Consider the following 57,671-nt stretch of genomic DNA (forward strand, 5'->3'; position numbering starts at 1 on the left):
GATCTTGACCTTGCCGGCGGTGGCCGCGTCCACGTCCTTGGCGAACTGCGTGATGTTTTCGGTGTGGTAGTTGGTCGCGGGGTACGCGGTGGGCAGGTCCCACTTGGTCTGCGCGAAAGCCGCGGCCCCAAGGGTGAGGCCCGCGAGGGCAATGCCGAACTTGTGATTCATGAACGCGCTCCGGAATGTAGTGAAAGCAAAACGAAAGGAAGCATACGTGCAAATTTCGGGCCACTTCCTGAGGCATTTCCCTGCCATGTTGCGTGCGTGCGGCAGACCGAGCGCGCATGAAAAAGCCGCCTCGGAGGCGGCTTTTGCTGTGGCTGTATGTGCGCGGTCAGGGCTTGGGAGCCTTGGGGGCCTTTGCTTCCTTCGGTGCTGCGGCGGCCGCACCGCCGAAGGCCTGGCCGTTCACCGTGAGACCTTCGGCCGAGAGCTTCTCCGCCTTCTTTTCCTTCACGCCCTTGACGCGCTGCATGAGGTCGGGCCAATCCTTGAATTCGCCTTGCTTGCGCGCCTCGATGATGCGCTTGGACATGGCGGGTCCGACGCCATTGAGGCCGTCGAGCTCGGCTTCGGTGCCCTTGTTGACGTCGACGGCAGCGAACGAAGCGACCGCGAACAGCATGGCCGAGACGGCCAGGATCTTCTTGAACATGATTGAAAAACTCCCTGATTTGTAGGTATGACTGACAGCCGACAAATGCGTCGGCTGGCGTTCAACGAGACCAGGGAAAGGGGCGTTGACGACCTCGTCGCCCCGGTGACCATTGTTCCGAAACGTGGTCGGAACCTTGCTCAGAGTTCTTCGACGCGGCGCGGCGGATAGCTGTCCCAGGCCTGGCAGCCGGGGCAGTGCCAGAAGTACTGGTGCGCCTCGAAGCCGCAGGCGGCGCAGCGGTAGCGCATCAGCGGGCGGGTGGCCTGGTCGAGCGCGCGTTGCACCTGTGGGTGGAACTGCTCGTGCTCGAACTTTTCGCCTGCCAGCCAGCGCGACGCCGCGACCAGCGAGGGTTGGTGCGCGAGGTGGGCGATGTAGCCGTCGCGCGGGGTGGGGGGCTGTTGCTCGTCGGTGGCGGTCGTCGTCGATGGGGTGCCGCCCAGGGCGATCAGCGCCTCGAGCACGTCGATCGATGGCGACTCGGCATAGCGCCGCTGCAGCAGCGCGAGCGCCTCTGCTTCGCGGTGCGCTGCCACTGCGGCCTGCTGCAATGCGGCGGCGTACAGGGGCAGTGCGAGGGGCGCGGTGTCGCTCAGTGCAACGAGCGTGTCGAAGGCTGCGGCCGCATCGCCGTTGCGCAGTTGCAGGTTGGCGGTGTCGATGGCTGGGCGCGGCGCCTGTGGGGCCAGTTCGACGGCTTGCGCGAGCAGCTTTGCCGCAGCGGGCAGTTCGCCGGCCGCCACGCGTTCGGTCGCCTGCTCGCAGAGGTGGTGCGCGCGGCGCGTGGCGTAGCTGGCCTGGTCGGACTCGTCCAGCTTCTGCGCCACGTCGGCGGCCTGGGCCCATTCGCGCGAACGCTCGTAGATGGCGAGCAGCGAGAGGCGCGCCTCGTTCTCGTAGCGCGTGCCTTCGAGCTTCTGCAGTGCGGCTTCGGCGCGGTCGAGCAGGCCGGCGCGCAGGAAGTCCTGCGCCAGGGCGTGTTGTGCGCGCTCGCGGTCGGCGCGGCTCAGGTCGCCACGGCCGAGCAGGTGCTCGTGCACGCGCACGGCGCGCTGGTACTCGCCGCGGCGGCGGAACAGGTTGCCGAGCGCGAAGTGCAGCTCCTGCGTGTCGGGGTCGTTCTGCACGGCCTCGATGAAGGCGTCGATGGCTTGGTCCTGCTGCTCGTTGAGCAGGAAGTTCAGGCCGCGGAAGTAGGCCTTGGGCGCCTGCCGGTTCTCGAGCTTGAGCTGGCGGATGTCGAAGCGCGATGCGAGCCACCCGAGCACGAAGGCGACGGGCAGGCTGATCAGCAGCCAGCTGGGATCAAAGTCCATGTTGACGTACGGCGGGGAGGTCGGTGGCGGAGATGGACGGTGCCGCTGCTTGGGCGGTCACGGCCGTCGGTGCCGTTGTTGTGGAGATGGCTTCGGTCGCCGAGGGGCCCTGGGCCGCCGCGGCGGCGCGGTGTTTCCACCAGCCCGGCAGCATGCCGAGCGCGCCCACCACGAGCCCGCCCGCGAAGGCCGCGAGCACGACGAGCACCAGCGGTGCGCGCCAGTGGGTGCCGAAGAAGAAGTAGACGGTCGCGTCGTGCTGGTTGTTCAGCGCGAAGGCGAAGAGCGTAAAAAAAATGGCTGCCTTGAGCAGCCACAGGAGGTATTTCATAGCCATTCCCGTTGCCGGAGGCATTCTACGTTTGCATCCACGCGGATCAGGCCTTGCGGCCCTTGGCTTCCTTGGCGTCGAGCTCGGCCGTCTTCGCGTCGACCGCTTCGCGCAAGGCCTTGCCCGGCTTGAAGTGCGGCACCCGCTTTTCCGGGATCTGCACGCTCTCGCCCGAACGCGGATTGCGCCCGATGCGCGGCGGACGCCGGTTGACCGAGAAGCTGCCGAACCCGCGAATCTCGATGCGGTGCCCGCGCACCAGCGCGTCGCTCATCGCGTCCAGGATGGTCTTGACGGCGTATTCGGCATCGCGGTGCGTGAGTTGCGCAAAGCGCGCTGCGAGTTCTTCGACGAGGTCAGAGCGGGTCATAGAGGCCAGTGCAGAGAAAACGTGGACGAAAAAAAAGACAGAGCGGCCCCAGGGCCTGCTCTGTCTTCGGACTCAGCTTACTTGCTGTCGTTGTTGTCGAGCTTGGCGCGCAGCAGGGCGCCCAGGCTCGTCGTGCCCGCGTTTTCGCGTGCCGACTGCTGGCTCAGGTTGGCCATGGCGCCTTGTTCGTCGACCATGTCCTTCTGCTTGATGGACAGCTGGATGTTGCGGGTCTTGCGATCCACGTTCACGACGATGGCGGTGACTTCGTCGCCTTCCTTGAGCACGTTGCGGGCATCTTCGACGCGGTCGCGCGAGATTTCCGAAGCACGCAGGTAGCCGATGATGTCTTCGCCGAGGTCGATTTCAGCGCCGCGGGCATCCACGGTCTTGACCTTGCCGGTCACGATCTGGCCCTTGTCGTTCACGGTGGTGAACGTGGTGAACGGGTCGCTGTCGAGTTGCTTGATGCCCAGCGAGATGCGCTCGCGGTCGACATCCACAGCCAGCACGATCGCTTCGACTTCCTGGCCCTTCTTGTAGTTGCGAACGGCGGTTTCGCCGGCTTCGTTCCACGAGAGGTCCGAGAGGTGAACCAGGCCGTCGATGCCGGCAGCCAGACCCACGAACACGCCGAAGTCGGTGATCGACTTGATCGGGCCCTTGACGCGGTCGCCGCGCTTGGTGTTCTGCGCGAACTCTTGCCACGGGTTGGCCTTGCACTGCTTCATGCCCAGGCTGATGCGGCGCTTGTCTTCGTCGATTTCCAGGACCATGACTTCGACTTCGTCGCCCAGCGAGACGATCTTGTTCGGAGCGATGTTCTTGTTGGTCCAGTCCATTTCGGAGACGTGCACCAGGCCTTCGATGCCGGGTTCGAGTTCGACGAACGCGCCGTAGTCGGCAATGTTCGTGACCTTGCCGAACAGGCGGGTCGATTGCGGGTAGCGGCGCGAAACGCCCATCCAAGGGTCGTCACCCATCTGCTTCAGACCCAGCGAGACACGGTTCTTTTCGGTGTCGAACTTGAGGATCTTGGCGGTGATTTCCTGGCCGGCCTGAACGACTTCGCTCGGGTGGCGAACACGGCGCCATGCCATGTCGGTGATGTGCAGCAGGCCGTCGATGCCGCCGAGGTCCACGAACGCACCGTATTCGGTGATGTTCTTGACCACGCCGCGGACAACAGCGCCTTCCTTCAGGGTTTCCATCAGCTTGGCGCGTTCTTCGCCCATGCTGGCTTCGACCACGGCACGGCGCGACAGCACGACGTTGTTGCGCTTGCGGTCGAGCTTGATGACCTTGAATTCGAGGGTCTTGTTCTCGTACGGGGTCAAGTCCTTGATCGGACGCGTGTCGATCAGCGAGCCCGGCAGGAATGCGCGGATGCCGTTGACCAGGACGGTCAGGCCGCCCTTGACCTTGCCGCTGGTGGTGCCGGTGACGAAGTCGCCCGATTCCAGGGCCTTCTCGAGGGCGAGCCACGAAGCGAGGCGCTTGGCGGTGTCGCGCGAGAGGATGGTGTCGCCGTAGCCGTTTTCAACGCTGCCGATGGCAACGGAAACGAAATCGCCGGCCTGGACTTCGAGTTCGCCCTTGTCGTTCTTGAACTCCTCGATCGGCACATACGCTTCGGACTTCAGACCGGCGTTGACGACGACGTGGTTGTGTTCGACGCGCACGACTTCGGCCGTGATGACCTCGCCGGTGCGCATTTCGGAACGCTTCAGGGACTCTTCGAATAGGTCGGCAAAAGATTCAGACATTTATGGTTCCTTCCGTCAGGCAGGGTTGGCAGGCGCTCTTGCGAAATTGCGTGCGGCTGCTGTGGATCTGGAGACGGCGGTTTTGTGGGCTGGTGCCCGGGTTGGTTGAACAACCAGAAGGCCGGTGCGCTGTCGCGCGAAAAGAGCCTGCTGGAGCGGTAGGCGCCATCCGGACAACCCGGTTGGCGCGAGCCTTTCAAGCGGACTTAAAAGGCTGCACTTGCTGCCACCAGTTCAACACCGTGTCGATCGATTTTTCGATGGACAGCTGGGAGTTGTCGAGGTGGCGGGCATCTTGCGCCGGCTTCAGAGGAGCGACGCTGCGAGAGGAGTCCCGGGCGTCACGTGCTTCCAAGTCGGAGCGAAGACTGTCGAGTGTAGTCGAAATACCCTTTGAAATCAACTGCTTATGACGCCGTTCTGCCCTTTGAGCGGCGCTCGCCGTGAGGAAGACCTTGAGCGTGGCGTCCGGGAAGATCACGGTGCCCATGTCGCGGCCGTCGGCGACCAGGCCAGGGAGCTGGCGAAAGCGCTGTTGCAGCGCGAGAAGGGCTTCGCGCACGGCAGGCAGCGTCGAGACGCGGGAGGCGTCCATGCCGGCCGCCTCCGTGCGGATCTCGTCGCTTACATCCTCCCCGTCCAGCACCACCTTGCCCTCGGTGAACTGCAGGGGCAGGGCGGTTGCCAGCGCGGCGATCTGCGCCTCGTGCTGTGCATCGGCGCTGAGGCCGGCGCGACGCATGGCCAGGCCCGTCACACGATAGAGCGAGCCCGAGTCCAGGTAGTGGTAACCCAGGAGGCGCGCCACTTCGGCGGCCAGCGTGCCCTTGCCCGAGGCGGTCGGGCCGTCGATGCAGATCACCGGCACCTCGGCAGCCTCCGCGACCGAGAACAGGGTTTCGAAGTAATCGGGGAAGGTCTTGGCGACGCAGTGCGGATCGAGGATGCGCACCGGCACGCCTGCCGGGTTGAACGCCGCGAGCGAAAAACACATCGCCACGCGATGGTCGTCGTACGTGCGGATGCTCGCCGCCTGCCAGTCGGCCTGCGCGAGCGGGTGCACGCGGATGAAATCGGGGCCGGCCTCGACCGTGGCGCCGAGCTTCTTGAGCTCGTTGGCCATGGCGTCGATGCGGTCGGTTTCCTTGACGCGCCAACTGGCGATATTGCGCAGCGTGCTTGGTCCGTCGGCATAAAGCGCCATGACGGCGAGCGTCATCGCCGCGTCGGGGATGTGGTTCGCGTCGAGGTCGATGGCCTTGAGCGGCCAGGCGCCGCGCCGCACTTCGAGCCAGTTCGGTCCGCTGTCGACCTCGGCGCCCATCTGCCGGGCCGCGTCGATGAAGCGGATGTCGCCCTGGATCGAATCGGCGCCCACGCCTTCGATCCGGATGCCAGTCTTGCCAGAAACGCCCGTGGCGATGGCACCTAGTGCTATGAAATAGCTAGCAGAGGAGGCATCGGCCTCGACATGGATGTCGCCCGGCGAGCTGTAGCTGCTGCCGGCGGGAATGGTGAATCGCTCCCAGCCGTCGCGCCGCACCGTGATGCCGAAGCGCGCCAGCAGGTTCAGCGTGATCTCGATGTAGGGCTTGGAGATCAGTTCGCCGACCACCTCGATCACGATGTCGTTGCGCGCTGCGAGCGGCAGCGCCAACAGCAGGGCTGTGAGGAACTGGCTGGAGACATCGCCGCGAACGCGGATCGGCGCGTCGAGCACGAGGTCGTTGTGATCGACCGGATGGATGCGCAGCGGCGGATAGCCGGGGTTGCCGAGGTAGTCGATCTGGCAGCCGAGCTGGGTGAGCGCATCGACCAGGTCGCCAATGGGCCGCTCGTGCATGCGCGGCACGCCGCTCAATTCAAAGTCACCGCCGAGCAGCGACAGCGCGGCCGTCAGCGGGCGCATGGCGGTGCCGGCGTTGCCGAGGAAGAGAGGCAGCAGCTCTCCACCGGACTTCAGCTGGCCGCCGAGGCCGGTGATCTGCAGCGTGCTCCCCACGGGCTGGACGCCGCAGCCGAGCGCGCGCAGGGCGTCGAGCATCACGCGCGTGTCGTCGGAATCGAGCAGGTCGTGGATCATGGTGGTGCCGCTCGCGAGCGAGGCCAGAAGCAACACACGGTTCGAGATGCTCTTGGAGCCCGGCAGCCGGACCGTGCCGGCGGCGCCCACGAGGGGCGGGAGGTCGAGGAATGCGGTCGAGAACATGTCAGCTGTCCTGCTGGGCCGAAGCGTCGGAACTCGCGTTCGGTTTCCAGGCGGCGCGCGCCTTGCTGGCAGCGGCAATGGATTGCTCCAGCCCCTGCAGGTCGCCCGCGGTCATCAGCGCCTCGAGGTCTTCCAGTGCCTTGCGGAAGGCCTGGGACTGCAGCAACACCTGCTCGCGGTTGGCGAGCAGCACATCGCGCCACATGACCGGATCACTGGCGGCGATGCGCGAGAAGTCGCGAAAGCCCGGTCCCGCAAGGCTCAGGAAGCGGTCGCCCTGCGGCTGCGCGGTGAGGGCGTTGGTGTACGCGAACGCCAGCAGGTGGGGCAGGTGGCTCACGGCGGCGAACGAGGCGTCGTGCTCTTCGTGCGTCATGGTGACCACGTTGGCGCCGATGCCGCTCCACACCTGCGAGGCGCGCTGCACGTTCGAGCGCAGCGTGGTCTTGACCGGCGTCAGCACGACCTGGCGGCCGGTGAAGAGCGACGCTTCGGCGTGCTCGATGCCCGAGACTTCCTTGCCGGCGATCGGATGGGCCGGGACGAAGTTCGCGAACTGCTTTTGCAGGCCGTTGCGTGCGGCTTCGATCACGTCGCCCTTGGTCGAGCCGACGTCCATCACCAGCGTCTCGTTCGAGATGCCGTGGCGGATCGCCTTGAACATGGCTTCCGAGGCTGCCACCGGCACAGCCAGCAGCACGAGGTCGGCGCCCGACACCGCCAGCAGCGCAGAGGGCGCCGCCACGTCGATCACGCCGAGCTGGCGCGCCCGTTCGGTGGTGGACGGCGACTTGCTGTAGCCGACCACGCGTTTCACCAGCTTCGCGCGCTTGAGCGCGAGCGCAAAGGAGCCGCCCATGAGGCCGCAGCCGATCAATCCCAGTTGCTCGAACATCGTGTCTGTCCGGCTCAGGCTTTGACGGGGTAGGCGCCAAGCACCTTGTAGAACGCGCAGAGGCCGCGCAGTTCGGCCAGCGCCGCAGCCACGTTGGGCTGCGAAGGATGACCGTCCAGGTCGATGTAGAAGTAGTACTCCCACTGGCCGGTGCGCGCGGGGCGCGACTCGAAACGCGTCATCGACACGTTGTTGGTCTTGAGGGGCACCAGCAGGTCATGCACTGCGCCGGGCTGGTTCGGCACCGAGACGATCAGGCTCGTGCAGTCCTTGCCCGATGCCGGCGGCATGGCCAGCGTCTGCGGCAGGCAGATCACGGAGAAGCGGGTGCGGTTGTACGAGTCGTCCTGGATGGCGTGCGCCACGATGTGCAGGCCGAAACGGGTGGCGGCGCGTTCGCCGGCGAGCCCGGCCCAGGCCGGGTTGGTGGCCGCGAGACGGGCGCCTTCGGCGTTGCTCGAGACGGCGCGGCGCTCGGCATTGGGCAGGTGCTTGGAGAGCCAGGTCTGGCATTGCGCGAGTGCCTGGGGATGGGCCAGCACGGCCTCGATGCCTTCGAGCGAGTTCTCGCTGCGCAGCAGGTGGTGGCGCACCAGCAGGCTGACTTCGCCGACCACATGGGTGGGCGAATGCAGGAACAGGTCGAGCGAGCGGGTGACCACGCCTTCGGTCGAGTTCTCGACGCCGACCACGCCGTACTGGGCGCTGCCCGCGGCGGTGGCGTGGAACACTTCGTCGAAGCTCGCGCAGTAGATCAGGTCGGCAGCGCCGCCGAAGTATTCGATGGCGGCCTGTTCGCAGAAGGTGCCTTCGGGTCCCAGCACGGCCACGCGCTGCGGCGATTCGAGGGCGAGGCACGCCGACATGATTTCGCGCCAGATGGCGGCCACATGCAGGTCCTTGAGCGGGCCGCCATTGCTTTTCTGCATCTTGTCGATGACGGCGGCAACGCGGTCAGGACGAAAGAACGGCGTGCCTTCGCGCTTCTTGACCTCGCCGACGAGTTCGGCCACGTGGGCCCGCTCGTTGAGCAGGCTCAGCAGGCGCTGGTCGAGCGAGTCGATCTGCACGCGCAGATCGGCAAGGCTTTCGGAGTTGTAGTTGGAGGAGGGCGGTGTGGGTGCGGAGGCGGTCATCGGTGCGAGCAGCTAGGGCATGCGCCTAGGCATGCGATCGCTCGAATTCTCGCATGTAGGCCACAAGTGCCTGCACCCCTTCCAGCGGCATGGCGTTGTAGATGCTCGCGCGCATGCCGCCGACCGATTTGTGGCCCTTGAGCTGCAGCAGCCCGGCTTCGCGTGCGCCGGCCAGGAAGGCCTCGTTCCGGCTTTCGTCGGCCAGGAAGAACGGCACGTTCATGCGCGAGCGGCAGCTCGCATCGATGCGGTTGGCGTAGAAGTCCGAGCCGTCGATGAAGCCGTACAGCAAGTTGGCCTTCTCGATGTTGCGCTGCTCCATCGCGGCCACGCCGGTGAGCGAGCCTTCGGTCTGCTGCAGCAGCCACTGGAACGTCAGCCCCGCCATGTAGATGCCCCAGGTCGGCGGGGTGTTGTACATGGAGCTGTTGTCGGCCACGGTCTTGTAGTTGAAGGCGCTCGGGCAGATCTCGAGCGCATGGCCCAGCAGGTCGTCGCGCACGACGACTATCGTGAGGCCGGCCGGGCCCAGGTTCTTCTGCGCGCCGCCGAAGGCAAGGCCCACGCGGCGCCAGTCGACGCTGCGCGAAGCCACGTGCGACGAGAAATCGATGACGAGCGGTGCATCGCTGCCGAGCGCGGCGAGGTCGGGCAACTGCTGGAACTCGATGCCGTTGATCGTCTCGTTGGTGCACAGATGCACGTACGAGGCATCCTTGGTGAGTTGCCAGGTCGAGGGATCGGGCAGCTTCGTGTGCTGGTCGTCGGCGTTGCTTGCAGCCACGCGCGCAGTGCAATAGCGCTGCGCTTCCTTGTGCGACTTGATGCTCCAGCTGCCGGTGATGACGAAGTCGGCGGTTTTGCCGCGCGACAGGTTCATCGGGACGATGGCGTTTTCGCCGAGGCCGCCACCCTGCATGAACAGGATTTGGAAATTGGAAGGCACGGCCAGCAGCGTGCGGATGTCGGCTTCTGCTTGCGTGCAGATGGCGCCGAATTCCTTGCCGCGATGGCTCATCTCCATCACGCTCATGCCGCTGCCCTGCCAGTCGAGCATTTCGGCGGCGGCGCGTTGCAGCACCGCTTCCGGCATGGCAGCCGGACCGGCCGAGAAGTTGTAGGGTCGCTTGCCGGCCGGCGTCTGCTGCTGGGTCACGTTGCTTTACTTCTTGGCGGGTGCCTTGGCTGGCGCCTTGGCGGGTGCGGAACCTTGGGCCGGAGCGTCGGTCGGGGCGCCGAGGGCCTTCGCCACGTTGGTGTCGAGCGCGCGCATCTTGGGCTCGATGGAAGCGCGGGTTTCGGCCACCAGCTTTTCCGTCAATGCGGTCTGCATCTTCGGATTCAGCTCCTGGTACTTCTTGCTGAGCGGCGAGTTGATCCAGGCCAGCAGCTGCTTGAGCTCGTCTTCGCTGAAGTTCTGCTCGAGCAGCGGGGTCAGGGCGCCGGGTGCCAGTTGCACGGCCTTGTCGCGCACGATGGGGTAGGCGTCGTCGAAGTATTTCTTCAGCTCGGCATCGGCAGCCTTGGCGGCCGATTCGCGCTTGGCTTCGGGCACTTGCGTCTGCAGGTACTGCGAGCCGGCCTGCGCGATCGGGGCGCTCGACTGCTCGACCAGGCCGCGCGCCAGCGATTCGATGCCGGGGCGCTGGATGTCGATGAACTGCTTGATCAGCGTGGCCTTGTCCTGGGCCATGGCGGCCATCGAGCTGCTGGCCAAAGCTACCGTCAGAAGTGCGAGTTTGATTTTTTTCACTGAGGATTCTCCGTTGAAGATGTGGAAGTATCGTCTGCGTCCGGCTCGGTCTCGCCGTTCGCGTCGTTCTCGACGATACGTTGTAGCCCGCTGAGTTTGGCGCCTTCGTCAAGCCCGATCAGCGTGACGCCTTGCGTCGCGCGACCCAGTTCACGAATTTCGGCAACCCGGGTGCGCACAAGCACGCCCTTGTCGGTGATGAGCATGATCTCATCGTCCGCATGCACGAGGGTGGCGGCAACGACCTTGCCGTTGCGCTCACTCTGTTGAATCGCGATCATGCCTTTGGTTCCGCGACCGTGGCGCGTGTATTCCGTAATGCTTGTTCGCTTTCCGTAACCATTTTCCGTGGCGGTGAGCACGCTCTGCTGCTCGTCCTCGGCCACCAGCATGGCGATCACGCCCTGGCCCGGGTCGAGCGACATGCCGCGCACGCCGCGCGCATTGCGGCCCAGCGGTCGGACGTCGTCTTCAGCGAAGCGCACGGCCTTGCCGCCGTCGCTGAAGAGCATCACGTCGTGCTTGCCGTCGGTGAGCGCGGCGCCGATCAGGTAGTCGCCCTCGTCGAGGTTCACGGCAATGATGCCGCCCTTGCGCGGGTTGTTGAATTCGTCGAGCGCGGTCTTCTTGACGGTGCCCATCGAGGTCGCCATGAACACGTACTGGTCGGCCGGGAAGTTGCGCTTCTCGCCCGTCAGCGCGAGCGCGACGTTGATCTTCTCGCCCTCTTGCAGCGGGAACATGTTGACGATCGGCCGGCCGCGCGAGCCGCGCGAACCCGCCGGCACTTCCCACACCTTGAGCCAATAGAGGCGGCCACGGTTGGAGAAGCACAGGATGTAGTCGTGCGTGTTGGCGATGAAGAGCTGGTCGATCCAGTCGTCTTCCTTCGTGGCGGTGGCCTGCTTGCCGCGGCCGCCACGCTTCTGCGCACGGTATTCGCCCAGCGGCTGGCTCTTGATGTAGCCGCTGTGCGAGAGCGTGACCACCATGTCGGTCGGGGTGATCAGGTCTTCGGTCGAGAGGTCGAACGCGCTGTGCTCGACCAGGCTGCGGCGTGCGCCGAGCTTGCTCTGGCCGAACTCCTGCTTGATGGTGCCCAGCTCGTCGCCGATGATGACCGACACGCGCTCGGGCTTGGCCAGGATGTCGAGCAGGTCGTCGATCTCGGCCATGACGTCCTTGTACTCGGCAACGATCTTGTCCTGCTCGAGGCCAGTCAGGCGTTGCAGGCGCATCTGCAGAATTTCTTGCGCCTGCGTGTCCGAGAGGCGATAGAGGCCGTCAGAACCCATGCCGAATTCGCGCTCGAGGCCTTCGGGGCGGTAGTCGTCGGCGTTGATCACGCCGCCGTCGGCGCGCGACCGCGTGAGCATCTCGCGCACCAGCTTGCTGTCCCAACTGCGAGTCATCAGCTCGGCCTTGGCGACCGGCGGCGTCGGCGATTCGCGAATGATCCGGATGAACTCGTCGATGTTGGCCAGCGCCACCGCCAGGCCCTCGAGCACGTGGCCGCGCTCGCGGGCCTTGCGCAGCGTGAAGACGGTGCGGCGCGTGACCACTTCGCGGCGGTGCTGAAGGAAAACCTGGATCAGGTCCTTCAGGTTGCACAGCTTGGGCTGGCCGTCGACCAGCGCCACCATGTTGATGCCGAAGGTGTCCTGCAGCTGCGTCTGCTTGTAGAGGTTGTTCAGCACGACCTCGGGCACTTCGCCGCGCTTGAGCTCGATCACCAGGCGCATGCCCGACTTGTCGGACTCGTCCTGGATGTGGCTGATGCCTTCGATTTTCTTCTCGTGCACCAGCTCGGCCATGCGCTCCTGCAGCGTCTTCTTGTTGACCTGGTAGGGGAGCTCGTCGACGATGATCGCCTGGCGCTGGCCACGATCAATGTCCTCGAAGTGGCACTTGGCGCGCATCACGACCTTGCCGCGACCGGTGCGGTAGCCGTCCTTCACGCCGTTGATGCCGTAGATGATGCCGGCGGTGGGGAAGTCGGGCGCCGGCACGATCTCCATCAGCTCGTCGATGCTGGCCTCGGGGTTGCGCAGCAGGTGCAGGCAGGCGTCGACGACCTCATTCAAGTTGTGCGGCGGGATATTGGTGGCCATGCCGACCGCAATACCGCCAGAGCCATTGACCAGCAAATTCGGCAGCTGGCTTGGCAAAACTTTCGGTTCTTTTTCGGAGCCGTCGTAATTGTCCTGAAAGTCGACAGTTTCCTTGTCGATATCGGCCAGCATTTCATGCGCAATTTTGGCCAGCCGGATTTCCGTATAACGCATTGCGGCTGCGTTGTCTCCATCCACGGAACCGAAGTTGCCCTGGCCGTCGACCAGCATGTGGCGCATCGAGAAGTCCTGCGCCAATCGCACGATGGTGTCGTAGACCGATTGATCGCCGTGCGGGTGGTATTTACCGATCACGTCGCCGACGATACGGGCCGACTTCTTGTACGGCCGGTTCCAGTCGTTGTTGAGTTCGTGCATGGCGAAGAGCACGCGCCGATGCACCGGCTTGAGGCCGTCGCGTGCATCGGGGAGCGCCCGGCCCACGATCACGCTCATGGCGTAATCGAGATAGCTGCTGCGCATTTCCTCTTCGAGACTGATGGGCAGGGTTTCTTTGGCGAAGGATGTCATTGAGCGAGAGGCTGGCGGCAGGAAGGCGAAATTTTACGCTGTGAGGGGTGTCGCTCCGCCGCAACACAAGCCGGCTATTCCGCCTCCGTCCTACGCTTCAGGGGCGTCCGGCGGCCTGTTTGCCAAAGACCCTATGGCACAATCGTCTCAACGTTTTGGGTGGTGGTCACTTAAAGCGTCCTTGATTCGCAGCGCGGCTGCGGCTTTTTCCCCAAGAGGAGAACCATGAAGAAACTGAATAAAGTGGCGATGATGTTTGCAGTCGCTGCGCTCGCCACTGCCGCCGGCGCGCAGACCCGTGTCACCGCTGCGGACGGCGGTCCTACGATCGACAACTGGCAAAACGGCACCGGCGAACTGGTCTGGAAAAACGGCACGAACGAACTGTGCTGGCGCGATGCCAACTGGACGCCGGCTACCGCCGCCGCTGGTTGCGACGGCGCTCTGGTTCGCCCCGCTGCTGTCGCTCCCACTCCTCCTGGCGTGACGCCTCCTGCTGCTACGCCGCCGGCCGTCGCTGCCTCGAAGGTGACCTTCGCTGCCGACGCATTCTTCGACTTCGACAAGTCGGTTCTGAAGCCTGAAGGTCGCGCCAAGCTGACCGATCTGGTGGAGAAGATCCGTGGCGTCAACCTCGAAGTGATTATCGCTGTGGGCCACACCGACTCGATCGGTACGGACGCCTACAACCAGCGTCTGTCGGTGCGTCGCGCCGAAGCCGTCAAGGCCTTCCTGGTCTCGAAGGGCATCGAACGCAACCGCGTCTACACCGAAGGCAAGGGCGAGAAGCAGCCAGTGGCTGATAACCGCACCAAGGAAGGCCGCGCCAAGAACCGTCGCGTGGAAATCGAAGTGGTCGGCACCCGCGCCAACTAATCAGTCGATTCCATCGATGATGAAAACCCCGCCTTGGCGGGGTTTTTTTATGCCTGTCGAATTCGTTGGCCAGGACTCAACGAGATCGCCCTGCGCATGCCGGCCATTGCCCGCTTCATAATTGCCATATGACAGAAAATGTGAATGCCGATCCGGCTGAGCTCGCCAAGTTTTCAGAACTTGCACATCGATGGTGGGATTTGGAAAGCGAATTCCGCCCACTGCATGAAATCAATCCATTGCGCTTGGAATGGATTGACGGTATTGCGCCAATTTCTCAGTGCCGCGTGCTCGATATCGGGTGCGGCGGTGGAATCCTGGCAGATTCGATGGCCCGAAAGGGCGCCGATGTGCTGGGCATCGATCTGGCGGGCAAGGCGCTCAAGGTCGCTCAGCTTCATGCGCTCGAAGCCGGCACGCGTGGCGTCAAATACCGCGAGATCAGCGCCGAAGCACTTGCCGCCGAACAGCCGGGCAGCTTCGATGTCGTCACCTGCATGGAAATGCTGGAGCATGTGCCGAAGCCGGCCTCGGTGATCCAGGCCTGTGCCACGCTGGTCAAGCCCGGTGGGTGGGTGTTCTTTTCGACCATCAACCGCAACCTGAAGTCCTTTGCGCTGGCGATCGTAGGGGCGGAATACATCCTCGGGATGCTGCCGCGCGGCACCCACGAGTACGCGAAGCTGATTCGTCCCAGCGAGCTTGCGGCCTACTGCCGTGCGGCGAGCCTCGACCTGCGGCACACGCGCGGAATGGAGCACAACCCGCTGACCCGTCGCTACTGGCTCAGTGCCGATACCAGCGTCAACTACATGTTCGCAACACAGAAACCATCGCTGCCGGGTGCACAGGAATGAAGAGTTCGCTCACACAAGCCGTGCTGTTCGATCTGGACGGCACGCTGATCGACAGCGCGCCCGACCTGGGCGCCGCAGCCGACAGGATGCGGACCGATCGCGGCCTGGAGTCCTATCCCCTCGACCGCTATCGTCCGCATGCGGGTTCGGGTGCGCGCGGCATGCTCGGCGTGGCATTCGGCATCACGCCCGATGCCCCCGAATTCCCCGAGTTGCGCGAAGAGTTCTTCGTCGCCTACGAGCGCCGCATGCTGCTCAACACGCAGGCGTTCGATGGTGTCCAGGCGCTGATCGATGCCATTCAGGCGCGCGGCCTCGTCTGGGGCGTGGTCACCAACAAGTCGATGCGATTCACCGATCCGTTGACCCGCGCCATGCCGCTCTTTGCCAGCGCGGGTGCCATCGTGAGCGGCGACACCACCCCGCACGCCAAGCCGCATCCCGAACCGCTGCACGAAGCAGCCCGTCGGTTGGGCGTTCCCTCCGAGGCATGCATCTATGTGGGCGACGATGAACGCGACATCATCGCGGGCCGCGCCGCCGGCATGCGGACGGTGGCCGCCACCTACGGCTACATGGGTTTGCAGGCCGATGCTGCGCTCTGGAAGGCCGATGCTTCAATCTCTTCGCCCATGGAGCTCTTGCAACTGCTCAATAGCGCCTAAAATAGATCGCTTGGGGCTGCACTGGTTTCGACGTGGGTTCGGAGTCGCAGCGGGGCATGTCGAGCTGAATGCGCTCGTAAAACAGATTCAAACAAACTAACTGCAAACGACGAACGTTTCGCACTCGCTGCTTAATTGCCAGTGAGCTTTGCAACAGCAGGCCGATGGGCTGGGCAAGGGGGTGACAGAGCAATCTGAATCCTCCCGGCTGCAAAGATAATTACATGGGCTGGCTTCGATCCGGGTACCTTGGGTCGAGGCGAGAAAATAGGGTGCTGGCGTCCGGTTTAGCGTGTGACTGCGCGACTCCGGAAGCGAGACTCAAATCAGATCACTAAACATGTAGAACTGCGCGATGAAGGCTTGCGGACGGGGGTTCAAATCCCCCCAGCTCCACCACTCAACAGAACGGCAGTCGTTGTCACCAACGACTGCCGTTTTTATTTCAGGCCCTGAAGCTCAGTAGCACTGGAACAGCACGCCGGACTCCGCCGGTGCCCTGCCGATCCACTTCGGCGTCAGGCTCTTCGCACTGCAGTAGTCCGCTGCCAGCGTGTAGCTGGGCGCACGCAGGACGCCTTCGCGAAACGGCACGATCTCGTTCGGGGCCGTGCAACCGGTGATGACGGTGGTGATCAAGGCAAGCGGAAGCAGTGTGGTGCGCCAATTCATCGGGGCATTCTAAGACGCCGGGTCTCCGCCCGTGCCGGGCTTGAGCCCGGGATAGAGATACCTGAAATACGCGCCCGACTTGCCGAACAGTTGCTGCGCGAGCTTCACCGGGTCTTCGCCCTTGTGCTTCTCGTAGAGCACCGGTCCCCAGATGATGAAGCCGTCGATGCTGAGGCTCCTGGGGGCGGGCTCGATGGCCTTCCATGCGTGTGCGAACTTCGAGATCCAGGCCAGAGCCTCGGTCAGGGCGTGATTGGGAGTGGGGGCGATATCTTCGGGCGTAGACATTGCGGTATCCTTGATGAAAAGACTGTACAAATATACAGTAAAATACCGTCATGGAAAACATCCCGGCCACCCTCTGGATCGCTGCCTGCGCGCATCGGCTGCGGCAGCGCTGGCATTCGGTCGATGCTCTCGAGCTGGAGGACGTCGCACGCACGCTTCGACGCGATGCGCGGCTGCGGGCCATGTCACCCGACGAGGCGGCCAACGACTGGCTTCGTCCTCTCACGGAAGCCTCGGCGCATGGGCCTGCCTTTCCACCCACTCGGCTGCCTTCAGGGCAGCACCCGATTTCTCCTTGACGGGTCAGCCGTCCCCCGCCAGCCACCTGTGCGGGGTCCTTGATGCCATGCCAGCAGAAAGGCTTGAGCCCAGCTTCATTGCTGGGTTTTTTTTTGCCTGATCGCGGGGCTATAGTCGGCCAGCGCTGTCACATCGCAACCTTCCAGAACCTTCGTAGATCCCCAAAGGACGCCCGTGCCGGATTCACTGACTTCCACGCTGACCAGCTACTACGACACGGTGCCCTACGACTCGCACCCGTTCCCACAGTCCGCGATGGAGCACCTGGAAGCGCTGGCCTTCCTGTTCGGACTCGATACTCCCGCCCCCGCCACGGCCCGCGTGCTCGAGCTTGGCTGCGCGGCCGGCGGCAACCTGATTCCCTTCGCGGCGCGCCACCCCGAAGCGCGCGCCATCGGCGTCGACCTGTCGACCGTGCAGGTGTCGCAGGGCGCTGCGGCCATCGCCGATGCCGGCCTGTCGAATGTGGAGCTGAAGGCGTTCAACATCGCCGACATCGACGCCTCGTTCGGCCAGTTCGACTACATCGTCTGCCACGGCGTCTACAGCTGGGTGCCGGGTCCGGTGCAGGACGCGATCCTGCGCATCTGCTCGGAGAACCTCGCGCCGAACGGCGTGGCCTACGTGAGCTACAACGTGTACCCGGGCTGGAAGGCGCGCGAGATCGTGCGCGACGCGATGATCCTGCGTGGCGGCCCGCGCGACACGCCCGACGAAAAGCTGTCCTACGCGCGCGGCATGCTCGAATTTCTCGAGCAGTCGGCGCGGCCCGACAGCGTGCTTAAGAAGACGCTCGATGAGGCCATGCCCATCGTGCGCGGCGCCAACAGCTCCTACCTGCTGCACGAGTTCCTCGAGCCCTGCAACGAGCCGTGCTACTTCAAGGAGTTCGCCGCGCGTGCCGACGCCCGCGGCCTGGCCTACCTGTGCGACGCGGAGCCCTCGACCATGTTCGTGCAGAACTACGGAGAGAAGGTGCGCGATCCGCTGCTGCGCGAATGCGGCGGCAGCCAGATCATGATGGAGCAGTACCTCGATTTCCTGGTCAACCGCACCTTCCGTCAGACCCTGCTGGTCAAGCAGGAGCGTGCCCGGGACATCCGCTATCGCCTCGATCCGGCGCGTATCCGTGCCATGGAATTCGCCGGCGTGTTCACTACCGAGGACGGCGGCGCGCTGACGCTCGATGCGCGCGAGCAGCCCTGCAATGCGATCCGCAACCTCAAGGTCACGCTGCGCCTGCCCGTGCACAAGGCCGTGGCGCAGGTGCTCGAGACGCGCTATCCGGCGTCGGTGTCGGCAGAGGCCCTGATCGATGCCGCGGCAAAGCTCACCGGTGAGCCGCGCGATGCGGTCCAGCGGGTCGTGCTGGCCATGCTCGAAGAACTGGTGATCCTCGGCGCCTTGCGCTTTCGCCGCACGCCGGTGCCAACGGCGACCGACGTCTCCGACCTGCCGCAAGCCCTGGCAACCGTTCGCGGTGCGCGCGCTCTCGCGCTCACGGCGGGCGCCAACGCCCAGACTTGCAACCAGTGGCACGAGCCCGTCGGTCTCACGTTGCTCGAGCGCAGCCTGCTGCCACTGCTCGATGGCACGCATTCACACGAAACACTCGCGGAGCACCTGGTCGCCGAAGTACGCGCCGACCGCCTGCGGTTCATCAAGGACGAACAACCGCTGACCGATCCTGAGGCGCTGAAAGAGTTCGCGCAGCAGCAGGTGGTGCTGGCCTTGAAGGACCTGCGGCGCAAGGCGCTGCTCACGGCCTGACCGTTTCCGTTCCATTCCCTCGTTCTTCATCCAACTCAAAGAGGAGACTTCCCATGCAGCAATTCCACTGGACCCCGAGACTGCGCGCCGCAGTTGCGGCCGCACTCGCGCTGACTGCGGCGGGCGCGTCGCAGGCGGCCTCGCAGGCGCCGGTCGCGGCCGAGCACGGCATGGTCGTGAGCGCGCAGCACCTGGCCAGCAAGGTCGGCGTCGACGTCCTCAAGCGCGGCGGCAATGCGGTCGATGCGGCGGTCGCGGTGGGCTACGCGCTGGCGGTGGTGTACCCGGCGGCGGGCAACCTCGGCGGCGGCGGCTTCATGACCGTGCAGCTGGCCGACGGCCGCAAGACCTTCCTCGACTTCCGCGAGAAGGCGCCGCTGGCCGCCACGGCCAACATGTACCTCGACAAGGACGGCAACGTCGTCAAGGGCCTGAGCACCAACGGCCACCTCGCGGTCGGCGTGCCGGGCTCGGTGTCGGGCATGGAGTACGCGCGCGAGAAGTACGGCACGATGAAGCGTGCCGACCTGATCGCCCCGTCGATCCAGCTGGCCGACAAGGGCTTCGCGCTGGAGCAGGGCGACATCGACATGCTGTGGACCTCCACCGCCGACTTCCAGAAGGACCCGGTCTCCGGCGCGATCTTCCTGAACAAGGGCCAGCCCTTCCAGGTCGGCCAGAAGCTGGTGCAGAAGGACTTGGCCAAGACGCTGAAGGAGATCAGCGCGAAGGGCCCCGACGGCTTCTACAAGGGCTGGGTCGGCAAGGCGATCGTGGCATCGAGCCAGGCCGGCAAGGGCATCATCACGCAGGCCGACCTCGACCAGTACAAGACGCGCGAACTCGCGCCGGTGGAGTGCGACTACCGCGGCTACCGCGTTGTGTCGGCACCGCCCCCGAGCTCGGGCGGCGTGATCATCTGCGAGATGCTCAACATCCTGGAGGGCTATCCGCTCAAGGACCTGGGCTTTCGTTCGGCGCAATCGGTGCACTACCAGATCGAGGCCATGCGCCATGCCTACGTGGACCGCAACAGCTACCTTGGCGATCCGGACTTCGTGAAGAACCCGCTCGACCGCCTGCTCGACAAGGGCTACGCCGAGAAGATCCGCGCCGCCATCGACCCGAAGAAGGCCGGCGTCTCCAAGGACATCAAGCCCGGTGTCGCGCCGCATGAAGGCAGCAACACCACCCACTACTCGATCACCGACCAGTGGGGCAATGCGGTCTCGGTCACCTACACGCTGAACGACTGGTTCGGCGCCAAGGTCACGGCCGACAAGACCGGCGTGCTGCTGAACAACGAGATGGACGACTTCACCTCCAAGATAGGCGTGCCCAACATGTACGGCCTGGTGCAGGGCGAGGCCAACGCCATCGCCCCGGGCAAGCGGCCGCTCAGCTCGATGAGCCCGACCATCGTCTCCAAGGACGGCAAGCCGGTGTTCGTGGTCGGCACGCCCGGCGGCAGCCGCATCATCACGGCGGTGCTGCACACCATCCTGAACGTGGTCGACTACGGCATGAACGTGCAAGAGGCCGTCGATGCGCCGCGCTTCCACCAGCAGTGGCTGCCCGACGTCACCAACGTCGAGACCTTCGCGATCAGCCCCGACACCCGCAAGATCCTGACCGACATGGGCCACAACCTCGGCGTGCCGCAGCCGGCCAACCACCTCGCGGCGATCATCGTCGGCGCGCCTTCGCTGGGCGGCAAGCCAGTGGGCGCCAACCGCTTCTACGGCGCGAACGACCCCCGCCGCAACACCGGTTTGGCCGCCGGTTACTGATCCTGCAAACTCAGGGGCGGTCGTGCCATGCTGGCGCGGCCGCCTTTTTCATTTCCCATGCATCTGCAAGACATCCTCTATACCCAGGGCTTCGGCACGCGACGCGTGTGCGCGGGGCTGGTTCAACAAGGCCACGTGACCATCGACGGCAAGGCCGTGACGGACCCCTTCGAAGACCTCGACCCCGAAGGCCTGCTCTACACCGTGCAGGGCACGCCGTGGGCCTATCACGAGAAGGCCTATCTGATGCTGCACAAGCCGGCCGGCACCGAGTGCTCGCAGAAGCCCTCGACCTACCCGAGCATCTACACGCTGCTGCCCTCGCCGCTGCGCCTTCGGCCCAACAAGGGCGCGGTGCAGGGCGTGCAGGCCATCGGCCGGCTCGACCAGGACACCACCGGCCTCCTGCTCATGACCGACGACGGCCAGTTCATCCACAAGATGGGCTCGCCCAAGCACCACGTGCCCAAGGTCTACGAGGTGACGGCCAAGCACCCGGTGGACGAGGCGCAGATCGCCAAGCTCCTGGCCGGCGTGGTGCTCGACGACGATCCGAAGCCGGTGCGCGCGGCGGCCTGCGAATCCGACAGCCCGCTGCACCTGCGGCTCACGCTCACCGAGGGCAAGTACCACCAGGTCAAGCGCATGCTGGCCGCGGTGGGCAACCGGGTGGAGGGGCTGCACCGTTCGCGCATCGGCGACCTCTCGCTGCCTGAGGGCCTGGCCCCGGGGCAGTGGCGCTGGCTGACGGCCGAGGAGGTCGCGGCGCTGCGTGCGCCAGCCAAGCCGGCCAAACCACCGAAATAGGGGGGAGAAACAGGGCCGGAGCGGTCAGCCAGCCTTCAGGGCCGGCCGTTAAGATCCTCAGCTCTTTCCCGGAACCTTCCCTTGCGACTCCCAGCCCGCCCGAACGGCCGCATCGCGGCCTTCCTGTTTTCCTGCCTGACCGCCTTGATGGCCCACACCGCCATCGCCGCGCCGGCCGAACCTCCCCCCATCTTCGTGCTCAACTCGCTGGACGCCAACGTCAGCGTGATCAACCCGGTCGACTGGACCGAGAAGCTGCGCATTCCCACCGGCAAGGAGCCGCACCACATCTACATGACGCCGGACGAGAAGTCGGTCATCGTGGCCAACTCGGCGGGCGATTCGCTCACTTTCCTCAACCCGAAGACGGCGGAAGTGCAGCGGGTGGTCTACGGCATCATCGATCCGTACCAGCTGCAGTTCTCGCGCGACATGAAGTGGTTCGTCACCGCGGGCAACCGGCTGAACCACGTGGACGTGTACCGCTGGGACGGCAAGGACCTCAAGCTCGCCAAGCGCATCGCCTCGGGCAAGACGCCCAGCCACATCTGGATCGACAACACCAGCACCATCGCCTACGTGACGATGCAGGACAGCGACGAGATGATCGCCGTCGACCTGCCCACGCAGACCATCCGCTGGCGCGTGGCCACCGGCGCCATGCCCGCCGACATCTATGGCATCCACAACGACAAGACCCTGCTCGTGGGCCTGACCGGCAGCGACGGTGTGCAGGTGTTCGATGTGGCCGGCACCGAGCCCAAGCTGGTCGGCAAGATCCCCACCGGCAAGGGCGCCCACGCTTTCCGCTCGGCCGGCGACGGCAAGAGCGTGTTCGTGAGCAACCGGGTGGCCAACACCATCAGCCGCATCGACATCGCGACGCTGAAGGTCAGCGCGACCTACGCGGTGCCCGGTGGCCCTGACTGCATGGACGTGTCGGCCGACGGCAAGACGCTCTACGTCACCTCGCGCTGGGCCAAGAAGCTCACCGTGGTCGACCTGGCCACGCAGAAGGTGGTGCGGCAAGTCAACGTCGGCCGTTCGCCCCACGGCGTCTGGACCCTCGACCATGCCAAGCGCATCTAGCCGGGCCGTCGCGCTGGCGATGGCCGTCGCCGTCGTCCCCGCCGCCTGGGCGCAGGGCGGCACCTGCGAAAAGCCGGTCTACCTGACCTTCGACACCGGCCACATGGGCATCGCACCGCTGGTGGCCGAGGTGCTCAAACGGCAGGACGTGCGCGTCACTTTCTTTGCCGCCGCCGAGCGCACCACGACCGATGGCGACAGCCTCGACAACCACTGGGCACCCTGGTGGAAGGCGAGGGCGGCCGAGGGCAACGAGTTCGCCTCGCACACCTACGACCACACCTACTGGCGCGCCGATCTGAAGGGCACCACGCCGACCTTCCGCGTGAAGCCCTCGGCGGGCGCGTTCGCCGGCCGCGAGTTCACCTGGACCGCCGCCGAGTACTGCGCCAACATCAGCAAGGCTTCCGACCGCCTGGCACTCATCACCGGCAAGAAGCCGCTGCCGCTGTACCGCGCACCGGGCGGCAAGACCTCGCCCAAGCTGCTGGCGGCGGCCAAGGCCTGCGGCTTCGAGCACGTGGGCTGGGCGCCCGCGGGCTTCCTCGGCGACGAGTTGCCAAGCGAGAAGTTCAGCAACGAGAAGCTGTTGACGCAGGCGCTGGACACCATCCGCCCCGGCGACATCCTGCTCGCGCACCTGGGCATCTGGTCGCGCAAGGACCCGTGGGCGCCGGCCAACCTCGAGCCGCTGATCGTCGGCCTGAAGGCCAAGGGCTTCTGCTTCCAGACCCTGCGCCAGCACCCCGACTACCGTGCCTGGATCGCATCCCACCCCTGAGACCTCTGCCGTGATCGACTGGTTGACGGACCTTTTCTCCGCCCTTCAGGGCTGGTTCTTCGAGGCGGCGGTGCAGCCGCTGGTGTACGCCGTCGGCCTGGGCGGCTGGACCGAGGACGCCTTCGACGCGACCGGCTGGCTGCTGGTCGGCTTCATCCAGATCGTCGTGCTGCTCGCGGTGATCGGGCCGCTGCAGCGCTGGCGCTCGGTGGAGCCGGTGGTCGATCGCCATGCGATCCGCATCGACGTGCTCTACACGCTGATCCACCGGCTCGGGCTGTTCCGCCTGGCGCTGTTCTTCACGCTGCAGCCTTTCTTCGACGACGCGCTGGGGAGCCTGCGCACGGCGGGGTGGGGCACCTTCCACCTCGACGAGGTCTGGCCCGGCGTGACCGACGTGCCGGTGGTGGCTTTCGCCATCTACCTCGTGGTGCTCGACTTCGTCGGCTACTGGATCCACCGCGGCCAGCACCAGTTCAACTGGTGGTGGGGCCTGCATTCGCTGCACCACTCGCAGCGCCAGATGACGATGTGGAGCGACGACCGCAACCACCTGCTCGACGACGTGATCCACGACACGCTCATCGTCATCGTGGCGCAGCTGATCGGCGTGGCGCCCGGGCAGTTCATCGCCTTCGTGGCCTTCACGCAGCTGAGCGAGAGCCTGCAGCATGCGAACCTGAAGCTCAGCTTCGGCGCCATCGGCGAGCGGCTGTGGATCAGCCCGCGCTTTCACCGGCTGCACCACAGCATCGGCCTCGGCCACGAGTCGCACGGCAAGAGCACGCTGGGCGGCCACAACTTCGGCGTGTTGCTGCCGTGGTGGGACATGCTGTTCCACACCGCGAACTTCGAGGACCGCTACGACCCGACCGGCATCCGCGACCAGGTTGAGCCCGACGAGGGCGGCCGCACGCGCGACTACGGCCGGGGCTTCTGGGCGCAGCAGTGGCTGGGCCTCAAACGCATGGTCGGCCACGGCTGATTCACCGCCGGAATCGCCCCGCGGCCGATCCCAGGCGTTATCCTCGCTGCCTCATGCGCCTGCTCCTCGACTCCTTCTGGCGCGCGGTCGCCTACTGCATGCTGCCGCGCGTGATCGTGCTGTCGCTGCTGCCGCTGGGCCTGATGGTGCTGCTGGCGGCCGGCCTGGGCTACTTTTATTGGGAATCGGCTGTGGCCTGGACGCGCGGCGTGCTCGACGCCTGGCCACTGCTCTCCAGCTTCTGGGCCTGGATCGGGCGACTTTTCTCCAGCGACATCACCTCCGTGCTGGCATCGATGGTGGTGGTGTTCGCCGCCACGCCGCTGATCGTGGTCGTGTCGCTGCTGATCGTGGCGGGGCTGATGTCCCCGGCGTTGACCAAGCTGGTGGGCGAACGCCGCTTTCCCTCGCTGGAGCAGAAGAAGGGCGCCTCCTTCCTCGGCAGCGTGGCCCGTTCCCTGGGCGTGACCCTCCTCGCGTTGGTGGCGCTGGTGGTCTCGATGCCGCTCTGGCTCATTCCGCCGCTGGTGCTCATCCTTCCGCCGCTGATCTGGGGCTGGCTCACCTACCGCGTCATGAGCTTCGATGCGCTGGCCGAGCACGCGAGTCCCGAGGAGCGCGCCACGCTGCTGCGCACGCACCGACTGCCGCTCCTGTGCATCGGCGTGTTGTGCGGTTACCTGGGCGCCGCGCCGAGCATCGTCTGGGCCTCGGGCCTGCTGTTCGCCGCCGCCTTCTTCGTGCTGGTGCCGATCGCCATCTGGATCTACACGCTGGTCTTCGCCTTTTCCGCGCTCTGGTTCGCGCACTATTGCCTCGATGCCCTGGCCCAGCTGCGCATGCAGCGTGCCGCGGCGCTGGCCTCGGCCGAAGGCGGCACGCCCGCCCTCGAGACGGCCGAAGCCAACCAGGCTGCTCTTTCTCAATGGGGTTCACCATGACACGCGCATTCGGTCTCATCGTCGTCGGCGACGAGATCCTCTCCGGCAAGCGCGCCGACAAGCACATGCCCAAGGTCATCGAACTGCTCGCCGCGCGCGGCCTGCAGCTGGGCTGGGCGGAATACGTGGGCGACGAGCCCACCCGGATCACCGCGGCGCTGATGCGCGCCTTCGCCTCGGGCGACATCGTGTTCTCGACCGGCGGCATTGGCGCCACGCCCGACGACCACACCCGCCAGTGCGCCGCCAAGGCCCTGCGCGTGCCGCTCGCGCTGCACCCCGAAGCCGAAGTGCTGATCCGCGAGCGCATGCAGGACACGGCGAAGGAGCAGGGCGTGGTCTACGAGCCCGACCGGCCCGACAACATCCACCGCCTGAACATGGGCGTGTTTCCGCAGGGCGCGACGATCATCCGCAACCCGTACAACAAGATTCCGGGCTTCAGCGTCGACCATGTGCATTTCGTGCCGGGTTTCCCGGTCATGGCCTGGCCGATGATCGAATCGGTGCTCGACAGCCGTTATGCCGACCTTTTCACCCGCAACGCCATCGCCGAGAAGTCCGTGATCGTTTTCGGTGCGATGGAAGCCACCCTCACGCCCCTGATGCAGGCCATCGAGGAAGCTCATGCAGGCATCAAGGTGTTCAGCCTGCCCAGCGTCGATCACCCTCAGTATGGCCGTCACATCGAGTTGGGCGTCAAAGGCGATCCTGGCCGGCTCGATGCCGCCTATACCCAACTGATCGAAGGGTTGCACACTTTCGATGCCAAGCTTGGCCCAGAATTGGTGCGTTAAAAGTTAATGCACCTATTTGGTGATATCCCGCACGTATTTAAGCGGTGCATCCGTCCATAAAGTCTCATTCCGTGAGGCGACAATGGCACAGAAACTGCATCCTTCGTTCCCGTATTCCTAACCACCATCCAACTCAGGAGAAACTGATGGCAAAGACCGTCGCCGATGTACTCAAGCTCGTCAAGGAAAACGAGGTCAAGTTCATCGACTTCCGCTTCACCGACACCCGTGGCAAAGAGCAGCACGTCACCGTGCCGGTCTCGGCTTTCGATGAAGACAAATTCACCTCGGGCCACGCGTTCGACGGCTCGTCCATCGCTGGCTGGAAGGGGATCGAAGCTTCGGACATGCAGCTCATGCCCGACCCCAACACCGCCAACATCGACCCCTTCTTCGAAGAAACGACGCTGATCCTGACCTGCGACGTGATCGACCCGGCAGACGGCAAGGCCTACGAGCGCGATCCGCGTTCGCTCGCCAAGCGCGCCGAGGCGTACATGAAGGCTTCGGGCCTGGGCGACACCGCCTTCTTCGGTCCGGAACCCGAATTCTTCGTGTTCGACGGCGTCCGCTGGAAGAACGACATGTCGGGCTGCTTCGTGAAGATCGATTCCGAAGAAGCCTCGTGGAACACCGACAAGGAATACGAGCACGGCAACACCGGCCACCGTCCAGCGGTCAAGGGCGGCTATTTCCCGGTTCCCCCGGTCGACAGCTTCCAGGACATGCGCTCGGAAATGTGCTTGGTGCTCGAAGCCCTCGGCATCCCGGTCGAAGTGCATCACCATGAAGTGGCCAACGCCGGCCAGATGGAACTGGGCACCAAGTTCAGCACGCTGGTCCAGCGCGCCGACTGGGTCCAGCTGCAGAAGTACGTGATCCACAACGTGGCCCATGCCTACGGCAAGACCGCCACCTTCATGCCCAAGCCCATCGTCGGCGACAACGGCTCCGGCATGCACGTGCACCAGTCCGTCTGGAAGGACGGCAAGAACCTGTTCGCTGGCGACGGCTATGCGGGTCTCTCGGACTTCGCGCTGCACTACATCGGCGGCATCATCAAGCACGCCCGTGCCCTGAACGCCATCACGAACCCCGGCACCAACAGCTACAAGCGCCTGGTGCCCGGCTTCGAAGCTCCGGTGAAGCTGGCCTACTCGGCCAAGAACCGCTCGGCCTCGATCCGCATCCCGTTCGTTGCCAACCCCAAGGGCCGCCGCGTCGAAGCGCGCTTCCCCGATCCGCTGATGAACCCGTACCTCGGTTTCGCTGCGCTGCTGATGGCCGGTCTCGACGGCGTGGAAAACAAGATCCACCCGGGCGAAGCCGCCAGCAAGGACCTGTACCACCTGCCGCCGGAAGAAGACGCGCTGATCCCGACCGTGTGCCACAGCCTCGACCAGGCCCTGGAATACCTGGACAAGGACCGTGCGTTCCTGACCAAGGGCGGCGTGTTCACCGATGCGTACATCGATGCGTACATCGAACTGAAGATGCAGGAAGTCACGCGCTTCCGCATGGCGACGCACCCCGTCGAGTTCGACATGTACTACTCGCTGTAAAGCGAGCCCCTCACGGGGAAGTAAGACAAAAGGACGGCCTCGGCCGTCCTTTTTCCTTGACGCGGAACATCTTGTCACCGGTGGCGCGGAATTGCATGAAAATGCGCCTTTGTCGCGCCACCCACCGATTCACATGAAGACTGCTTCTCTCATTTTCCTGGCCGGTTCATTGTTGGCCGCCCTGCCGGCGTCCTCGCAGGAGCGCGTGTGGCGCTGCGGCAATGAATACACCAACAACGCCACCATCGCCCAGCAGAAGGGCTGCAAGGTCATGGAGGGCGGCAATGTCACCGTCGTCCAGGGCGGCGGCGGCACGACGAAGTCGTCGGGCGGCTCGTCGGGCGCTTCCGCTGCGCGTGCTCCGGCCGGCAGCCCGCGCGTCGAAGGCGTCGACCAGCGCGCCAGGGATGGCGAAGCCCGCTCGGTGCTCGAGTCCGAGCTCAAGAAGGCCGAGGCCCGCCAGGCCGAGCTGCAGAAGGAATACAACAACGGCGAGCCCGAAAAGCAGGGCAGCGAAGGCCGCAACTACCAGAAGTACCTCGACCGCGTGGCCGAAATGAAGGCCGAACTCGCGCGCAACGAGAGCGACATCGCAGGCATTCGCCGGGAAATCGGCCGGTTGCCGACCAACAAACCCCAGTAATCGCATGGCATTCGGGAAGAAGGCGGTCGGCGCCAACACGCGCTTTCAGACCTTCGACCTGCTGTCCACACTGATCGCGGTGGTCAACAGCGACGGCTCCGTGCTGTTCGCCAACGCGGGCCTCGAAGACGCACTGGGCACCTCGCGGCGCACGCTCGAAGGCTCGCAGTTCGGCGCCTGCTTTCACGAGCCGCAGGTGCTGCGCACCGCCATCGATGGCGCCAGCAGCAACGACTTCGCCACGCTGCGCTACGAAGCCTTTCTGCGCCGCGTCAACCACGAGCTGATGCCGGTGCAGGTCACGCTTGCGCACGGCGACAAGAAGGGCGAACTCATCATCGAGATGTCGCCGCTCGAACAGCAGGTGCGGCAGGACCGCGAGGAGCGCTTGATCGACCAGGCGCAGGCCAACAAGGAACTCATCCGCAATCTCGCGCACGAGATCAAGAACCCGCTCGGCGGCATTCGCGGCGCGGCGCAGCTGCTGCAGATGGAGGTCGAGTCGCGCGACCTCATCGAATACACGCAGGTCATCATCCACGAGGCCGACCGGCTGCAGACGCTGGTCGACCGGCTATTGGCACCGCACCGTCGGCCGCACGTGGTGGGCGACGTCAACATCCATGAAGTCTGCGAGCGCGTGCGCTCGGTGATCCTTGCGGAGTTTCCGCGCGACCTGCACATCGAGCGCGATTTCGACGTGTCGATCCCCGAGTTCCGCGGCGATCGCGAGCAGCTCATCCAGGCCACCCTCAACATCGTGCACAACGCCGCGCAGGCCCTCGCGGAGCGCCGCGCAGCGGGCGATGCGCAGATCACTTTCAGGACCCGCATCGCGCGCCAGGTGATATTCAACAAGCAGTGGTATCGATTGGCATTGGAATTGCATGTCATCGACAATGGACCGGGTGTGCCGGACACGATCAAGGACCGCATCTTCTACCCGCTCGTATCGGGCAGGGAAGGCGGAACAGGCCTGGGGCTGACCCTTGCGCAAACTTTTGTGCAACAGCATCACGGCGTGATCGAGTGCGACAGCGTCCCGGGCCGGACCGATTTCAAGATACTGATACCGCTGCCCTAGCGCAGCACGGCAACAAGGAGATGCATGAAGCCGATCTGGATAGTTGATGACGACCAATCGATCCGCTTCGTGCTCGAGAAGGCCTTGCTGCGCGAAGACTTGCCCACGCGCAGTTTCACGAACACGCGCGAGGTGCTCGCGGCCCTGGAGCAAGCCGACGACGACGAGCAGCAGGGTCCCCAGGTCCTGGTGAGCGACATCCGCATGCCCGGCGGCTCCGGGCTCGACCTGCTCGACAAGATCAAGGCCAAGCACCCCGGCCTGCCCGTCATCATCATGACGGCGTTCTCCGACCTCGACAGCGCCGTCTCGGCCTTCCAGGGCGGCGCCTTCGAATACCTGCCCAAGCCCTTCGACCTGCCGCGCGCGGTTGAACTCATCCGCCGCGCAGTCGACGAAAGCCAGCGCGAGGAAGTCTCCGAAGAGCGCATGGTCGCCGCCCCCGAAATGCTCGGCCAGGCGCCCGCGATGCAGGACGTGTTCCGCGCCATCGGCCGGCTCTCGCAGAGCAATGTCACGGTGCTCATCACCGGCGAATCGGGCTCGGGCAAGGAACTGGTGGCGCGTGCGCTGCACAAGCATTCGCCGCGCGCCAACGGGCCCTTCGTGGCCATCAACACCGCGGCGATCCCGAAGGACCTGCTCGAGAGCGAACTCTTCGGCCACGAGCGCGGCGCCTTCACCGGCGCGCAGACCATGCGGCGCGGCCGCTTCGAGCAGGCCGAGGGCGGCACGCTCTTTCTCGACGAAATCGGCGACATGCCGTTCGACCTGCAGACGCGTCTCCTGCGCGTGCTGAGCGACGGCCATTTCTACCGCGTGGGCGGCCACAACTCGGTCAAGGCCAACGTGCGCGTGATTGCGGCCACCCACCAGGACCTGGAGCAGCGCGTGAAGCTCGGCGGCTTCCGCGAAGACCTGTTCCACCGCCTCAACGTGATCCGCCTGCGCCTGCCGGCACTGCGTGAGCGCGGCGAGGACGTGCCCGCGCTCACACGCCACTTCCTGCAGGTGAGTGCGCGGCAGCTCGGCGTCGAGCCCAAGCGCATTTCCGACGCCGCGCTGGCGAAGCTCGCGGCCTTCGGCTTTCCGGGCAACGTGCGCCAGCTCGAAAACATCTGCCACTGGCTGACCGTGATGGCGCCCGCGCAGTTGATCGAAGCCAAGGACCTGCCGCCCGAAGTGATGGCTGCGGCCGCCGAAGGGCAGGGGACCGAGGCGGTGGTGCCGGCGACAACTGCGCATGCACAGGTTGCGCCGTTGCCGGTGAATGTCGAACGCGAATCCGCATCGGCGACTGCCGTACCCGAAGCGGCGGAAGCCCCAGTCGGTGTGAGCAGTTGGGAAAGCGGCCTGGAGCTCGAAGCCCAGGCCTTGCTGGCCGCCGGCCGCACCGACGTGTGGGATGCGCTCTCGCGCCGCTTCGAGTCGCGGCTGATCCTCACCGCGCTCGCCAACACCCGGGGCCGCCGCATCGAGGCTGCTCAGAAGCTGGGCATCGGGCGCAACACCATCACCCGGAAGATCCAGGAGCTGGGCATCGAGTGAAAGCGGGCCCGAGGCATCGCGCCTCGGGTGTTATCTGCTTCGCTGACCCAGCGTCAGCGAATCGAGCTGGAACTTCCCGCTCTTGTCCCAGAGCCAGGTGTCGACATACGTATGGCCGCCCAGCTTGCCGGGCGAAGGCAGCGGCGACACCGCCTTGATGAGCTCGGCGATCATCGGCGGTACTTCCGGCGCGTGGCTTGGCACGCGGCTGAAGCTCACGTTGACGACCTTGCCATCCGCATCGATGTCTGTCTCGACCACCACCACGGCGTAGACCAGCGGCGGAATCTTTCCCTTGTAGATCCGGTTCGCATACGCCTTGTAGATCTGGCGCGCGCCGGTCTTGCGGTAGGCGCGCACGGCGGGCGTCTGCGCGGTGATCAGGCGCACCGTCGGCACGTCGCTCTTGCCCGGCGGTGTCGTTTCATCCGTGGGCGATGTGGCGCTCTTGCCGTTTTCCGTCTTCTCGGCGGGCTTGAGGATCGAGCAGGCGCCCAGCGTCAGAGCGATGACGAAGATTCCAAGGGTGCGGCCGGTCCGCAAAAGCAGGTGCCTGGTCATCGTGTTGGCGCTCAAGCGCCCTGGTCCAAGTCGAGCACCACGGGGGCGTGGTCGCTCGGCTTCTCCCATTTGCGCGGCACGCGATCGATGACGCAGCCCTTCACGCGCGGTACCAGCGGCTCGCTTACCAGGACGTGGTCGATGCGCAGGCCCCGGTTCTTCTGGTAGCCGAGCATGCGGTAGTCCCACCACGAATAGCTTTTCTCGGGTTGCTCGAACATGCGGAAGCTGTCGGTCAGGCCCAGGCCGAGCAACGCCTTGAAATGGTTGCGCTCTTCGGTCGTGTGATGGATCGTTTCCTTCAGGCCCACGGGGTCGAAGCTGTCGCGGTCTTCGAGCACGATGTTGAAGTCGCCCAGCAGCACCAGGTTCGGATGCGCCACCAATTCCTGCCGCAGCCATTCGCGCAGGGCGTCCAGCCACTTCATCTTGTATTCGAACTTGTCGGAGCCCGGCGCCTGGCCGTTCACGAAGTAGCCGTTGACCACGCGCAGCGGGCCCGACGGCGTCTCGACGGTGGCGGCGATCACGCGCGACTGGTCGTCGGTGAAGCCGCCGATGTTCTTCACCACGTCGCGCACCGGCGCGAGGCTCAGGATGGCGACGCCGTTGTAGGTCTTCTGCCCGAACACGGCCGCTTCGTAGCCGGCCGACTTGAGCACCTCGAGCGGGAACTTGTCGTCGGTCATCTTGAGCTCCTGCAGGCAGAGCACGTCGACCGGATTGGCGATCAGCCAGTCGAGCACGTGCTGCAGGCGGGCCGTGAGGGAATTGACGTTCCAGGTGGCAATTTTCATAAATTGTGATAACCTGTTGATTTTAAAAGGATTTTTATCCTGCAGTCGGCGATTATATTGACTCGTACCCAGCGGCATACCCAATTAATGCTTCGCTACCCCTAGGCCTCGATCCCACGCAAGCCAGCTTAACAAAAGCACTTGAGCGCCTTTGAGTTCCCGGGTAAACAGGCGAATCAGCAGTTGGGAGTTAGTTTTTGCGGGTGGCGCGCAGGCACTGCACAGCCAGCAGTGGGGCCTCACCCTCGAGCTTGTCAGGCTGTCGTCTACCGTTGTCGATCAGGTCTGGGCCAGCCTCAGATCTACAGGCACACTCTCCGCCGCCACCCCAGTATCCATGCGGGCTTTCAGGCGATGAGGGGCTCTACCCCCTTTTTTCCCCCTTTTTTCTTGCACTCAGCTAGGCTAATTTGACCCGCTTTATACGGGCACGGCCCACGTAGCTGGGCCTGGGCTGTAGGCCTGGCGTGTTGCTGGGGAGGCCAAGCCGGCCCCGCCCGAGCGGGCCTGGCGCCTTCCTGCAAATGAGCACTTGACCCTCTCCAGGACGCTTGAGCGCGGGGCATTGGGAGATCCCTGCGTAGATCACGTCCACCAGGCCAAAAAACGTCCAATATTGGTCATGCCCGGCCTAAGAATGTTACATTTCGTCACTTTTGTGGTATAATTCATCCACGGCTAGGCTTGCCGGCGCAAGCTAGGCAACACCTAGCCCGTATACAGGCGCACCGCCGCCTGTAGCCCTCGATGGCCGCCAAGCCAGCGCTTGCCGCTTGCCGCTTGCCGCTTGCCGCTTGCCGCTTGCCGCTTGCCGCTTGCCGCTTGCCGCTTGCCGCTGGCCTTGGCGGCCGTTTTTGTTTCATCCCCCCGCGCTTTTTTCGACCGCTGCACCTTGCCCCCTGGGGGCCCGGTGCGGCTGCCGCATGGGCGCTTCTTTCCCTATGGAGATACAAGTGAAGGACTTTCTGAGCAAATTTCTCAAGCCTGGCAGTTCACCGCGCTTTGCGCTGGGCCGCGTTGTCGCAACACCGGGTGCCTTGGCGCTCATGCACGTCACCAACAGCAACCCGTTCGTGCTGCTGGCCAAACATGTCACCGGGGACTGGGGCGAAATCGACCCAGAAGATGTGCAGACCAACGAAGACGCTGTCGCGCATGGCCTTCGTGTGCTCTCGGTCTATCGACTACCGCTGCAGCATACCCCCGAAGAAGGGCACAAGGCAGCACAGTCAGCACCGCGCCTCGACGTGGATGACAACCGCATCTGGTTGATCACTGAGGCAGATCGGAGCGTCACAACCTTGCTGCTGCCAGAGGAGTACGATGAGCGGCCAACTACGAAATCGAAGGTCAACGACGCTTAGTCGTTCGACGCCGAACTGCAGCAGGGCGGCTGGCGGAGCGCGGTGCTCGTGTCAAGGTCGTATCGAAGCCACGTTGTTCGGCCAACTGCGGATGCAACAACTCATGTGGTGGGATCTTCAGCGCTTGAGCGATCAACGCGATGTTGTCGATGGAAATGTTGCGAATGCCTTGCTCCAGGCTTCCGATGAATGTTCTGTCGAGCCCGCATTCAAGTGCCAGCTTCTCTTGGGAGAGGTTCGCAGCGATGCGCGCCATCCGAACATTTTTCGCAAAAATCAAACGAAGTGGAGGAATGGAAGACTTGGCAGGGGAGGCTGGCATCCAACCGATGGTTGGAAAAAGATGTGTTTAAAACCACGGTGTTTGAATATCATTAGAGGTTTGCCGCGCACAGATGCACAGATCGCTGCGCGTCTCGAGTGCAGGACTTCTTGCGCAAATAAAAGATATTCAAATACATCATTAATGAAATCGAAGCCACAACTAGTACAGAGCGCTTGCGAGCGCGCGACCTGAAACGTAGGAGTAACTTGACCATGTTTAGACATTCACACGGACTTATCCGCCGATGGCTTTCGGTATGCATGCTCGCAACCCTATTTCTGCTGGCGGGGTGTGCTCCGGAGGCCCCGGCCTGCAACGATCCCAAAGTGACAAGCATGATCCTTGAAATGGTGGGCAAGGCTCACGACGCCCACCTCAAGCAGTACCCTTCAAAAAGCAAGGATCTAGCCTCATTCACGCTCGAAACGCCAACGGTGACGGCCTACGACGACAAGCTGAAGCTGCGCAGTTGCAAGACGACTTTTGTCATGCAAATCCAGCCCGAGAAGGTGGCGCAGATGAACGAGTTCATCTCCAACCCGAATCCCAGCTTGTTCGGTGCTCTTGCGATGCTTTCGGGGCGGCGAGATGCGCTCTACCCCGATATCGTTCGCAATGAAGTGCTCTACCTCCAACAGCGCAACGCAGTCCCACTGACTCAGGAGCCCATACGCAAATCCCTGACCTACCAGGTTCAGAAGGAGGAGGGTAGCAACGAGTATGTGGCGAGCACCAACGTGGATGTCGACGGCTCGATTCAGTACTTGCGCGTGGCGGCCTTCGCGGAGCAACGGGCCAAGAGCAATGCTGAATCAAAAGCTCAGGCGGCCAAAGAGCAGCAGCAAAAGCAGGCAGAGATCGACCGACTGGCAGCCACTGGCAACTGGCGAAGGGTGGTCGCCATCGATGGCTTCAAGTGGGAAAAGGATCCCGAGTTCTGCCGCCGACAAGACGCTTTCTGCTTTGTCGGGCAAGCCGATGACCTCATGGGCCGCGTGCTGTACATGATCAAGGCTGGGCCGAACACGACCGACGAATCCCGTGAGAAGACCCGCAGCACCCTGACGGCTGGCGCGCGTGTGTGCTTGATCGGGCTGAAGAAAACCTCAGATGCCGACGTGTTCACGTACTCGATGTGGTCCACGTTGCGTGATGACAAGGGCCAGTTGGAAGACTGCCGCCCGGGCGCGGTCGAAGCCGAAGCTGCGGCCAGGGTAAAGGGGATGGCGGTTCAACCTGTGCCGTCCGCCCCAGCAGCCTCTACCCTTCCGGGACCCGTTGTAGCGCCCGCGGGGACGGGGCCGGAAAGCGTGATGTCGCTGATCACGAAGTACGAGCCCTGCGGCGAAGAGGCCGTGTGCCTGCACACCGGCAAAGGAAATACGGTCTGGATGCAGGCCGGACAGATGCGGCGCATGGACTACGCGCTGCTCGACCAGGCGATCAGCAGCAAGACGCCGGTGTGCCTGCGTGATCTGACACGCACCGAAGGCAAGAACTTCACGGCCGAGAGCCTGGACAGCCAGTGCTGAAGGTGATGTCCATGACGTAGCGACAGCACATCACTGACCACAGCCTTTCGCGAAGGCGCCGTGCTGGCCAACAGGGCCGGTCCGGCGCCTTTGCTGTTTCTTCTCTTCGTCTTTTGTTCATTCTCCATTTTCCCGCCGCGCGTGTCCGCGTGGCGTCACAGGTACCCCTCATGAATATTCTTCACACGCCCGCCGACAGCGGGCCGACCACGGCTGTCCGCATGATTGGCATTGGCGCCTCAGGCCGCCGCTTTGTTCAGCAGTTTCACACCCGCATCAATGCGCCGCTGCACACGCCGCTGGCGGACCTTCTGAAGCAGGCGCCGGTCTGCATCGAAATCGACAAGGGCGACGTCGACACCCTGGTCGAGCAGGTCGACCTCAAGGACACGTGCATCCTGTGCATGGCCTTTGGTTTTGACGCCACACCCGCCGAGATCGAAGCGGCCATGCTGCTGATCTGGCGCATATGGGGCCAGGATGCCCATGTCATCGGTGTCGTGCTCGGTGCCCACGACCACCCGAAGCCGGACAGCGAGTCGATGCTCGGCATCCTCTGCGAGTCGATCGATGCGCGCGTCGACATCGCGGAGCTACGCGAACCCGCCGAGTTGGCACCCTTGCAATGGTTCTATGTGGCGCTGCAGCGCTCGGTGCTGGAGGGCCTGTCGGTTCTCGAGGCCGCTTGGGACCACTCGGATGTCGTCGAAACCCTGGACTTCGGCCAGGTGCAGCTGGAGCTTTTCACGCAGCCGCTGGACGAGCCCGCGCAGCTGGATGCGGCGATGGTGGAAGTCCTGGCGGAACTCCAACACCGCGGGGTCTGGCTGGAGCAGGCGCTGGGCGCGGTCCTGGTGCTGTGGGTGCCTTCGGAGTACCAGCTCACCGTGCGGGTGGTGCGCGGGTTGGGGCGCAGCCTGGGCGAAGCGCTGGGAGCGGGAGCGATGCACTTGACCATCCGGCTGCGCAGCCGGCCGGCCGTGGGGGACCTGACGGCGTATCTGACGGTGGTGGTGAGCACACCGAGAGCACACACGCACCGCCAGTAGGTCAACCCGCGCAACGACCATGGGCATCCCCGTGGCATCTCTAGACAACGCCCGCCGATGCGGGCGTTGCTCTTTCTTGGGAACCCAAAACATCAACTCAAAGCGAGCAACACCATGAAGAAGGTTCGCATCGATTCGTCAAAGAGCGCGTCTGTCGCGCGCAAGTCTGCGAAGGCCAATGCCAAGTTCAATCACTACGTTGTCAGTTCGGTGGCCGAGAGCACGCGTCGGGCCTATGCCGGGGACCTCAGGCACTTCCGGAGCTGGGGTGGAAGGATCCCTGCCACGCCGGCAATGGTGGCGCGGTACCTGGCGGCCTTCGCTGGCAAGGTCAAGGCGAGCACGCTGAACCGGCGCCTGGCGGCGATTGCCAGCGCACACACGACTATTGGCAAATCGTCGCCCACGCGGTCGGAACTGGTACAGACAACCATGCGGGGGATCCGCCGGGTCCACGGATCGGCACAGAAGCAGGCAAAGCCCATCAGCATCGAAATGCTGCGCCTGCTTGCCAAGCCGCAGAGGCACTTGGATCCGGTAAGAGACCTGCGAGACCGGGCCTTGCTGGTGGTGGGCTTCGCGGGAGGGTTCAGGAGGTCGGAACTGGCGCGGCTGAAGCTTGAGGATCTCGCGCTCGATGCCCAAGGCGTGACAGTGACGTTGGTGCGCTCGAAAACCGATCAGCAGGGCAAGGGCAGGGTGGTGGCGTTGCCGCATGGGCCGGGGCGGATGTGCCCGGTCAAGCTATTGCAGGCCTGGATTCAGCGGCTGCGTGGGCTGGGCGGCGAGGAGGAGATGGAAGCGATGCCGCTCTTTCGGAGGGTGGATCGATATGGCAAGCCTGGAGGCGGGTTGAGCGGAGCGGCAGTTGGGGGTGTGATGCGGCGGCGAATGCGTGACTGCGGTCTCGATCCGAGTGGGTTCTCGGCGCACAGCCTGCGTTCGGGGTTGGTGACCGCCGCGGCAAAGGCGGGGGTACCCACTTGGGCCATCCAACGGCAAACGGGGCACCGCTCCGAGAGCACCGTGCATCGCTATATCAGGGGGCTTTCACCATTTGAGCGGAATGCCTTTGTTTCCGTGAGCAAGGCCAAGACATGTGAGCTCCCGAACCGTCCGTGGCGCTAAAGTCCACGCATGACTGAATTGGGCGGCCCGACGACACAGGCGGGAATCTTTTACCAGAACACCGTCGCTGCACGGGCTCTGGTGGACCTTCTGGATCTTTCTCCCACACCCCCTCGCGAGAGAGTCGTCGAGGTTCGACTGGAAGCTCCGACCGAAGTGGATGATCTGGTCGTGCGTCACGCCGACGGACACCGCGCATTTATACAGGTCAAGCTTCGGTTGCGCCGGTCTGGCCCGGTGTGGTCCTCCTTGTGGGGTGATCTGGCGACGCAGGCGCGACGCGCAGACTTCGGAGCCAACGACCGTCTGGTGCTTGTGCTCGGCGAGTCGGGCGGCCTGGCATGTGCTATCCGCGACTTGGCTGAACTAGCAGCCACGTCACAGGACGCAAAGGAGTGGATCGCACGGGCTACGAAGCTTCAGGCATCGGTCCTTGCAGACATCGAGACGGCGATGGAGGGGCGCGCCGATGCGCTGGAGCTGTTCCGCTGCACGACGGTGGAGTTGGTGACAGTAGACGACATTGAGCAAGCATTCAAGCGACGGCGCCTCGGCACTGCTTTTAGCTTGCCTCAGACACTCCTGTCCACACTCCGCGATGTCGCTGCGGGAGGTGCACGACGCCGTGCGCTCTTCCTGGCAGCCGGACTGCGCAGTCGGCTCGCCAGCGAGTTCGGTGTGGAGGTTGCCGAACCGGCGGATTGGGGGCTGCCCGCCTATCGAGCTACCGTGCAGCGACTGTCGCGCATTGAGATCCCTGGCACGCGCATCTCCGGTACCAGCGAGGAGCTCTTTGTCTGGCCCCGAACGCGCGACCTCGATCGTGCAAGACCAAGCGACTTGGAGGACGAGACGCCCGGCTGGGATACCACTGTCGAGCGATCGAATGTTGATCTACAGCGGTTCCCCTCACAGCAAGTGGATCGATATGTGATCGTCGCGGGTCCTGGCTATGGCAAGTCGACGCTACTCAACGCGGTGGCATCGCGGCTCACGCGCACGCCCTATGTGCCGGTTCTTGTACCCCTCGGCACCTTCGCTGCCAGGGAGGGCGCCAGCGTCCTGGAGTTTCTGGCAGAAGAGACCAATCGCGCGCTCAACCTGCGTGTCGACTGGGCACGGCTCGCCGAGCAAGGCGCAGTCGTACTGCTTTTCGATGGCCTCGACGAAATTCCATCTGCTCGCCGTCGCGCCGTGCTGGATCGCATTGCGATCCTCTCGGCGCGCTATCCCCTGGTGCCTTGGCTGCTGACGGTGCGAGATCCTGCCGTTCTTTCCGGACCCTCCGAAGCGCGCATGATCGAACTGCTGCCTTTGGACACGTCCGACATTGAGCGCTTCGCAGACGCGCTCAAGGAGCGCATTGAGGGCCTGAAGAGTTGGGAGTTTTCGCGTCGCCTTCAAGCATACCCCGACATGGAGCGCCTTGCCAGAATTCCGCTGTTCCTCAGCATGCTCTTAGTGCTTGCTGGTCCAGAAATGAAGATGCCAAATGGGCGCGGTGACCTCATCGAGAGCTATCTGAAGACGCTGTTTAATCCCCATGAGCACAAGACGCTTACAACGGCACCAGTCTCCAGCTCTACGCTGAGGTGCGTGGTCGAAGCACTGGCCTACACGCGACTGCAGGCGCAGGAGATCGGTACTACGGAGCGAGAGGTGCTGGACATCGTGACGCGTATTGGCGTCCGAGACGAGTCGCCGGAAGCCGTCTTGGCACGGCTGCAGACCCAGGGGCTGCTGCGCAAGCAAAGCAGCATTCGGCTGCAGTTTCCTTACCCGATCGTCCAGGAGTATCTTGCCGCGTGCCACCTGCTGCGCGAGCATCCGCAGGAGCTGCCGGCGCGCATCGACGATGCGATCCAGCGTCCCTGGGCGCAGGTCATCCAATTTGCACTGGAGATGCATGAGAGCCCGACACAGCTCATCCGCAGCATGCTTGAGCGCGATGACGATGCATTCTTCACCGGTCTGCGCCTGGTCGCTCGCTGTATTGTCAACGGCGCCAGGGTTGATACGGCTCTCAGGGACGATGTCGCCCGCCGACTGGCTGCCGCTTGGACATCGCCCTCCTGGCATCTGAGGGAACACATCGGGCGCCTTTTGGTCGATGGCTTTTCACAGCCGCTTCTTCCCGAAGTCCGATCGTTGCTGAGTTATGGGGAGCTTGAGCACCATGGTGCGGGCGAGATCGTGTACCGGGCCGACGATCCGGTCCTGACTCGTGAGATCCTGGCGCAACGTCTCCGTCGAGGGGTCGACCGCTTCACATACCTGCACTCCATGCAGCCTGCGATCGACCGCATTGCCAACGACGCGCTCCGCATGTACGCGGAGATGATCCGAGATCCAGCGACCTCCGAAGAGGCCCATGCGGGATTGTGCGATCTAGTGGGTGCGCTTGATCGCAGCCGGGTGGATGTAGAACTCGTGCTTGCGCTCGCTTGTGACGAATCGCTGTCGAACGAACTGAGGCTGCGGGCCTTTTCTATTGCCGGCGAGCCGCTTGACCAGCGGGCTTGGCCGCTCGTTCGTGCGGCGGTTCGCTCGGACGACTATTGCCAACGGTGGGCAGCCATGGATGCGCTAGCTAGCGCACCGGATCCAGGAACCACACTTCTTGGATACTTACGTGACGAGGAGCTGAGCATTGGCGTGCGGGAAGAGCTCGTCGGACGCATCGCAAGGCTGAGGAGTAACGAAGCAGACCGGCTGAAGTTTTGTCGTGTCGTTGCTGACGACGAGGTGCTCCCCACCTCGCTTCACAACCTTCTTCGGATATACGCAGCAGCCCAAGGCGACGAGACGAGCTTCCGATATCTGATCGAGAACCTGTCGAATCTGGAACTTAAGTTGGCGAGCGGCACGATTTCCATCTTCGGCAAGTATCCATCGCGCGATCTTGGTGTTCAGGCAGCCCATGCCATAAGCGAACGTGTGAGCGATGCACGTGAGGCCGTCGATTTCGCCCACAGCGCCTGGATGGGCATGCTGTTCGACCTGGAAATGACAAGCCCGGGTAGCGGTACGCTCCGCCCGACCCCACCTCATCCCGCACTGGACGCTTGGCTGGACTTGGTTGAGACATGGATGGAGCGGGGCGATGCCACCGAGGTCCAAAGCCTTTCGCTCGCAGCTTCTGCCCTTAGGCTTGGATCGATGCGAGCGGTCGACCGCTTGGAGAGCTTGGTATGCGCCATCGAGGATCCGGACGACGCTCGCTATGATGAAGAGGACGAGCACGGACACAAAATTCGCAACGCCATCGATGAACTCCAGCGCAGGCGAAGGCTTCTGTCGCTGGCGCAAGTCGAACGCTTCGCGCGATGCAGCCGACCCAATGTCCCCTATGCAGCGGCCAATGCCCTGGCGGCGCACGGCAACAGACCGGCACTCGATCTGTTAATCACCTTGCACAATGAGCTGGGGGGCAGCCTAAGGAGCACGCTTTTTGATGCCGTCGAACCTGTGGCCGGCCGACTGGGGCTGATCGTCCACAGGAGCGCCGACGGAATGCTGCGATTGCTTTGATTTCTATCTGGGTAGCGACCCACTTGGCGCGGTCAGTATTCCATGGAAATCAACAATTTGTAGTCGACACGTCGGTGCGAGCGTGCACCCTGTCTCGTACATCTTGCCGGCTGTGCGCTCAGTCGTCGGCGTCCGGTTTCATTTCGAACCCTAACAAGTTATCTCCGAAACCTGCAGCAGTTCAGTTCTCGGGGCCTCCGTAGTTGCGAATCGAACCGATGGCCCGGTTCGGGTCTCGCTGTCGGGCAGAAGACTTTTGCCTGAGCCTACTGAGGGTCGTATGGAAAGACGCAGGCTGCCAACAGTCGGGTCGGTGCGTAGTCGCCGCGCGCCCCCTTGAGCGACCTGTCTCAGAAAACATGTGGAGGTTCTTCCGCGCCCGTGATCCGACGACATATAGCAGCTTCTTCGCGCTGTCGTCCCCGGCGGCGTCATTGAAGTGCGGCACCATCCCCTCAAGCAGCGTGTGAGCAATGACCACATCGAACTCGGCGCCTTTAACACCGTGGATGGTCGAGACCAAGATTCCGGAACGCGTTTGAAACGCCTTCTTGAAGAAGATCAGGTCGCCGATGGCGTCGACCCCGTCCGCCCGCAGGCGTTGCAACCGCGCCTCGGAGCTGGCGAAGAAGGCATCGTGATCTTCCGCCAGCATATCGAACGCCAGATAGGAGACCTGAAGGCGGTCGAACAACGCATCGAAGCACTCGCGTAGATAGGTGAGCCCATCTGCTTCGTTGATAACCACAGCATTGCACTCGGCCAAAAGATGTTTGCGCGTGATGGCGAATACGTCGGCGCCGGCACTGCTCAGTTCCTGGAGCACCTCACCAGCCCATCGCAGGCGACGCAAGTAGCCGCCCGGGGAGGGCTCGGTCAAGGCTAGCCGTGCAACCTTGTACCAAAAGTTATCGATGTCTCGGGCGACCGAATGTTCCGGACCGGCGGAGCTGTAAGTGGCCTCAAGTTCACCGCCCCGAAGCGATTGGTCGAATTGCGTGCTGGTTCCGGTCGGGCGTCTATAAACCGGCATTCTCTTCAAAACCTTTTCGCCTCTATGATCGACGGAAGCGTCCGTGCCTATTCGAGCGCGGGGCAGCCGGGCACCCGCGCAATGGACTTCTTTTCCGTACTCGTTGACACCAGCATGGTGCTTCAGATGCACTTCCAGCATCAGGATCTTGGGCGGCAACTACTTCGGTCTCGCAAAGGGCTTTCAGTCCTGGCAGGGAGGATGCAATGAGCGAAGGTGTCGATGTAGGAGGGCCCGCTGGGCCACTGGTCGCTGAGCTTGCGCTTCGTCTCCATCGGGAAGATGGAACCGGCCTGCGCATCGACGTGCCCGCCGGCATGGTCCTGACCGCAGCTGAAATGCCGGACGGCTGTCAATTGCTAGATGGCGTGGCAGTCCAGTTCAACTCGCTCGAGGCGCGCAACGTCATCGTTGCAAAGGCAACGTTTGAGGGCCTTCAATCCCCCTCGGGCATTGACACGAACTTGCTATTTGAGCGTGCCTACGAGCTGTGGCGCAACGAGATAGGTCACAACGACCAAGCATCTGGGCGACTCCTCGCACTGGCGTCGGTCAGTACGGACGTTCTCGCCATTGCAGGCCAACGCATACGTAACGGCTCAGACGTTTTCGACGTTCTCCACCTTGTCGAAGCCGCCTTGTCCCACCTGCAAGAAGTAAAAGCGTCATCGATCATCGATCTGTTCGTAGCCAAGTACGAACCCACGAAGAATGACATGGCGGGTGGAGTGATTCATGGCGCCCTTGAATCCTGGCTGGAGACGCACGTAGGTACAGCTCTAGAACTTCATGCCAGGGTGCAGGAGAGCTTGTCCGAAGCTACCGCGAGCTTGTTAGGGAATGCGGTTGTCGCCCTCGCCAAGACTGACTATGCAGCAGCCATTGAGGTCGCAACGGGGGATGTGCGGTCGGAAACTCCTTTGAGGGCACGAGTGGGCGTTTGGGCGCTTGGTCGCCTGCTCCTCGACGAGCATGCGCCATCAACTTCGATCGACTTGGTCATACAGGAAGTCCTCGCGCTCATCGAGCACGAACAGGGCGAAATGCGATTGCAGGCGATTCGCGCAGCTGTAGGCGCTATGCACATCATGGCCGCATTTGATTCCATCCTGGAACGTCTAGCCCAGGGCGGCGATCAGGATGTGCTCTGCGCAGCGGCAACGGCTCTTTTCTTCAAGGCAAAGGAGCTCAGCGAGCGTGGCATCACGCCGCGTTGGCTCGGACTAATGACGTCGCTGAAACCCGAGTTCAAGGGTGCTGTCCGCGACCTGGATCATGCTATGGCTAGGCTGCTTTCGGACCCGGCCAACGTGCCCATGGTCACGTCGGCACTAGAGCAATGGGTCGCCAAAAATGGCCGCAGGGTGGCCATTGATTCTGAGACGGCGAGTCTCTTTGACGACACCATGCGCAAGCTGTTCCCACTCGAGGCTAGCTGGGCGTCTCTGGTAACGGACTGGCTGCTCAGTGGTGAGCAGGAGCATCCCGCGGCATTGGCTGGATTCCTTACCCAACTCAGTCACCATTCGCGCACCGAGTTGAGTCTGGATAGGAGACGCCTGGATGGGCTTGCAACGGAGGATCTCCTGTTTCTTGCGAGACGAATGCTCGGCTACGTGCACGACAGGGCGCAACTGACTTCGCTGGCCTTGTCGATGCTTCTGTCGAACGAGCCGGAGAAGCGCATCTATCCAGTCCTTCACGCGTTGCTCATGGACGAGATTGGGTATGACTACCCCGGAAGCACATCGGCTGCATGCCGCAAGGCTGCGGAGACTGCATCCACGGGTAGCCAGAGGGACTTCTTGCTGATGGTTGCAGAGACGATCGACCAAGTCGTCAATGCACAGAGTTCGCTGCCAATGCTCAACGAGCTTCGACCGTCAACCCGGTTGCGCAGGCTTTTCGCTCGAGCCCGAGCGAAGCAGATGAACGAATCATTTGAAGAGGCCAGCCAGACCTCTATTTGGAGGCAGGTCGCGACACGGATCACCATCAAGGCTGGACGAGGCACATTCAGCTACCGCGATGCGAACTATGGTCCCTCGATGAAGCTCTCATCAATGTCTCACTCGATCGAGCTGCCGCGGCGCGAAGCCTTTGATCCGATCGGAAATTCAATCCGCCATCTTGGATTCAGGCTTGCGAAGCGAGACGACTCATGAGGCTGATAATTTCGCAGTTTCTGCGAACGCTGCGCGAGCGTGACGAGTTCGACCGTTTGCTTCCTGACCTGCTGTTGGCCATGGGCTATGTGCCGCTGGCGAAGCCACAGACCGGTGTGAGGCAATTCGGCGTCGACCTAGCTGCTGTCGGGAAATCACCTGCGGATGGCGTAGAAGAACTGCTCCTGCTGGTCATCAAACAGGGAGATCTTGGACGCCGTGCCTGGGATAACGGCGAGCCGACCTCGGTCCGACCGAGCCTCAATGAAGTCTTGGACGTCTACCTGACGAAACTCGTAGCGCCTGAACATGCAGGGTTGCGGAAGACGATCGTTCTAGCCACGACGGGAGATCTCAAACAAGACGTTGAAACGAACTGGACGGGATTCAAGGAGCAGAACTCGGCACGAGCGGCCTTTGATTTTTGGGGCGCGGATCGCGTGTCCGATCTGGTCGAGCGGTTCATGCTGGACGAAAACTTATTTGCTCCAAGCGACCGAGCGGATCTTCGAAGATCTCTCGCACTGGCCAGCGACTCAGAGTATGACTTCCGGGATATGAATCGCATGCTGATGAGCCAATTGGGCTTGACAGCAGACGGAAAGCTACAGATGCCGAGCTTGGACACGAAGGCCCTGCAAAAGGCCTTTCGGCGAGTTCACCTTGCGGCGCAGATCTGTACGAGGTGGGCCCAAGCCGAGGGTAATTCCCGGCAAGCGCTTTGGATCGGCGAGCGCACTTTGCTTTGGGCCTGGCACAGGCTTCAACTGATGGATCCGGAGGAGCAGCCCAAGCTTCACGCGGCCATCGCGGGAATGTGGCACTCGTACATGGAGGCGACGGCGAGGTACTTTGATGTTATTCGACCGCATCTAGAGGTGCGAGATGGCATGGCAGGTTACGGCAGCGAAGGCGCAGCGTTCGCCGTCGTGCTCTTCGAGCACATCGGCTTGATCTCGGCGATCGGTCTCGCCTGCTGGATGGAGTCGGCCAATGACGCAGACGCTAGCGAGACCATCCAGGGCAATGTCGTGGCGGTTGCAGATGGTCTGTGCGCGCTGATTAAAAATCATGAAGCGAGTGCATCGCCGCGTCTCGACGAGCACATCATTGACGTCACCTTGGCATTGATGTTCCTGGTGCTTGCTGGAAGACATGACGTGGCTAAGAGCTGGGTCGCCGAGATTGCGAAGAGGCTGGACTACTGCTTCAAGACCAAATCGAAGTTTCCTGTGTCGACAGATTCGCTCGAGGATCTGGTGGAGCTTGAAGTCAATCCCAAGGAGTCCACGCTGATTGAGAAGCTGATGGGAACATCCTGGTCCTTGGCTACGATCGCCGCGTGGTGTGTCATTTTCGAGTTGGATGATCACTACGCGGCCCTTGCACAGGGCGCCACGGGACCATACGCCAAGGTCTGTGCCCAGCTCTGGCATCCGACTGAAGAGTGGCCAGGCTCGTGGTATTTTGGCGGATCGCTAGACCAGGGAGAGGCCGAGGCTCCCTACGCGCTCCTTCCGTCCACAGCGGACATGAGGATGCGCATGAAGCAATTCCTCGAGCGACCGGAGTTCGATTGGGTCGAGTCGTCGCCGACGCGCCAGGTCGGACTCTGGGCACTCGACTTCGTTGCATGCAGACACTTTCGAATGCCAGTTCCAGCCTCCGCTTGGTATCGGCTTGCCGGTGAGCGCCCAGCGGATGCCAGTGGCGCGCGGGCTGCGGCGAGATGAGGTGAGCAGCCCTCAAAGCTTTTTGTCCAAGTGACGCTGCAGCATTTGATGCTTGTCCGACTGTGTGCAGAGGGCACGCAGCGGCGACCAACGATGTCAACGTTGATCGCCATCGAGCAGTTGAGCGGCGAGTCACAATCTCCGGGGTCAGCTTTACCTTGTAGAGCTGCTGACGCGCGACCCCAACGGTGACCATCAGACCGAACGCCGGCTTCTTGGCGAGTACTGAGCGTGGGACCCCTGCAGCCGAGCTACTCCTCACGCTGCATTCCTGCCGCTTACGGGCATGAGCTACCGACCTGTGTGCAGCATGTTCCTACCGTTTGCGGTGCGTCCTCAGTGGCATATAAGGGGGTATTGACATGACTGTGGTTCTCGTCGGTGAGAACGCCGGTCGGCCCCTCACTTGGATTCAGATCTTGGCTGTGTCTACGTCAGTCCCATCATTATTCGAAGCGCTCATCGCGCGCCCGGTCATATTCGGTTTCGGACAGCCGTTCCCTCGCGACTTCCCGGGCAATTTGAGCCTTCGCTTGGGCCACGAAACGCTCAAGACGGGATGCAATATTCGGCTCTAGGTGGTTCAGCAATTCCGCGTTCGCCTCCATCAGTGCGGCGCGCGAGCCGCTCCAACTCATCGGACTGAATCGTTCGATAAGCCGCGCCAGCACACTTGCCGGCTCAGGTGCCCTGGCGAGAAGTGCCCTAGCTTGCTCGGACCAGCCCAGGGGAGCGTTCGCTTCTGGACGATGTGCGAACGTGATGATCGAGGCTGCAAGGAGGTAGTGACGCTCGCGATCTCGCTCACACCAAGCGATGAGCGCGTCAGAGGAGATCGCATCCGCCGGGCTACCCTCAAGGGAGTCCAGGCGTTCAAAAACGCTAATACCCGTGAGTTGATTTTCCTCGTCGTCATCGAACAAGGCATCAAGGACGGGCGTAGGCTGCAGCTCTAGCAGCACTTTGAGAAGATCCTCATTGTCAAATGAACTGGTCTCGTAGGCCGCAACCGCGCGCCGTAGCCTAACCGCAATTTCTGCTGCAACTCGGTCGGCGTCTGGGCCAGTAACGCATGCCTTCACGATCCCAGCCAACCGGTGGTCCTCGTTCTGGCCTCTTCCCTTAAATGTGACCCGCTGAAGGAGCTCTCGACCGGCTTCGAGGAGTTCCGGTTCGTGAGCCCGCTGCGCCGAATCATCCAGATGTAGTCGCATGTAGAGGATCTCCAGCGCCACGTCAAAGCCTTCGGGTTGGTTGGCAATGCACAAGAGAAGCGCTCGCAGAACTGTCCCTGCGACGTGCTCCGTAGTCCGCCCGCTCGCCAAATGCCTGTACGTCCACACCGGCGCTTGCAGTTCACGCAGAGCTCGCTCGAGGCGCTCGCTTCCACGCTCATCGAGTTGCACAGCTGAATGCAACAGGGGAAGGAAGTCCAGCAAGCAAGGTTGATGGAGCGCCGTATCAAGAAAGTGTTGCGCAAGTGCCTGATCCTGCTCCCAAAGTTGGGCCAGGAAGCCTCTCAGTACTTGTATGTCTCGCTGCTCCGACGCGATCAGCTCAAGTCCCCTCACAAGCGTTTCCCACGTAAGCCGGGCATCTGCCGAGGCATCTGCAAGCCCTCGGCCGAACGCCCACGTGCCGTATCCGCCGCTGAGTAGGGCGGGCAGCAGTTCCGCGAGCACCACGCCATCAACGGCCACCGCTGTACCGAGCTCACGGGCCATTGCCTCGGAGCGTTTGATTGCGCTCATTGGATCGCCATCACCGTCCGTGCTGTCCAGGTCAAGCCAGAAGTCGGACGGGGTACCCAAGACCAGAGCCCGCACCCGCTCCGGAAGGGTTGAAGGCCTTAGCTGCGCTTCGAGACTTGCTAGGCGCGAAGCGGCCACCGAGGTCAGTCGATCTCGATCCAATTTCATTGTTCGCAGGCACGCCATCCAACCTTCACGCCAGAATCCATTGGCTGCAAATCTGAGGAACAGCTCCTCGAATTCGTTTTGCTTGTTGACCAAAATCCACAGCCTGCGAAAGTTCTTCGCCAGCAGGTCACGCAAATCCGGTACCAACTCGCTCCTCACCATCGATAAACGCTCGATGAAGGCGACGGCGGAGCCATACCATTTCCTGATCTCATCGTCGCTACTGGGTCGATAACCGTAGTCTCTTGACCTAGCCCCGAAAGAGAATTTATGAGCGGAACTAAAGTGCCCCGACATCAGCACTTTGCTAAGAGCGGCTAATCCCAGCGCCCGTGCCTTGGGTTCGCCAGAACTGAGAAGCTGCTCGATAACGTTGAGGCGCTGCTCGATGCTGGCATGTGTTCCGGAAAGGTAGATCGTGAACAAGGATAGGAACGTGTTTGACGCCTTTTTGGCATCCTCGTTTTTTGTGTCCTGCGTCGAGGCTCGCGCTAGAACGTGGGCGCTCCTTTCAAACAAGAGTGGGTCGTAAGCGAGAGAGCGCAGCAAGGACAGGTGCTGACGCCACGCGGCGGTGGCCACGTCAGGCTGATCATTGTTCACACGCTCGAGGGCCGTCAGCGCTGCTTCTGGGGCCACAGGCGCGATATTCTCAAACATCGCGCGGCCCAGATCGTTGAGAGCCGCTACGTCTCCAAGAAGACCGCCCGGTGAGAGCCAACGGGCTGAGATGGAGGCCGCCACGGAATGATCGTGCAGAAACGAAAGGCGGCGAGAGAAGGATCGCGCCAGGCGATCCGTTCCGCCTGCGACCAGCTGCTGATTGATGAGTTCGTAGGGCGTGTCCTCCAGCGCTCGGGCAGCGAGCCGGTTGGCAATGGCGTGCGGCAGCACAGCACGCCAGATGCCACGTGGTTGCACCAGATCGCGTCGTAGCAGTTCGCCCACATGACGATAGGTCTCCGTAACAGCTTGGCCTGCAAGCGCCGCGAGGTGCGTGAGCTCAGCTTGGTCTCTTTCGAGTGCTTCGCCTTGAAATGAGTACACGAGCGCACACACCTGGGCCGCCCTGAGCAGGGCGTTGTCTGGGTCGTGCCGCTGCCGGAAAAGCCGCTGGAAAAGCTCGTCATTCGACAGGCCAGCCACCGTGTCTGAACGTTCCACGGTTTCAGCGAGGGCGACGGCGATTCGGGCGTTGCCGCCGGATGCCTCCGCAATCGTACGCGCGTCTACCGGGGAAAGATGTGGGTATCGACGCCGGATCAGCATCTCGATCAGTTCGGACGATGACGATTCGAGAGTGACGACCTGAGTTCCCTCGGGTTGGTCGTCGCGCACATCGTACTCGACGGTGAGGACACTGACAGTGCTGGTTTGCGCGCTACACAGTTCCGTGAGCCTGCGATGCAGGTCCGGAGGGCAGTTGTCGATGATCAAGATTGCACGCGTGCGATTTGCGAGCAGGTCGGAGGCTAGGCCAGTCGGCTGAGGGTCGGGGTTGTCCGATAAGTTCGTGTAAACGGCTAGGGATGGTGGCAGCGGGCGTGACCCGATCCGAGCGTCAAACAGAGCCTGAACGAGACGAGTCTTACCAACTCCCGAAAGGCCGACCAAGCGAACGATTTTTCCCGGTTGGGCCAGTTCGTCGCGAAGCTCGTCGAAAACGTGCGCCACGGATTGCGCGGGAGCGTCACGGTGCTTGCCGAGGTGCAGGCGCAGTTTGTCATCGAGCAGGTACTCGGCATCGACCCCCTCGGCTGCACCACTCCACGGACCATAAGGGCGCCAACCAACAAGAGCCCTGCCCGCTCTTGCCTTGACCCAAGTGACGAGCCCCGGGTAGCGTCGCACCCAGGTCGCCAGACGCGTGCGGTCGTAGAAGTCGGTGTGGAGTTGATCGGCGTCGGCTAGTCCTTCGAGGGCGTCGCGCATGGCACCCCGGCGACTGCGAAGGGCGCTGTCTGCGGTCGAGCCTTTGGAGCTCACGACGATGTAGGCGCCGGCCTCACCCGCGAGTTCCTGGATTACAGGACGCACCGCGCCTGTGGGTCGCATCTCGGCAAGGATCGCGCCTCTCGGCATGTCCGGCAACTTGACTTGAAAGCCGGTTGAGCGGCGGGGGATGAAACCTTCGACTTGCGCACCTGGCGGCAGCATCACGCGCACGTCCAAACCGCCGTCAGCCGCCGTCTGGTTGCCTCCCCATGTCACCGCCGCAGGCGACAGTCGATGATCTATTAGTTCAGCTTCGCAGAGGCGACCGACCAGTTCTCGCAGATCGATGTCGTTCAGTTGACTGATGTCGTCGGAAGTGATGTCGAACACGAATGCCTTTGGGTTGCCGCGGGACCGTATCGTACTTCTCAACATCATTGCCCGAGTCTTGGAAATGAGCTAGTGGGCGCATGAAGAGGCGATCGACAAAGTTAAGCCGACCGCCAATAACCAGGGGCAGCGCGCGCGGCTAACCCAGGGCAATAGCGTGTTCCGGCTTCGCCAACTGATTCAACGCTCATCAACCGCGTGCAGTCTGTCCCACATATGTGCAAAATCTGGCCCTCGTAAACGCCTGCATATCGTGAATAGAAGCCGAGGTCAAACCAATCGCTGGCAACGGACGCTCGAGGCTAATGAACCATCGACAATAGCAAGGGTGAGGGTGCAATGCGCCATGCCTGATTGCCGTCAGGAATCGCGGAGCGACTACGTTGGGGTTAGCATCTCTTCACCATAAGGATGGAGGAGATATATGGCGATACGCACGTCGAGTCAACTTGGTGCAGGGAGCGTATACACCCGCGATAAGCTTCGCGAGATTTTCAGAATCACAGATGCGAATCTGAACAACGGCATCTTTCATCCTAAGGGAACCCAGTCTGTCTGGCTGTTTGTGACGGAGGAAAAGACTCCAGATCGAGTTCAATACAAGGATCACCTCGACGGCGATGTGTTGCTGATGCAGGGTCAGACAGAAGGGCGGACGGATCATTTACTCGAGGATCAAGCGACGAACGGTCTCGAGTTACTTGTTTTTCACCGCACAAAAAAATACGAACACGAGAGTGCTGGATTTCGCTACGCGGGACCGTTTCATTACATTCGGTCGTATGGCAGTCGTCCCACGTCGTTTGTTCTCATGCGGGAGAAGAAGCGTCAATTTCAGTATGGCAAACAAACTTGGCGGTGGACGCTAGAAGCCGTTCGGCACCACGGCGGTCGAGCCACTCCCGAACAGATAGGAAGGTATATCGCGGAACGGGTGCCCGACTACAAGACTACAAACGTCGGTCCTGATCTGCGTTTGCTTTCCGTGAACGAGTACGGCCGGAGCGCATGGACCCAGAACAGGTTTGCACGACGCACAGATGGGTGGAGCCCGGTCGATGCCCTGTTTCGCCGCGACGAGCGTGGCCAGGTCTTCTATGAACTTTATGACCCTGACCCGGTGGTTCACGGCGTCTGGGAGCTCGCCGCAGACGACGAAGGTGTCATGCGCCCCTATAGAGTAAGTGAGCGGCCCGAGATGCTGCAGGTCCAGAAGGAACTGCAAGCTGCCAAGGCGTTTGACGCCGGAAATGACGAAGATGGCCGCAAGAGGGTCGTAATGAGTATTGCCCAGCGGCAGGGACAGCCGAAGTTCCGCGGAGACCTGCTGGCGGCCTACGACAAGCGATGCGCGGTGACAGGCTGCTCCATCCGAGAAATCTTGGAAGGTGCACATATCAAACCGTATCGAGGCGATCACACCAATCATGTGACCAACGGATTGCTTTTGCGTGCCGACATTCATACATTGTTTGACCTTGGACTGTTGCGGGTGAGTCCAGTCAATTGGGTGGTCGAGATCGCCGAGCAAGCGCGCTCTACCTATGGCGGGTATCACAAGCAAGCGCTCCGGCTACCAGAGCAACTATCTCTTCGTCCAGATGCTGAGGCGATGCGCCAACACTACGAGCGTTGGGCAGGTCTTTTCGTATGAGACGATTCTTCCAGGATCGGATGCAAAGCACTGTCACACTCCGATGTGCTTATCACCTATGCCTCGACGAGATGGCCACCGATAGTTTCAACCAGGGTGACCTCTACGAAAATGAAGAGAGGCTGCTGCTTCTGATCGATGCTGTTAAGCATTTCGAGCGAGAGTTCGAACTGGACGTCGGAGACCCCCGGATGCGGCTACATTTGGCCCACTAAATCTTGGAAGGGAAGGAAGATATGGTGTTCGGGGAAAAAGCAATCTCGTTTCTTTCCGGAGAGTGGATCCTAACTAGCGGGCGTCCAAACGGCGGCGACGTTGTTGTCTATCGAACTCTTTGGGTTGGTGTATTTATCATTTTGGCTATTGCTGCCGTCCGTAGCACGCAGTCGACTCCGGCAACGGTCTGCGATTTTCTTCGCTGCATCTGGCTTAACGCCTTAAAAACCATTCGAGAGCCGGAGGGTTTGGTTGTGTTCGGAGCCGTGTATGCGGCGCTGTATGCGCGGTTCACGTCCCAATGGACCTATATGGCCAACCTATACAACCAGATCAAACAAGCAGAAGTCACTGCCGCATCTCTCACGCCGTCAGCAACTCAAGCCACGGCTCTTTCCGAATGGAAGGCAGGCTTCATCGAAGATGCAATTGCTGTGCACATGGCTACCAAGCCCACGATAGCCAGCATCATCCGTGTCTGGTATCAGATACCCGATGTGCGCAGGGCGTTTCATGCCCATACACAGAATCCCGATGCTAAGGTCGGATGGCTGAAGGCGCACAAGGTTCTCCCTTAGGAAAGACAGCGAGGCAGGCCACAGCAGCTGCAATTCCTAGTTGCCATGACGCTTTTCAAGATGAGTTCTAGAACATCCAACTGACGGTTAGAGGGTGTTTCGCTATCACGAGTCGAGATGTACGACTGGCCAAAAAACCAATAGTGGGGTGTTCTCGTGAATTTCGCTATTGCAAGTTGAGATGTGAGACTGCACCAACCACCGATAAAACGGTGTTACCAAGCCTGCGGTTATCGTCGGTGAGGCGGGTCGCCTCATCGTTGGCGCGAAATTGATATGTATCGGAGGCGCTTCGACAGGGCAGGCCATGGCTCCACAAGCCGACACCTGGAATGTCGCGCGTGCTGGGCGGCTACTTCAGACTGGTTGCCGACGTTCGCAGCCAGAACGCTGAACAGCGGCTCTTTGCGCTGAGCAGTCGGTCGGTCATCGGTAGCAATCGCTGCACTCCGTCACCGAGTTTTACTTGTTGATGGATAGCGCAGGGCCGTGAAGCACAGCAACGCAATGCCTTTCGAGCTTTCGTTACCGCCTGGGCAGGCTTCCCGATCAAGGGATCAAGCGGGGTGTCGTTGGAGCGCCAGCGATCGAGACCCGGAATCCACGTTGGGTGAGGTTTTCGAAAGCCTTCGACAGGTTGACCTTGCTGAAAAACGGCAGGTTCTGTTTGAGCGTGGCACTGCCTTCGCCCAGAATCAGGAAAACAATCTCGTAGTCAACGCTCCTGAGGGTGCCCAAGGGCACGAGATCACGTGCGGCCGGATTTACCCCGCGTAGCACCGTTCGCGCCTTCTTGCGGAACGCCTTGTCGCCGAGCATGATTTCAGCAGCCACACCGCCCTGAGCAAAGAGATGGCTCAGTCCAGCCGATCCGCCCTTGCGATGCTTTACGTGCACCAATTGCTTGGCAGGAGTCATGAGGTCGCAGAGTTCGATAGACGATGTGGCCCTGTCGGTCTTAACGAGCCTCTTGTCCAGCAGGAAATATCCACACGCCGCCGCCGCTCGAGTGTTGTAGTCGCCTTCGGACTCAATTTTCGATTTGCCTCCGTCTTCCCACACTTCAACTGCCGGAAATGTAAGCGTGGAGGTCTGGACTAAGTCCAATGTCTCGGTAATACGGCCAATGAATGTTGCATCGACCTCGTACCACTTGCCATCAAAGATGATCTTCGTTTTGTCGCCGTCGACGATCTCGAAGTAGATGCAGCGATACACCGAGTGTTCGGTAATGTTCCCATCTACGTCATGGACGAAAAGCCGGTCGCGCTTCAAGCCTTCGACGTTTAAATGCGCCAAATCAGGAATGGTGTCGATGTAATCGGCCGAATGGATGACGGGACGCACACCTTCCTTGTTCCGCGTAAAGCTGAAGCCTAGGATCGTGTCCCATGCGCCGATCTCCGGCAGCGTGATCATGATTCCAGCATTCCGCGCGGAGACAGCTTGAACCAACTGTGCGTTCAACGCATCGACCGAGGCGTCGTCCTTGACCTTGCGAACGTTGTCCACCCACGAGAAGGACTTCTTGTAGTCGTCATTGGCGTAGTAGCCTTTGATGCGGCGGGCCAGCGCAGGAAAGTCCACGGCTTCCATTTCGGTGCCAAAGGAGAACATCGCGTCTCCACCGGCGATCTGCGTAAGGCCAACTTCGCGCTTGGGGACGCCCGTCACAGCGCGAAGAACGTCCCGTAGGATGTCGATGCCGAAGACGCCTACCTCCGAGTCGCGAGCGGCTTGAGACTTCTTCTGAACAGGCTGGTCTTCGAGGGTATGCAAGTCGACGCTACGCAGCGATTTGTCATCGAGCGTGTTGAGCGCGGTGCGGAGGCCAAAGTCTTGAACGAACAGCGACTGCTCGATCAGATGCCGCCCGTAGCCAAAGGCAAAGGCGAAAATATCGCCGTCCACTCGAAGCAGCAGCACCGCAGAACTCGATCGATTTGCGAGATCCGGTATGACACGGCCTGCAACCTCGTCGAGCACAGAACCCCAGCTAGGTCTCTTCTCCGCGCTTCGCCTCACGCAAATGACTCCGTCGATACCCAATGTATCTGCCACTGGATAGGTGTCCACTGGAGCGTCAGCGAGTAGATTCGCAAACATCTGGCCGTCGCCTAGGGGCTTAGCCATAAACAGGTTCAGGCGTCGATAGGTTTTTGCCATCTCATTCTCCCAGTGGTGTTCGATGCGGGCGCCTGACCGATGGAGAGCGATCATTACTGCTTCGCGATGATCAACCGTCTTCGCTGCAAAGCGGATTCGGGCTGGCAAAGCCAGAACACAAAGACGAGTGTTGCTATGAGATGCTTGGAGTTCTCAGGGGTTCGTCAATGGCAGTGCGAGCCCCCATTTTTGTGGTCGCGATGACAACCGTTCTTGTCAGTGCCTCCTGAGTGCGCAAGTGCTCCACAGCCTAAGCACAGCACAGCGATCAATATTGCAACCTTCTTCATGACGTCTCCTCGTTCCGATGAGCGCTGGAGTGTGTACCTCCGCTTCTGTCGCGGGACAGGGGTTTACGAGCGCTCTACCATGAACATGGGATGGCCACGAGGCATCGAGCATCGATACGCGTCAGAGTCTGGCGATGATTAGTTGCGGCCTTTGAGTCGAAATCCCGATTCGGACCGCTGACTGACGACCGGGAAGGCCTAGCGAATGGGTGCTAGCGGCGATAGTACCCATTCGTACGGGCGCTGCGGATGTCGGCAATCGCTGCGTACCTGCCGGTTGCAGGGACGGGCTGCCGACCTTGGCGCAGCATGTTCCTACCGTTTGCGGTGCGTTCTCAGCTGACGATAAGGCGGAATTTGCGCCGCTACCGTTATCGACGGTTGATCGTTCCTCCTCAGCGAGGCTCTGGCGCCATCCATGCGCCAAAGCTAGCCTGCGTACGCGCGTGATAAGTGTTTCGAGCGTAGGGCGATTTGCTGCTAAAACGATGTTTGAACATCGCACTCCCTGACATGAACCTCCCCAGACACATTCCCAAGAAGTCGTTGAAGCACCACTCCGCAAAGCGGGCAAGTAGCACTTCGGTGTGGTTGGCAGGAGAAGATTCTTCTCGTCTGATAAAGACGGCGAGTTTTCTTGTGCCGCTTGTTGGTGGGGTTCTGGTACTTCTGTTCGTAATTTCGATAGGCCAGCTTCCATCGCTCGACTTAACAGGCTCGATTGCCTTGCTTACAGCTGTCGCCCTCTTCGGACTTGCGATCATCGGATGCATTGGGGGGGCCACAGTTCTGCCAGCGCTGCTGGAGATTTCTATCGGGGATGGCTCTGATCGAAAGCGGCGGACGCTGTACTTATTGTTGAGCTCGGTGCCTGCCTGGCTGACACTGGCATTTCTACTAATGCTGTGGCTGTTCGATCATTACAAGTTGATGTCGATCGTTCCATCAAGCGCAGCTTTCATCTCATCAGTACTTGCGTTGACCATACTTTGCGGCGCTGGCATTTGCTGGCACCAAACACGCCGAACTTTGTCGCCCAAAACTGGCTCTAGATGGGAGCGCACCTGGACGCTGACTGTGACGTCGCTCTACTGGACCTATATCAGCATGGTTTGGTCCGCTTCGTTTGGTGCCACCAGCTACTTTATCTACTATCTAAGTGCCGATCCCTCGGTTCCTTGGTGGCAGCGGGTCTTTGTTGGCACCGTGTGGTTGTTAACATGCATGGCGATCAACAGTGCAATTGCGGGCGCGGGAACAGGAAAGGCTGCAATGCGAGGTGCCGTTGTTGCTGTTGGCCTAGCTTTGGTCCCGCTGTTGCTTACCAAGAGTCTGACGGACCTTTCTGGTCTGGTCCTCAACAGGTTGGGTTTAGCAGATCTGCAGGTTCGCCTCGTAGTTACAGAGGAAGGTTGCAACATTCTCAACAGTGCGGTCCGGGGTGGGCCCGTCTGCGTGGTCGATCCGTCGACAAAGTTAGCCTCTGTCTGCCCAGTGGTGCTCAAATCGAGGATTGGGTCACCATATCGCCTGGACTTCTATCCTCTAGGACCCGATGGGAAATGGCCTGCCGCCGTGACGCCCCAATCGGTTCCGTTGTCGGAGCAGTATGTGAAGAGCTGGCCATCACTGGATATGTCGCCACGACCGATCTCCATCCGAAGCGTTCCCGACCAGACTACTGGGTTGCCTCTAACCGCATCGAAGGTGCGCAACAAGGCCGAGGCAGACTGGATTGACGCAAAGTGTCGCGGGTAAGGTGCAGGCTTCAGAGCACCCTCTGGTGCTGCCTTGCCCGCGCACAAAAGCCAATCCTCATAAATGCCTGCTTCTCGTGAGTTGAGGGTGGCAGCAAGCCCAACCGACGGTAATAGGGTGTTTACGTGCCTTTGGTTATCGTAGGCAGGCCTGCAGTGCCTAAAGCCAAGCTCATCGTCACGCGAAGACGATCATGAAAGCTGCAAATGAATTCTCATATGCACGCGCTGGCCACCTCAGGCGCAAACGCCAAGCGTCGTCTCCGCTTGGCATCCCTTAGAGGCATCACGCCGTCTTTTCGAATGCATCGAATGCGATCGAGTGCACCGACGCATCCCCCATATTGTTGCGTCAGAGATCGGAGGAATCCAACAATCCCGTTTTGTCTCGTCCTGGCATGTCTCGGATTTATTACTCGGATCCGGTGTTAAATATATTGACCACCTTTTAGTTACTTTTGCCTCGGGTATTTAAACCTTTTTTCCGTCATTCACGAGAAGATTCGAAGGGGATTTGAATTACATGTAGAGACTTTTAACGTCATGTAGTTACGCTCGATTCCAGCAATTGCCACCTTCGGGCAATGCATCTAATTCAAAAGAGTTGGCGAGGGAATTCACATGACTTTCGACGTTGATGCCGTGCGCGGCGGCCGCCTGCGTGCCCGAATCAAGCGCTTGGCGCTGTATGGCGCATCGGCGCTTGCCCTCTTGGGCGCCTCCGGATGGGCGCAGGCCGGGTGCTCCTTGAACTTCACCTCGCCGGCCAAGGGCGCGAAGGTCACTTCGCCCAACATCACGGTGTACGGCTCCGGCGGAGGCGATGCGACGACAGGCGATGCCGGCACGGTGACCGCAACGTTGAACGGGTCTGCCTTCTTCAACTATTCCGGCTCTTTCACTGCCGTCGTGTCCTTCCTCGAAGGACGTGGCGTTCCCGTGACGCTGCGCCCCGGCCCGAACTACCTCGCGGTCTCCGGCAGCGTCGGTGGATGCGGTGCCTCGGACTTCATG

The 57,671-nt window shown here is 62.3% G+C and carries 47 protein-coding genes, 1 other RNA gene and 1 pseudogene (1 of these 49 running past the window's edge); 28 read left to right on the forward strand and 21 right to left on the reverse strand.

What is annotated here, in order from left to right; translation table 11 throughout:
• The 12 genes and pseudogenes from ACSFA7_RS33005 to gyrA all read right to left on the reverse strand — a co-directional run.
• Positions 1–171, reverse strand: a pseudogene (locus ACSFA7_RS33005) (C4-dicarboxylate ABC transporter substrate-binding protein); the annotation flags it as partial.
• 166 nt (positions 172–337) lie between these two features.
• Positions 338–658, reverse strand: coding sequence for a ComEA family DNA-binding protein (locus tag ACSFA7_RS33010; RefSeq protein WP_435503269.1), 321 nt, complete (start codon positions 656–658; stop codon positions 338–340).
• Between the two features lie 140 nt (positions 659–798).
• Positions 799–1,977, reverse strand: a complete 1,179-nt coding sequence (lapB, locus tag ACSFA7_RS33015; RefSeq protein ID WP_435503270.1) for a lipopolysaccharide assembly protein LapB — start codon at positions 1,975–1,977, stop codon at positions 799–801.
• Positions 1,967–2,308: a LapA family protein gene (locus ACSFA7_RS33020; RefSeq protein WP_042582389.1), complete on the reverse strand. Its 342-nt coding sequence runs from the start codon at positions 2,306–2,308 to the stop codon at positions 1,967–1,969. The genes lapB and ACSFA7_RS33020 overlap by 11 nt, the downstream gene beginning before the upstream one ends.
• Positions 2,309–2,354: 46 nt before the next feature.
• Entirely contained in the window at positions 2,355–2,678 is a 324-nt protein-coding gene (locus ACSFA7_RS33025; RefSeq protein WP_013540224.1) for an integration host factor subunit beta, read from the reverse strand.
• A gap of 77 nt (positions 2,679–2,755) precedes the next feature.
• The gene (gene rpsA, locus ACSFA7_RS33030) at positions 2,756–4,444 is read right to left on the reverse strand and encodes a 30S ribosomal protein S1 (RefSeq protein ID WP_012746757.1); all 1,689 of its coding nucleotides are present in this window, start codon (positions 4,442–4,444) and stop codon (positions 2,756–2,758) included.
• A 196-nt stretch (positions 4,445–4,640) separates the two neighbouring features.
• Positions 4,641–6,653, reverse strand: coding sequence for a bifunctional 3-phosphoshikimate 1-carboxyvinyltransferase/cytidylate kinase (locus tag ACSFA7_RS33035; protein WP_435503271.1), 2,013 nt, complete (start codon positions 6,651–6,653; stop codon positions 4,641–4,643).
• A 1-nt stretch (position 6,654) separates the two neighbouring features.
• The gene (locus ACSFA7_RS33040) at positions 6,655–7,548 is read right to left on the reverse strand and encodes a prephenate dehydrogenase (protein ID WP_435503272.1); all 894 of its coding nucleotides are present in this window, start codon (positions 7,546–7,548) and stop codon (positions 6,655–6,657) included.
• A gap of 14 nt (positions 7,549–7,562) precedes the next feature.
• Positions 7,563–8,684: a prephenate dehydratase gene (gene pheA, locus ACSFA7_RS33045; protein WP_206178011.1), complete on the reverse strand. Its 1,122-nt coding sequence runs from the start codon at positions 8,682–8,684 to the stop codon at positions 7,563–7,565.
• 25 nt (positions 8,685–8,709) lie between these two features.
• On the reverse strand, positions 8,710–9,777 hold the full coding sequence (gene serC, locus ACSFA7_RS33050) for a 3-phosphoserine/phosphohydroxythreonine transaminase (RefSeq protein WP_435503310.1): 1,068 nt from the start codon (positions 9,775–9,777) through the stop codon (positions 8,710–8,712).
• A gap of 69 nt (positions 9,778–9,846) precedes the next feature.
• On the reverse strand, positions 9,847–10,437 hold the full coding sequence (locus tag ACSFA7_RS33055; RefSeq protein WP_435503273.1) for a DUF2059 domain-containing protein: 591 nt from the start codon (positions 10,435–10,437) through the stop codon (positions 9,847–9,849).
• Complete coding sequence (gene gyrA / locus ACSFA7_RS33060; RefSeq protein ID WP_435503274.1) at positions 10,434–13,079, reverse strand: DNA gyrase subunit A; 2,646 nt, start codon at positions 13,077–13,079, stop codon at positions 10,434–10,436. Before gyrA ends, ACSFA7_RS33055 begins: the two co-directional genes overlap by 4 nt.
• 225 nt (positions 13,080–13,304) lie before the next feature.
• Between gyrA and ompA the strand changes: the two genes are divergently transcribed.
• From ompA to ssrA, 4 genes are all read left to right on the forward strand, one after another.
• Entirely contained in the window at positions 13,305–13,955 is a 651-nt protein-coding gene (ompA, locus tag ACSFA7_RS33065; protein WP_435503275.1) for an outer membrane protein OmpA, read from the forward strand.
• A 128-nt stretch (positions 13,956–14,083) separates the two neighbouring features.
• Complete coding sequence (gene ubiG, locus ACSFA7_RS33070) at positions 14,084–14,812, forward strand: bifunctional 2-polyprenyl-6-hydroxyphenol methylase/3-demethylubiquinol 3-O-methyltransferase UbiG (RefSeq protein WP_435503276.1); 729 nt, start codon at positions 14,084–14,086, stop codon at positions 14,810–14,812.
• Positions 14,809–15,477, forward strand: coding sequence for an HAD-IA family hydrolase (locus ACSFA7_RS33075; protein ID WP_435503277.1), 669 nt, complete (start codon positions 14,809–14,811; stop codon positions 15,475–15,477). Before ubiG ends, ACSFA7_RS33075 begins: the two co-directional genes overlap by 4 nt.
• Before the next feature lie 12 nt (positions 15,478–15,489).
• Positions 15,490–15,876: a transfer-messenger RNA gene (gene ssrA / locus ACSFA7_RS33080) on the forward strand.
• Between the two features lie 60 nt (positions 15,877–15,936).
• Here ssrA and ACSFA7_RS33085 read toward each other — a convergent pair.
• Both ACSFA7_RS33085 and ACSFA7_RS33090 read right to left on the reverse strand, forming a co-directional pair.
• Entirely contained in the window at positions 15,937–16,149 is a 213-nt protein-coding gene (locus ACSFA7_RS33085) for a hypothetical protein (protein WP_206178018.1), read from the reverse strand.
• A gap of 9 nt (positions 16,150–16,158) precedes the next feature.
• Positions 16,159–16,437 carry a hypothetical protein gene (locus ACSFA7_RS33090; RefSeq protein WP_435503278.1) on the reverse strand — a complete coding sequence of 93 codons (279 nt, stop codon included), beginning with the start codon at positions 16,435–16,437 and terminating at the stop codon, positions 16,159–16,161.
• A 50-nt stretch (positions 16,438–16,487) separates the two neighbouring features.
• On the opposite strand from ACSFA7_RS33090, the gene ACSFA7_RS33095 reads away from it, so the two are divergent.
• From ACSFA7_RS33095 to ntrC, 13 genes are all read left to right on the forward strand, one after another.
• Positions 16,488–16,736 carry a hypothetical protein gene (locus ACSFA7_RS33095; protein ID WP_435503279.1) on the forward strand — a complete coding sequence of 83 codons (249 nt, stop codon included), beginning with the start codon at positions 16,488–16,490 and terminating at the stop codon, positions 16,734–16,736.
• A gap of 175 nt (positions 16,737–16,911) precedes the next feature.
• Positions 16,912–18,507, forward strand: a complete 1,596-nt coding sequence (locus ACSFA7_RS33100; RefSeq protein WP_435503280.1) for a class I SAM-dependent methyltransferase — start codon at positions 16,912–16,914, stop codon at positions 18,505–18,507.
• Between the two features lie 53 nt (positions 18,508–18,560).
• Positions 18,561–20,297, forward strand: a complete 1,737-nt coding sequence (gene ggt, locus ACSFA7_RS33105) for a gamma-glutamyltransferase (RefSeq protein ID WP_435503281.1) — start codon at positions 18,561–18,563, stop codon at positions 20,295–20,297.
• 57 nt (positions 20,298–20,354) lie between these two features.
• Positions 20,355–21,104 carry a pseudouridine synthase gene (locus ACSFA7_RS33110; RefSeq protein WP_435503282.1) on the forward strand — a complete coding sequence of 250 codons (750 nt, stop codon included), beginning with the start codon at positions 20,355–20,357 and terminating at the stop codon, positions 21,102–21,104.
• An 81-nt stretch (positions 21,105–21,185) separates the two neighbouring features.
• Positions 21,186–22,193 (forward strand): YncE family protein, encoded by a 1,008-nt coding sequence (locus ACSFA7_RS33115; RefSeq protein ID WP_435503283.1) that lies wholly within the window; start codon positions 21,186–21,188, stop codon positions 22,191–22,193.
• On the forward strand, positions 22,177–22,974 hold the full coding sequence (locus ACSFA7_RS33120) for a polysaccharide deacetylase family protein (protein WP_435503284.1): 798 nt from the start codon (positions 22,177–22,179) through the stop codon (positions 22,972–22,974). Before ACSFA7_RS33115 ends, ACSFA7_RS33120 begins: the two co-directional genes overlap by 17 nt.
• Before the next feature lie 10 nt (positions 22,975–22,984).
• The gene (locus ACSFA7_RS33125) at positions 22,985–23,959 is read left to right on the forward strand and encodes a sterol desaturase family protein (RefSeq protein WP_435503285.1); all 975 of its coding nucleotides are present in this window, start codon (positions 22,985–22,987) and stop codon (positions 23,957–23,959) included.
• Between the two features lie 53 nt (positions 23,960–24,012).
• Positions 24,013–24,900 carry an EI24 domain-containing protein gene (locus ACSFA7_RS33130; protein WP_435503286.1) on the forward strand — a complete coding sequence of 296 codons (888 nt, stop codon included), beginning with the start codon at positions 24,013–24,015 and terminating at the stop codon, positions 24,898–24,900.
• Positions 24,897–25,697: a competence/damage-inducible protein A gene (locus tag ACSFA7_RS33135; protein WP_435503287.1), complete on the forward strand. Its 801-nt coding sequence runs from the start codon at positions 24,897–24,899 to the stop codon at positions 25,695–25,697. The genes ACSFA7_RS33130 and ACSFA7_RS33135 overlap by 4 nt, the downstream gene beginning before the upstream one ends.
• Positions 25,698–25,843: 146 nt before the next feature.
• Positions 25,844–27,259 carry a type I glutamate--ammonia ligase gene (glnA, locus tag ACSFA7_RS33140; protein ID WP_206178028.1) on the forward strand — a complete coding sequence of 472 codons (1,416 nt, stop codon included), beginning with the start codon at positions 25,844–25,846 and terminating at the stop codon, positions 27,257–27,259.
• Positions 27,260–27,392: 133 nt separating this feature from the next.
• Positions 27,393–27,902, forward strand: coding sequence for a hypothetical protein (locus ACSFA7_RS33145; RefSeq protein WP_435503288.1), 510 nt, complete (start codon positions 27,393–27,395; stop codon positions 27,900–27,902).
• Between the two features lie 4 nt (positions 27,903–27,906).
• Positions 27,907–28,986, forward strand: a complete 1,080-nt coding sequence (gene glnL, locus ACSFA7_RS33150; protein WP_206178030.1) for a nitrogen regulation protein NR(II) — start codon at positions 27,907–27,909, stop codon at positions 28,984–28,986.
• A gap of 24 nt (positions 28,987–29,010) precedes the next feature.
• Positions 29,011–30,534 (forward strand): nitrogen regulation protein NR(I), encoded by a 1,524-nt coding sequence (gene ntrC, locus ACSFA7_RS33155; RefSeq protein WP_435503289.1) that lies wholly within the window; start codon positions 29,011–29,013, stop codon positions 30,532–30,534.
• A gap of 30 nt (positions 30,535–30,564) precedes the next feature.
• On the opposite strand, the gene ACSFA7_RS33160 is transcribed toward ntrC, so the two are convergent.
• Positions 30,565–31,095, reverse strand: a complete 531-nt coding sequence (locus tag ACSFA7_RS33160; protein ID WP_435503290.1) for a hypothetical protein — start codon at positions 31,093–31,095, stop codon at positions 30,565–30,567.
• A gap of 11 nt (positions 31,096–31,106) precedes the next feature.
• Positions 31,107–31,892, reverse strand: a complete 786-nt coding sequence (xth, locus tag ACSFA7_RS33165; protein WP_435503291.1) for an exodeoxyribonuclease III — start codon at positions 31,890–31,892, stop codon at positions 31,107–31,109.
• A 953-nt stretch (positions 31,893–32,845) separates the two neighbouring features.
• On the opposite strand from xth, the gene ACSFA7_RS33170 reads away from it, so the two are divergent.
• On the forward strand, positions 32,846–33,256 hold the full coding sequence (locus ACSFA7_RS33170) for a type I restriction endonuclease subunit M (protein WP_435503292.1): 411 nt from the start codon (positions 32,846–32,848) through the stop codon (positions 33,254–33,256).
• On the opposite strand, the gene ACSFA7_RS33175 is transcribed toward ACSFA7_RS33170, so the two are convergent.
• A complete protein-coding gene (locus ACSFA7_RS33175) occupies positions 33,243–33,578 on the reverse strand; it encodes a helix-turn-helix domain-containing protein (protein ID WP_435503293.1) in 336 nt (111 codons plus the stop codon). The two genes, ACSFA7_RS33170 and ACSFA7_RS33175, sit on opposite strands and share 14 nt — an antisense overlap.
• Before the next feature lie 329 nt (positions 33,579–33,907).
• Between ACSFA7_RS33175 and ACSFA7_RS33180 the strand changes: the two genes are divergently transcribed.
• From ACSFA7_RS33180 to ACSFA7_RS33195, 4 genes are all read left to right on the forward strand, one after another.
• The gene (locus ACSFA7_RS33180) at positions 33,908–35,113 is read left to right on the forward strand and encodes a hypothetical protein (protein WP_435503294.1); all 1,206 of its coding nucleotides are present in this window, start codon (positions 33,908–33,910) and stop codon (positions 35,111–35,113) included.
• A 170-nt stretch (positions 35,114–35,283) separates the two neighbouring features.
• Positions 35,284–36,162 carry a hypothetical protein gene (locus ACSFA7_RS33185; protein ID WP_435503295.1) on the forward strand — a complete coding sequence of 293 codons (879 nt, stop codon included), beginning with the start codon at positions 35,284–35,286 and terminating at the stop codon, positions 36,160–36,162.
• Positions 36,163–36,276: 114 nt separating this feature from the next.
• Complete coding sequence (locus ACSFA7_RS33190) at positions 36,277–37,290, forward strand: site-specific integrase (RefSeq protein ID WP_435503296.1); 1,014 nt, start codon at positions 36,277–36,279, stop codon at positions 37,288–37,290.
• A 9-nt stretch (positions 37,291–37,299) separates the two neighbouring features.
• Positions 37,300–40,821, forward strand: a complete 3,522-nt coding sequence (locus tag ACSFA7_RS33195; protein ID WP_435503297.1) for an NACHT domain-containing protein — start codon at positions 37,300–37,302, stop codon at positions 40,819–40,821.
• A gap of 181 nt (positions 40,822–41,002) precedes the next feature.
• On the opposite strand, the gene ACSFA7_RS33200 is transcribed toward ACSFA7_RS33195, so the two are convergent.
• Positions 41,003–42,013 (reverse strand): 3'-5' exonuclease, encoded by a 1,011-nt coding sequence (locus ACSFA7_RS33200; protein WP_435503298.1) that lies wholly within the window; start codon positions 42,011–42,013, stop codon positions 41,003–41,005.
• Between the two features lie 47 nt (positions 42,014–42,060).
• On the opposite strand from ACSFA7_RS33200, the gene ACSFA7_RS33205 reads away from it, so the two are divergent.
• Positions 42,061–44,019, forward strand: a complete 1,959-nt coding sequence (locus tag ACSFA7_RS33205) for a hypothetical protein (RefSeq protein WP_435503299.1) — start codon at positions 42,061–42,063, stop codon at positions 44,017–44,019.
• A complete protein-coding gene (locus ACSFA7_RS33210; RefSeq protein WP_435503300.1) occupies positions 44,016–45,752 on the forward strand; it encodes a hypothetical protein in 1,737 nt (578 codons plus the stop codon). The genes ACSFA7_RS33205 and ACSFA7_RS33210 overlap by 4 nt, the downstream gene beginning before the upstream one ends.
• Positions 45,753–46,198: 446 nt before the next feature.
• On the opposite strand, the gene ACSFA7_RS33215 is transcribed toward ACSFA7_RS33210, so the two are convergent.
• Complete coding sequence (locus ACSFA7_RS33215) at positions 46,199–49,996, reverse strand: hypothetical protein (protein ID WP_435503301.1); 3,798 nt, start codon at positions 49,994–49,996, stop codon at positions 46,199–46,201.
• Positions 49,997–50,420: 424 nt separating this feature from the next.
• Between ACSFA7_RS33215 and ACSFA7_RS33220 the strand changes: the two genes are divergently transcribed.
• Both ACSFA7_RS33220 and ACSFA7_RS33225 read left to right on the forward strand, forming a co-directional pair.
• Entirely contained in the window at positions 50,421–51,650 is a 1,230-nt protein-coding gene (locus ACSFA7_RS33220) for an HNH endonuclease (RefSeq protein WP_435503302.1), read from the forward strand.
• A 236-nt stretch (positions 51,651–51,886) separates the two neighbouring features.
• The gene (locus tag ACSFA7_RS33225) at positions 51,887–52,444 is read left to right on the forward strand and encodes a hypothetical protein (RefSeq protein ID WP_435503303.1); all 558 of its coding nucleotides are present in this window, start codon (positions 51,887–51,889) and stop codon (positions 52,442–52,444) included.
• Between the two features lie 549 nt (positions 52,445–52,993).
• On the opposite strand, the gene ACSFA7_RS33230 is transcribed toward ACSFA7_RS33225, so the two are convergent.
• The gene (locus ACSFA7_RS33230; RefSeq protein WP_435503304.1) at positions 52,994–54,610 is read right to left on the reverse strand and encodes a TIGR04141 family sporadically distributed protein; all 1,617 of its coding nucleotides are present in this window, start codon (positions 54,608–54,610) and stop codon (positions 52,994–52,996) included.
• A 164-nt stretch (positions 54,611–54,774) separates the two neighbouring features.
• Positions 54,775–54,900, reverse strand: coding sequence for a YHYH domain-containing protein (locus tag ACSFA7_RS33235; RefSeq protein WP_435503305.1), 126 nt, complete (start codon positions 54,898–54,900; stop codon positions 54,775–54,777).
• A 513-nt stretch (positions 54,901–55,413) separates the two neighbouring features.
• On the opposite strand from ACSFA7_RS33235, the gene ACSFA7_RS33240 reads away from it, so the two are divergent.
• Together ACSFA7_RS33240 and ACSFA7_RS33245 are read left to right on the forward strand one after the other, a co-directional pair.
• Positions 55,414–56,658: a hypothetical protein gene (locus ACSFA7_RS33240; RefSeq protein WP_435503306.1), complete on the forward strand. Its 1,245-nt coding sequence runs from the start codon at positions 55,414–55,416 to the stop codon at positions 56,656–56,658.
• Between the two features lie 620 nt (positions 56,659–57,278).
• Positions 57,279–57,671, forward strand: partial view of an RHS repeat-associated core domain-containing protein gene (locus ACSFA7_RS33245; RefSeq protein ID WP_435503307.1) — the beginning only. Its footprint extends 4,059 nt past the window's final position; the window shows 393 of its 4,452 coding nt (coding positions 1–393); it begins with the start codon at positions 57,279–57,281; its stop codon lies off the right edge, out of view.

Source organism: Variovorax trehalosi (assembly GCF_051216415.1).
GTDB lineage: Bacteria > Pseudomonadota > Gammaproteobacteria > Burkholderiales > Burkholderiaceae_C > Variovorax.

What these genes read in the sequence shown, in the direction of transcription:
- ACSFA7_RS33035 (WP_435503271.1), bottom strand. Translation starts at nt 6,653, where the DNA reads ATGTTCTCGACCGCATTCCTCGACCTCCCGCCCCTCGTGGGCGCCGCC.
- ACSFA7_RS33090 (WP_435503278.1), bottom strand. Translation starts at nt 16,437, where the DNA reads ATGTCTACGCCCGAAGATATCGCCCCCACTCCCAATCACGCCCTGACC.
- xth (WP_435503291.1), bottom strand. Translation starts at nt 31,892, where the DNA reads ATGAAAATTGCCACCTGGAACGTCAATTCCCTCACGGCCCGCCTGCAG.
- ACSFA7_RS33040 (WP_435503272.1), bottom strand. Translation starts at nt 7,548, where the DNA reads ATGTTCGAGCAACTGGGATTGATCGGCTGCGGCCTCATGGGCGGCTCC.
- ACSFA7_RS33175 (WP_435503293.1), bottom strand. Translation starts at nt 33,578, where the DNA reads ATGCCAGCCTCCCCTGCCAAGTCTTCCATTCCTCCACTTCGTTTGATT.
- ACSFA7_RS33210 (WP_435503300.1), top strand. Translation starts at nt 44,016, where the DNA reads ATGAGGCTGATAATTTCGCAGTTTCTGCGAACGCTGCGCGAGCGTGAC.
- pheA (WP_206178011.1), bottom strand. Translation starts at nt 8,684, where the DNA reads ATGACCGCCTCCGCACCCACACCGCCCTCCTCCAACTACAACTCCGAA.
- ACSFA7_RS33190 (WP_435503296.1), top strand. Translation starts at nt 36,277, where the DNA reads ATGAAGAAGGTTCGCATCGATTCGTCAAAGAGCGCGTCTGTCGCGCGC.
- ACSFA7_RS33120 (WP_435503284.1), top strand. Translation starts at nt 22,177, where the DNA reads ATGCCAAGCGCATCTAGCCGGGCCGTCGCGCTGGCGATGGCCGTCGCC.
- ACSFA7_RS33235 (WP_435503305.1), bottom strand. Translation starts at nt 54,900, where the DNA reads ATGAAGAAGGTTGCAATATTGATCGCTGTGCTGTGCTTAGGCTGTGGA.
- ompA (WP_435503275.1), top strand. Translation starts at nt 13,305, where the DNA reads ATGAAGAAACTGAATAAAGTGGCGATGATGTTTGCAGTCGCTGCGCTC.
- glnL (WP_206178030.1), top strand. Translation starts at nt 27,907, where the DNA reads ATGGCATTCGGGAAGAAGGCGGTCGGCGCCAACACGCGCTTTCAGACC.
- lapB (WP_435503270.1), bottom strand. Translation starts at nt 1,977, where the DNA reads ATGGACTTTGATCCCAGCTGGCTGCTGATCAGCCTGCCCGTCGCCTTC.
- ACSFA7_RS33095 (WP_435503279.1), top strand. Translation starts at nt 16,488, where the DNA reads ATGGAAAACATCCCGGCCACCCTCTGGATCGCTGCCTGCGCGCATCGG.
- ACSFA7_RS33205 (WP_435503299.1), top strand. Translation starts at nt 42,061, where the DNA reads ATGAGCGAAGGTGTCGATGTAGGAGGGCCCGCTGGGCCACTGGTCGCT.
- ACSFA7_RS33025 (WP_013540224.1), bottom strand. Translation starts at nt 2,678, where the DNA reads ATGACCCGCTCTGACCTCGTCGAAGAACTCGCAGCGCGCTTTGCGCAA.
- ubiG (WP_435503276.1), top strand. Translation starts at nt 14,084, where the DNA reads ATGACAGAAAATGTGAATGCCGATCCGGCTGAGCTCGCCAAGTTTTCA.
- ACSFA7_RS33075 (WP_435503277.1), top strand. Translation starts at nt 14,809, where the DNA reads ATGAAGAGTTCGCTCACACAAGCCGTGCTGTTCGATCTGGACGGCACG.
- ACSFA7_RS33130 (WP_435503286.1), top strand. Translation starts at nt 24,013, where the DNA reads ATGCGCCTGCTCCTCGACTCCTTCTGGCGCGCGGTCGCCTACTGCATG.
- ACSFA7_RS33020 (WP_042582389.1), bottom strand. Translation starts at nt 2,308, where the DNA reads ATGAAATACCTCCTGTGGCTGCTCAAGGCAGCCATTTTTTTTACGCTC.
- ACSFA7_RS33135 (WP_435503287.1), top strand. Translation starts at nt 24,897, where the DNA reads ATGACACGCGCATTCGGTCTCATCGTCGTCGGCGACGAGATCCTCTCC.
- ACSFA7_RS33195 (WP_435503297.1), top strand. Translation starts at nt 37,300, where the DNA reads ATGACTGAATTGGGCGGCCCGACGACACAGGCGGGAATCTTTTACCAG.
- ACSFA7_RS33110 (WP_435503282.1), top strand. Translation starts at nt 20,355, where the DNA reads ATGCATCTGCAAGACATCCTCTATACCCAGGGCTTCGGCACGCGACGC.
- glnA (WP_206178028.1), top strand. Translation starts at nt 25,844, where the DNA reads ATGGCAAAGACCGTCGCCGATGTACTCAAGCTCGTCAAGGAAAACGAG.
- ACSFA7_RS33240 (WP_435503306.1), top strand. Translation starts at nt 55,414, where the DNA reads ATGAACCTCCCCAGACACATTCCCAAGAAGTCGTTGAAGCACCACTCC.
- ACSFA7_RS33160 (WP_435503290.1), bottom strand. Translation starts at nt 31,095, where the DNA reads ATGACCAGGCACCTGCTTTTGCGGACCGGCCGCACCCTTGGAATCTTC.
- ACSFA7_RS33145 (WP_435503288.1), top strand. Translation starts at nt 27,393, where the DNA reads ATGAAGACTGCTTCTCTCATTTTCCTGGCCGGTTCATTGTTGGCCGCC.
- ggt (WP_435503281.1), top strand. Translation starts at nt 18,561, where the DNA reads ATGCAGCAATTCCACTGGACCCCGAGACTGCGCGCCGCAGTTGCGGCC.
- ACSFA7_RS33230 (WP_435503304.1), bottom strand. Translation starts at nt 54,610, where the DNA reads ATGGCAAAAACCTATCGACGCCTGAACCTGTTTATGGCTAAGCCCCTA.
- gyrA (WP_435503274.1), bottom strand. Translation starts at nt 13,079, where the DNA reads ATGACATCCTTCGCCAAAGAAACCCTGCCCATCAGTCTCGAAGAGGAA.
- rpsA (WP_012746757.1), bottom strand. Translation starts at nt 4,444, where the DNA reads ATGTCTGAATCTTTTGCCGACCTATTCGAAGAGTCCCTGAAGCGTTCC.
- ACSFA7_RS33225 (WP_435503303.1), top strand. Translation starts at nt 51,887, where the DNA reads ATGGTGTTCGGGGAAAAAGCAATCTCGTTTCTTTCCGGAGAGTGGATC.
- serC (WP_435503310.1), bottom strand. Translation starts at nt 9,777, where the DNA reads ATGCCGGAAGCGGTGCTGCAACGCGCCGCCGCCGAAATGCTCGACTGG.
- ACSFA7_RS33085 (WP_206178018.1), bottom strand. Translation starts at nt 16,149, where the DNA reads ATGAATTGGCGCACCACACTGCTTCCGCTTGCCTTGATCACCACCGTC.
- ACSFA7_RS33220 (WP_435503302.1), top strand. Translation starts at nt 50,421, where the DNA reads ATGGCGATACGCACGTCGAGTCAACTTGGTGCAGGGAGCGTATACACC.
- ACSFA7_RS33185 (WP_435503295.1), top strand. Translation starts at nt 35,284, where the DNA reads ATGAATATTCTTCACACGCCCGCCGACAGCGGGCCGACCACGGCTGTC.
- ACSFA7_RS33010 (WP_435503269.1), bottom strand. Translation starts at nt 658, where the DNA reads ATGTTCAAGAAGATCCTGGCCGTCTCGGCCATGCTGTTCGCGGTCGCT.
- ntrC (WP_435503289.1), top strand. Translation starts at nt 29,011, where the DNA reads ATGAAGCCGATCTGGATAGTTGATGACGACCAATCGATCCGCTTCGTG.